The sequence below is a fragment of the Paraburkholderia caballeronis genome, assembly GCF_900104845.1.
In the GTDB taxonomy this organism is placed as follows: domain Bacteria; phylum Pseudomonadota; class Gammaproteobacteria; order Burkholderiales; family Burkholderiaceae; genus Paraburkholderia; species Paraburkholderia caballeronis.
Map to the genome: position 1 here is coordinate 575,269 of NZ_FNSR01000001.1, position 55,845 is coordinate 631,113.

57 protein-coding genes, 6 tRNA genes and 3 rRNA genes (1 of these 66 only partly in view) are annotated in these 55,845 nt (G+C 62.4%); 61 read left to right on the forward strand and 5 right to left on the reverse strand.

All coding sequences use genetic code 11. The features are described 5' to 3' along the window. Positions 1–195: 195 nt before the first annotated feature. From BLV92_RS02460 to dsbD, 55 genes are all read left to right on the forward strand, one after another. Positions 196–1,726 (forward strand): 16S ribosomal RNA (locus BLV92_RS02460). Between the two features lie 70 nt (positions 1,727–1,796). Then, positions 1,797–1,873, forward strand: a tRNA-Ile gene (locus BLV92_RS02465). Between the two features lie 53 nt (positions 1,874–1,926). Further along, positions 1,927–2,002, forward strand: a tRNA-Ala gene (locus BLV92_RS02470). 278 nt (positions 2,003–2,280) lie between these two features. Continuing rightward, positions 2,281–5,160 (forward strand): 23S ribosomal RNA (locus BLV92_RS02475). A gap of 174 nt (positions 5,161–5,334) precedes the next feature. Next, a 5S ribosomal RNA gene (gene rrf, locus BLV92_RS02480) occupies positions 5,335–5,448 on the forward strand. The 16S, 23S and 5S rRNA genes sit together here with 5 tRNA genes alongside, the layout of an rRNA operon. A gap of 158 nt (positions 5,449–5,606) precedes the next feature. Continuing rightward, positions 5,607–5,692: transfer RNA gene (locus tag BLV92_RS02485), tRNA-Tyr, on the forward strand. Between the two features lie 44 nt (positions 5,693–5,736). Then, a tRNA-Gly gene (locus tag BLV92_RS02490) sits at positions 5,737–5,810 on the forward strand. A gap of 19 nt (positions 5,811–5,829) precedes the next feature. Then, positions 5,830–5,904 (forward strand) — tRNA-Thr (locus BLV92_RS02495). Between the two features lie 60 nt (positions 5,905–5,964). Beyond that, entirely contained in the window at positions 5,965–7,155 is a 1,191-nt protein-coding gene (gene tuf / locus BLV92_RS02500; protein WP_090541958.1) for an elongation factor Tu, read from the forward strand. A gap of 62 nt (positions 7,156–7,217) precedes the next feature. Then, positions 7,218–7,293: transfer RNA gene (locus BLV92_RS02505), tRNA-Trp, on the forward strand. 36 nt (positions 7,294–7,329) lie between these two features. Beyond that, the gene (gene secE, locus BLV92_RS02510; protein ID WP_090541960.1) at positions 7,330–7,710 is read left to right on the forward strand and encodes a preprotein translocase subunit SecE; all 381 of its coding nucleotides are present in this window, start codon (positions 7,330–7,332) and stop codon (positions 7,708–7,710) included. Between the two features lies 1 nt (position 7,711). Next, entirely contained in the window at positions 7,712–8,269 is a 558-nt protein-coding gene (gene nusG / locus BLV92_RS02515) for a transcription termination/antitermination protein NusG (RefSeq protein WP_027797944.1), read from the forward strand. Between the two features lie 167 nt (positions 8,270–8,436). After that, positions 8,437–8,868 (forward strand): 50S ribosomal protein L11, encoded by a 432-nt coding sequence (gene rplK, locus BLV92_RS02520; protein WP_090541963.1) that lies wholly within the window; start codon positions 8,437–8,439, stop codon positions 8,866–8,868. Continuing rightward, positions 8,869–9,567 carry a 50S ribosomal protein L1 gene (gene rplA, locus BLV92_RS02525; RefSeq protein WP_090541965.1) on the forward strand — a complete coding sequence of 233 codons (699 nt, stop codon included), beginning with the start codon at positions 8,869–8,871 and terminating at the stop codon, positions 9,565–9,567. Positions 9,568–9,877: 310 nt separating this feature from the next. Continuing rightward, a complete protein-coding gene (rplJ, locus tag BLV92_RS02530; protein WP_090541966.1) occupies positions 9,878–10,378 on the forward strand; it encodes a 50S ribosomal protein L10 in 501 nt (166 codons plus the stop codon). A gap of 72 nt (positions 10,379–10,450) precedes the next feature. Further along, complete coding sequence (gene rplL, locus BLV92_RS02535; protein ID WP_090541968.1) at positions 10,451–10,828, forward strand: 50S ribosomal protein L7/L12; 378 nt, start codon at positions 10,451–10,453, stop codon at positions 10,826–10,828. 377 nt (positions 10,829–11,205) lie between these two features. Next, complete coding sequence (gene rpoB, locus BLV92_RS02540) at positions 11,206–15,312, forward strand: DNA-directed RNA polymerase subunit beta (protein ID WP_090541970.1); 4,107 nt, start codon at positions 11,206–11,208, stop codon at positions 15,310–15,312. Between the two features lie 21 nt (positions 15,313–15,333). Continuing rightward, on the forward strand, positions 15,334–19,581 hold the full coding sequence (gene rpoC, locus BLV92_RS02545; protein WP_090541973.1) for a DNA-directed RNA polymerase subunit beta': 4,248 nt from the start codon (positions 15,334–15,336) through the stop codon (positions 19,579–19,581). 260 nt (positions 19,582–19,841) lie between these two features. Then, positions 19,842–20,123, forward strand: a complete 282-nt coding sequence (locus BLV92_RS02550) for a hypothetical protein (RefSeq protein WP_090541975.1) — start codon at positions 19,842–19,844, stop codon at positions 20,121–20,123. Positions 20,124–20,260: 137 nt separating this feature from the next. Next, positions 20,261–22,108 carry a DNA helicase RecQ gene (recQ, locus tag BLV92_RS02555; RefSeq protein WP_090541977.1) on the forward strand — a complete coding sequence of 616 codons (1,848 nt, stop codon included), beginning with the start codon at positions 20,261–20,263 and terminating at the stop codon, positions 22,106–22,108. A 223-nt stretch (positions 22,109–22,331) separates the two neighbouring features. Further along, positions 22,332–22,712: a 30S ribosomal protein S12 gene (gene rpsL, locus BLV92_RS02560; protein WP_010106973.1), complete on the forward strand. Its 381-nt coding sequence runs from the start codon at positions 22,332–22,334 to the stop codon at positions 22,710–22,712. 192 nt (positions 22,713–22,904) lie between these two features. Beyond that, positions 22,905–23,375, forward strand: a complete 471-nt coding sequence (gene rpsG / locus BLV92_RS02565) for a 30S ribosomal protein S7 (protein ID WP_006053291.1) — start codon at positions 22,905–22,907, stop codon at positions 23,373–23,375. 132 nt (positions 23,376–23,507) lie between these two features. Further along, positions 23,508–25,610, forward strand: coding sequence for an elongation factor G (gene fusA / locus BLV92_RS02570; protein ID WP_090541979.1), 2,103 nt, complete (start codon positions 23,508–23,510; stop codon positions 25,608–25,610). Between the two features lie 46 nt (positions 25,611–25,656). After that, positions 25,657–26,847 (forward strand): elongation factor Tu, encoded by a 1,191-nt coding sequence (gene tuf, locus BLV92_RS02575; protein ID WP_090541958.1) that lies wholly within the window; start codon positions 25,657–25,659, stop codon positions 26,845–26,847. 181 nt (positions 26,848–27,028) lie between these two features. Then, positions 27,029–27,340: a 30S ribosomal protein S10 gene (rpsJ, locus tag BLV92_RS02580; protein ID WP_017777154.1), complete on the forward strand. Its 312-nt coding sequence runs from the start codon at positions 27,029–27,031 to the stop codon at positions 27,338–27,340. 209 nt (positions 27,341–27,549) lie between these two features. Beyond that, on the forward strand, positions 27,550–28,209 hold the full coding sequence (rplC, locus tag BLV92_RS02585) for a 50S ribosomal protein L3 (RefSeq protein WP_090546777.1): 660 nt from the start codon (positions 27,550–27,552) through the stop codon (positions 28,207–28,209). Next, entirely contained in the window at positions 28,209–28,829 is a 621-nt protein-coding gene (rplD, locus tag BLV92_RS02590) for a 50S ribosomal protein L4 (protein WP_090541980.1), read from the forward strand. The genes rplC and rplD overlap by 1 nt, the downstream gene beginning before the upstream one ends. Then, the gene (rplW, locus tag BLV92_RS02595) at positions 28,826–29,140 is read left to right on the forward strand and encodes a 50S ribosomal protein L23 (RefSeq protein WP_090541981.1); all 315 of its coding nucleotides are present in this window, start codon (positions 28,826–28,828) and stop codon (positions 29,138–29,140) included. Before rplD ends, rplW begins: the two co-directional genes overlap by 4 nt. Before the next feature lie 2 nt (positions 29,141–29,142). Further along, a complete protein-coding gene (gene rplB, locus BLV92_RS02600; RefSeq protein WP_090541983.1) occupies positions 29,143–29,970 on the forward strand; it encodes a 50S ribosomal protein L2 in 828 nt (275 codons plus the stop codon). Between the two features lie 9 nt (positions 29,971–29,979). Continuing rightward, positions 29,980–30,255 carry a 30S ribosomal protein S19 gene (gene rpsS / locus BLV92_RS02605; protein WP_035554748.1) on the forward strand — a complete coding sequence of 92 codons (276 nt, stop codon included), beginning with the start codon at positions 29,980–29,982 and terminating at the stop codon, positions 30,253–30,255. 12 nt (positions 30,256–30,267) lie between these two features. Beyond that, positions 30,268–30,597, forward strand: a complete 330-nt coding sequence (rplV, locus tag BLV92_RS02610; protein ID WP_090541985.1) for a 50S ribosomal protein L22 — start codon at positions 30,268–30,270, stop codon at positions 30,595–30,597. An 11-nt stretch (positions 30,598–30,608) separates the two neighbouring features. Continuing rightward, positions 30,609–31,403 (forward strand): 30S ribosomal protein S3, encoded by a 795-nt coding sequence (rpsC, locus tag BLV92_RS02615; RefSeq protein ID WP_090541987.1) that lies wholly within the window; start codon positions 30,609–30,611, stop codon positions 31,401–31,403. Positions 31,404–31,405: 2 nt separating this feature from the next. After that, a complete protein-coding gene (gene rplP / locus BLV92_RS02620; RefSeq protein ID WP_090541989.1) occupies positions 31,406–31,822 on the forward strand; it encodes a 50S ribosomal protein L16 in 417 nt (138 codons plus the stop codon). A gap of 10 nt (positions 31,823–31,832) precedes the next feature. Then, positions 31,833–32,027: a 50S ribosomal protein L29 gene (gene rpmC, locus BLV92_RS02625; RefSeq protein ID WP_028228156.1), complete on the forward strand. Its 195-nt coding sequence runs from the start codon at positions 31,833–31,835 to the stop codon at positions 32,025–32,027. Further along, positions 32,024–32,296, forward strand: a complete 273-nt coding sequence (rpsQ, locus tag BLV92_RS02630; protein ID WP_090541991.1) for a 30S ribosomal protein S17 — start codon at positions 32,024–32,026, stop codon at positions 32,294–32,296. The genes rpmC and rpsQ overlap by 4 nt, the downstream gene beginning before the upstream one ends. A gap of 301 nt (positions 32,297–32,597) precedes the next feature. Then, positions 32,598–32,966 (forward strand): 50S ribosomal protein L14, encoded by a 369-nt coding sequence (gene rplN, locus BLV92_RS02635; RefSeq protein WP_028213345.1) that lies wholly within the window; start codon positions 32,598–32,600, stop codon positions 32,964–32,966. A gap of 10 nt (positions 32,967–32,976) precedes the next feature. Then, positions 32,977–33,285 carry a 50S ribosomal protein L24 gene (rplX, locus tag BLV92_RS02640; protein WP_090541993.1) on the forward strand — a complete coding sequence of 103 codons (309 nt, stop codon included), beginning with the start codon at positions 32,977–32,979 and terminating at the stop codon, positions 33,283–33,285. A 16-nt stretch (positions 33,286–33,301) separates the two neighbouring features. Beyond that, positions 33,302–33,841: a 50S ribosomal protein L5 gene (gene rplE / locus BLV92_RS02645; protein WP_090541995.1), complete on the forward strand. Its 540-nt coding sequence runs from the start codon at positions 33,302–33,304 to the stop codon at positions 33,839–33,841. 7 nt (positions 33,842–33,848) lie between these two features. Continuing rightward, positions 33,849–34,154 carry a 30S ribosomal protein S14 gene (rpsN, locus tag BLV92_RS02650; RefSeq protein ID WP_090541997.1) on the forward strand — a complete coding sequence of 102 codons (306 nt, stop codon included), beginning with the start codon at positions 33,849–33,851 and terminating at the stop codon, positions 34,152–34,154. 15 nt (positions 34,155–34,169) lie between these two features. Beyond that, positions 34,170–34,565, forward strand: coding sequence for a 30S ribosomal protein S8 (rpsH, locus tag BLV92_RS02655; protein ID WP_090541999.1), 396 nt, complete (start codon positions 34,170–34,172; stop codon positions 34,563–34,565). 19 nt (positions 34,566–34,584) lie between these two features. Next, positions 34,585–35,115 carry a 50S ribosomal protein L6 gene (gene rplF / locus BLV92_RS02660; RefSeq protein ID WP_090542001.1) on the forward strand — a complete coding sequence of 177 codons (531 nt, stop codon included), beginning with the start codon at positions 34,585–34,587 and terminating at the stop codon, positions 35,113–35,115. Positions 35,116–35,127: 12 nt separating this feature from the next. Then, entirely contained in the window at positions 35,128–35,493 is a 366-nt protein-coding gene (gene rplR / locus BLV92_RS02665; protein ID WP_008923336.1) for a 50S ribosomal protein L18, read from the forward strand. 15 nt (positions 35,494–35,508) lie between these two features. Beyond that, complete coding sequence (gene rpsE / locus BLV92_RS02670; RefSeq protein ID WP_004197945.1) at positions 35,509–36,027, forward strand: 30S ribosomal protein S5; 519 nt, start codon at positions 35,509–35,511, stop codon at positions 36,025–36,027. 10 nt (positions 36,028–36,037) lie between these two features. Then, a complete protein-coding gene (rpmD, locus tag BLV92_RS02675) occupies positions 36,038–36,220 on the forward strand; it encodes a 50S ribosomal protein L30 (protein WP_004202755.1) in 183 nt (60 codons plus the stop codon). 31 nt (positions 36,221–36,251) lie between these two features. After that, on the forward strand, positions 36,252–36,686 hold the full coding sequence (gene rplO / locus BLV92_RS02680; protein ID WP_090542003.1) for a 50S ribosomal protein L15: 435 nt from the start codon (positions 36,252–36,254) through the stop codon (positions 36,684–36,686). Between the two features lie 59 nt (positions 36,687–36,745). Then, positions 36,746–38,092: a preprotein translocase subunit SecY gene (gene secY / locus BLV92_RS02685; RefSeq protein ID WP_090542004.1), complete on the forward strand. Its 1,347-nt coding sequence runs from the start codon at positions 36,746–36,748 to the stop codon at positions 38,090–38,092. An 8-nt stretch (positions 38,093–38,100) separates the two neighbouring features. Continuing rightward, positions 38,101–38,319: a translation initiation factor IF-1 gene (infA, locus tag BLV92_RS02690; protein WP_004521905.1), complete on the forward strand. Its 219-nt coding sequence runs from the start codon at positions 38,101–38,103 to the stop codon at positions 38,317–38,319. A gap of 20 nt (positions 38,320–38,339) precedes the next feature. Beyond that, complete coding sequence (gene rpmJ / locus BLV92_RS02695) at positions 38,340–38,456, forward strand: 50S ribosomal protein L36 (RefSeq protein WP_027819338.1); 117 nt, start codon at positions 38,340–38,342, stop codon at positions 38,454–38,456. A 39-nt stretch (positions 38,457–38,495) separates the two neighbouring features. Continuing rightward, complete coding sequence (gene rpsM, locus BLV92_RS02700) at positions 38,496–38,861, forward strand: 30S ribosomal protein S13 (RefSeq protein WP_090542007.1); 366 nt, start codon at positions 38,496–38,498, stop codon at positions 38,859–38,861. A gap of 28 nt (positions 38,862–38,889) precedes the next feature. After that, the gene (gene rpsK / locus BLV92_RS02705) at positions 38,890–39,294 is read left to right on the forward strand and encodes a 30S ribosomal protein S11 (RefSeq protein ID WP_017777173.1); all 405 of its coding nucleotides are present in this window, start codon (positions 38,890–38,892) and stop codon (positions 39,292–39,294) included. Between the two features lie 162 nt (positions 39,295–39,456). Further along, positions 39,457–40,080, forward strand: a complete 624-nt coding sequence (gene rpsD, locus BLV92_RS02710) for a 30S ribosomal protein S4 (protein WP_090542009.1) — start codon at positions 39,457–39,459, stop codon at positions 40,078–40,080. Between the two features lie 124 nt (positions 40,081–40,204). After that, on the forward strand, positions 40,205–41,182 hold the full coding sequence (locus tag BLV92_RS02715; protein ID WP_090542010.1) for a DNA-directed RNA polymerase subunit alpha: 978 nt from the start codon (positions 40,205–40,207) through the stop codon (positions 41,180–41,182). Positions 41,183–41,312: 130 nt separating this feature from the next. Then, on the forward strand, positions 41,313–41,705 hold the full coding sequence (gene rplQ, locus BLV92_RS02720) for a 50S ribosomal protein L17 (RefSeq protein WP_027797304.1): 393 nt from the start codon (positions 41,313–41,315) through the stop codon (positions 41,703–41,705). Between the two features lie 215 nt (positions 41,706–41,920). After that, positions 41,921–42,232: a divalent-cation tolerance protein CutA gene (gene cutA / locus BLV92_RS02725; RefSeq protein ID WP_177197984.1), complete on the forward strand. Its 312-nt coding sequence runs from the start codon at positions 41,921–41,923 to the stop codon at positions 42,230–42,232. Further along, the gene (gene dsbD, locus BLV92_RS02730; RefSeq protein ID WP_090542012.1) at positions 42,225–44,108 is read left to right on the forward strand and encodes a protein-disulfide reductase DsbD; all 1,884 of its coding nucleotides are present in this window, start codon (positions 42,225–42,227) and stop codon (positions 44,106–44,108) included. Before cutA ends, dsbD begins: the two co-directional genes overlap by 8 nt. Positions 44,109–44,232: 124 nt before the next feature. Here dsbD and hemB read toward each other — a convergent pair whose 3' ends face one another. Together hemB and yihA are read right to left on the reverse strand one after the other, a co-directional pair. Then, positions 44,233–45,231 (reverse strand): porphobilinogen synthase, encoded by a 999-nt coding sequence (hemB, locus tag BLV92_RS02735; RefSeq protein ID WP_090542014.1) that lies wholly within the window; start codon positions 45,229–45,231, stop codon positions 44,233–44,235. 255 nt (positions 45,232–45,486) lie between these two features. Further along, on the reverse strand, positions 45,487–46,146 hold the full coding sequence (gene yihA / locus BLV92_RS02740) for a ribosome biogenesis GTP-binding protein YihA/YsxC (protein ID WP_090542016.1): 660 nt from the start codon (positions 46,144–46,146) through the stop codon (positions 45,487–45,489). Positions 46,147–46,383: 237 nt separating this feature from the next. On the opposite strand from yihA, the gene BLV92_RS02745 reads away from it, so the two are divergent. The 5 genes from BLV92_RS02745 (at position 46,384) to msrQ (ending at position 52,553) form a co-directional block, all read left to right on the forward strand. Next, positions 46,384–47,046: a c-type cytochrome gene (locus BLV92_RS02745; protein ID WP_090542017.1), complete on the forward strand. Its 663-nt coding sequence runs from the start codon at positions 46,384–46,386 to the stop codon at positions 47,044–47,046. 115 nt (positions 47,047–47,161) lie between these two features. Next, entirely contained in the window at positions 47,162–49,375 is a 2,214-nt protein-coding gene (locus BLV92_RS02750) for a cytochrome c biogenesis protein ResB (protein WP_090542019.1), read from the forward strand. Positions 49,376–49,379: 4 nt separating this feature from the next. Then, positions 49,380–50,597: a c-type cytochrome biogenesis protein CcsB gene (gene ccsB, locus BLV92_RS02755; protein ID WP_090542021.1), complete on the forward strand. Its 1,218-nt coding sequence runs from the start codon at positions 49,380–49,382 to the stop codon at positions 50,595–50,597. Between the two features lie 225 nt (positions 50,598–50,822). After that, positions 50,823–51,824 carry a protein-methionine-sulfoxide reductase catalytic subunit MsrP gene (msrP, locus tag BLV92_RS02760; RefSeq protein WP_090546781.1) on the forward strand — a complete coding sequence of 334 codons (1,002 nt, stop codon included), beginning with the start codon at positions 50,823–50,825 and terminating at the stop codon, positions 51,822–51,824. A gap of 24 nt (positions 51,825–51,848) precedes the next feature. Then, entirely contained in the window at positions 51,849–52,553 is a 705-nt protein-coding gene (gene msrQ, locus BLV92_RS02765; protein WP_090542023.1) for a protein-methionine-sulfoxide reductase heme-binding subunit MsrQ, read from the forward strand. Between the two features lie 93 nt (positions 52,554–52,646). Here the strand turns inward: msrQ and lysA are convergent, their stop codons facing one another. Both lysA and lptM read right to left on the reverse strand, forming a co-directional pair. Further along, on the reverse strand, positions 52,647–53,909 hold the full coding sequence (gene lysA / locus BLV92_RS02770; protein ID WP_090542024.1) for a diaminopimelate decarboxylase: 1,263 nt from the start codon (positions 53,907–53,909) through the stop codon (positions 52,647–52,649). Positions 53,910–53,918: 9 nt separating this feature from the next. Then, positions 53,919–54,233, reverse strand: a complete 315-nt coding sequence (lptM, locus tag BLV92_RS02775) for an LPS translocon maturation chaperone LptM (protein WP_090542026.1) — start codon at positions 54,231–54,233, stop codon at positions 53,919–53,921. Between the two features lie 35 nt (positions 54,234–54,268). On the opposite strand from lptM, the gene cyaY reads away from it, so the two are divergent. Then, positions 54,269–54,586 carry an iron donor protein CyaY gene (gene cyaY, locus BLV92_RS02780; RefSeq protein WP_090542028.1) on the forward strand — a complete coding sequence of 106 codons (318 nt, stop codon included), beginning with the start codon at positions 54,269–54,271 and terminating at the stop codon, positions 54,584–54,586. 33 nt (positions 54,587–54,619) lie between these two features. Here cyaY and BLV92_RS02785 read toward each other — a convergent pair whose 3' ends face one another. Next, positions 54,620–55,845, reverse strand: the 3' portion of a protein-coding gene (locus BLV92_RS02785; RefSeq protein ID WP_090542030.1) for a penicillin-binding protein 1A. It continues 1,174 nt past the right edge of the window; only the last 1,226 of its 2,400 coding nucleotides appear in the window; its start codon lies off the right edge, out of view; it ends in the stop codon at positions 54,620–54,622.

Consider the following 55,845-nt stretch of genomic DNA (forward strand, 5'->3'; position numbering starts at 1 on the left):
GGCGCTCGATGCGGACTGCGCGACATCCTCTCCTTCGGGAGGGGGTGCAGCAAAAGTATCAGCAGCAAGGCGCTCGCACGAAAGTAAAGGTGGGTTTCACGCCCGTTGAGAAACGGGGGTGGAATCTGTCAGCACTTTGAGTGAGCGACCGGCTCCGGTGAGAGATCACTGGAACCGAAAGACAGTAACAGGTTTGAACTGAAGAGTTTGATCCTGGCTCAGATTGAACGCTGGCGGCATGCCTTACACATGCAAGTCGAACGGCAGCGCGGGGGCAACCCTGGCGGCGAGTGGCGAACGGGTGAGTAATACATCGGAACGTGTCCATTAGTGGGGGATAGCCCGGCGAAAGCCGGATTAATACCGCATACGATCTGTGGATGAAAGCGGGGGACCGAAAGGCCTCGCGCTAACGGGGCGGCCGATGGCGGATTAGGTAGTTGGTGGGGTAAAGGCCTACCAAGCCGACGATCCGTAGCTGGTCTGAGAGGACGACCAGCCACACTGGGACTGAGACACGGCCCAGACTCCTACGGGAGGCAGCAGTGGGGAATTTTGGACAATGGGGGCAACCCTGATCCAGCAATGCCGCGTGTGTGAAGAAGGCCTTCGGGTTGTAAAGCACTTTTGTCCGGAAAGAAATCATCCCTGCTAATACCGGGGGTGGATGACGGTACCGGAAGAATAAGCACCGGCTAACTACGTGCCAGCAGCCGCGGTAATACGTAGGGTGCGAGCGTTAATCGGAATTACTGGGCGTAAAGCGTGCGCAGGCGGTGATGTAAGACCGATGTGAAATCCCCGGGCTTAACCTGGGAACTGCATTGGTGACTGCATCGCTGGAGTATGGCAGAGGGGGGTGGAATTCCACGTGTAGCAGTGAAATGCGTAGAGATGTGGAGGAACACCGATGGCGAAGGCAGCCCCCTGGGCCAATACTGACGCTCATGCACGAAAGCGTGGGGAGCAAACAGGATTAGATACCCTGGTAGTCCACGCCCTAAACGATGTCAACTGGTTGTTGGGGATTCATTTCCTTAGTAACGTAGCTAACGCGTGAAGTTGACCGCCTGGGGAGTACGGTCGCAAGATTAAAACTCAAAGGAATTGACGGGGACCCGCACAAGCGGTGGATGATGTGGATTAATTCGATGCAACGCGAAAAACCTTACCTACCCTTGACATGTACGGAACCCTGGTGAGAGCCGGGGGTGCCCGAAAGGGAGCCGTAACACAGGTGCTGCATGGCTGTCGTCAGCTCGTGTCGTGAGATGTTGGGTTAAGTCCCGCAACGAGCGCAACCCTTGTCCCTAGTTGCTACGCAAGAGCACTCCAGGGAGACTGCCGGTGACAAACCGGAGGAAGGTGGGGATGACGTCAAGTCCTCATGGCCCTTATGGGTAGGGCTTCACACGTCATACAATGGTCGGAACAGAGGGTCGCCAACCCGCGAGGGGGAGCCAATCCCAGAAAACCGATCGTAGTCCGGATCGCAGTCTGCAACTCGACTGCGTGAAGCTGGAATCGCTAGTAATCGCGGATCAGCATGCCGCGGTGAATACGTTCCCGGGTCTTGTACACACCGCCCGTCACACCATGGGAGTGGGTTTTGCCAGAAGTGGCTAGTCTAACCGCAAGGAGGACGGTCACCACGGCAGGATTCATGACTGGGGTGAAGTCGTAACAAGGTAGCCGTATCGGAAGGTGCGGCTGGATCACCTCCTTTCCAGAGCTATGCGCGGTTCACGTGTCAGAGCGCTCACACTTGTCGGCTGTAGAGAGAAGGACAGACCCGGGGGTCTGTAGCTCAGTCGGTTAGAGCACCGTCTTGATAAGGCGGGGGTCGCTGGTTCGAATCCAGCCAGACCCACCATCCTGGTCCGGAGGGTGCGAGCCACAGTCTCCCGCGTGTGTACGCAAGACACGGGGGGCATAGCTCAGCTGGGAGAGCACCTGCTTTGCAAGCAGGGGGTCGTCGGTTCGATCCCGTCTGCCTCCACCAAGGTCTGTCCATCAGTCATCAGTGCACAGTGTCCTGTTCAGGGTATTGCGCATTGGCGACTGAGCCAGTCAGCTGATTATCGGCTGTCGTTCTTTAACAATCAGGAAGAAGTAGTAAAGAGATTCATCGAAAGCACTTAGAGATGGGTGTGAGTAGAGAATCAGGGTTGTGATTGTATCGATGTATCTCAAGGCCGTCGCAAGACGGATTGGAATACGGCACAACGCTAAAACTCAACCTGTAGCGGAGCGGCTTCGAAAGAGGCCCACCCGTTATAGGGTCAAGCGAACAAGTGCATGTGGTGGATGCCTTGGCGATCACAGGCGATGAAGGACGCGGTAGCCTGCGAAAAGCTCCGGGGAGCTGGCAAACAAGCTTTGATCCGGAGATGTCCGAATGGGGAAACCCACTCCGAATGGAGTATCCATGGCTGAATACATAGGCCATGTGAAGCGAACGCGGCGAACTGAAACATCTAAGTAGCCGCAGGAACAGAAATCAACCGAGATTCCCAGAGTAGTGGCGAGCGAAATGGGATCAGCCTGCATTCTTTATCTGTACCGTTAGTCGAACGCTCTGGAAAGTGCGGCCATAGCAGGTGATAGCCCTGTAGACGAAAACGGCATGGAAGAACTAGGTATGCGACAAGTAGGGCGGGACACGTGAAATCCTGTCTGAAGATGGGGGGACCATCCTCCAAGGCTAAATACTCGTGATCGACCGATAGTGAACCAGTACCGTGAGGGAAAGGCGAAAAGAACCCCGGGAGGGGAGTGAAACAGATCCTGAAACCGCATGCATACAAACAGTCGGAGCCTCGCAAGGGGTGACGGCGTACCTTTTGTATAATGGGTCAGCGACTTACATTCAGTGGCGAGCTTAACCGTATAGGGCAGGCGTAGCGAAAGCGAGTCCGAACAGGGCGTCCAGTCGCTGGGTGTAGACCCGAAACCAGGTGATCTATCCATGGCCAGGCTGAAGGCACGGTAACACGTGCTGGAGGGCCGAACCCACTAACGTTGAAAAGTTAGGGGATGAGCTGTGGATAGGGGTGAAAGGCTAAACAAACCTGGAAATAGCTGGTTCTCTCCGAAAACTATTTAGGTAGTGCCTCGTGTATCACCTTCGGGGGTAGAGCACTGTCATGGTTGAAGGGTCCATTGCGGATTACTTCGCCATAGCAAACTCCGAATACCGAAGAGTGCAATCACGGGAGACAGACATCGGGTGCTAACGTCCGGTGTCAAGAGGGAAACAACCCAGACCGCCAGCTAAGGTCCCTAAAATTGGCTAAGTGGGAAACGAAGTGGGAAGGCAAAAACAGTCAGGAGGTTGGCTTAGAAGCAGCCACCCTTTAAAGAAAGCGTAATAGCTCACTGATCGAGTCGTCCTGCGCGGAAGATGTAACGGGGCTAAGCCAGTTACCGAAGCTGCGGATGCGTGCTTGCACGCATGGTAGGAGAGCGTTCCGTAAGCCTGCGAAGGTGCACTGGAAAGTGTGCTGGAGGTATCGGAAGTGCGAATGCTGACATGAGTAGCGATAAAGGGGGTGAAAGGCCCCCTCGCCGTAAGCCCAAGGTTTCCTACGCAACGTTCATCGGCGTAGGGTGAGTCGGCCCCTAAGGCGAGGCAGAAATGCGTAGCTGATGGGAAGCAGATTAATATTTCTGCACCATTGTGAAATGCGATGGGGGGACGGATCGCGGAAGGTTGTCCGGGTGTTGGAAGTCCCGGTCGCTGCATTGGAGAAGGTACCCTGGCAAATCCGGGTACGGAATTCAAGGGTGTGGCGCGAGCTCCTTCGGGAGCGAAGCAATCGGAAGGGGTTCCAGGAAAAGCCTCTAAGCTTCAGTTTCACAGTGACCGTACCGCAAACCGACACAGGTGGGCGAGATGAGTATTCTAAGGCGCTTGAGAGAACTCGGGAGAAGGAACTCGGCAAATTGGTACCGTAACTTCGGGATAAGGTACGCCCCTGTAGCTTGAGCGGCTCGCGCCGTGAGGGTGAAGGGGTTGCAATAAACTGGTGGCTGCGACTGTTTAATAAAAACACAGCACTCTGCAAACACGAAAGTGGACGTATAGGGTGTGACGCCTGCCCGGTGCCGGAAGATTAAATGATGGGGTGCAAGCTCTTGATTGAAGTCCCGGTAAACGGCGGCCGTAACTATAACGGTCCTAAGGTAGCGAAATTCCTTGTCGGGTAAGTTCCGACCTGCACGAATGGCGTAACGATGGCCACACTGTCTCCTCCCGAGACTCAGCGAAGTTGAAGTGTTTGTGATGATGCAATCTCCCCGCGGCTAGACGGAAAGACCCCATGAACCTTTACTGCAGCTTTGCATTGGACTTTGAACCGGTTTGTGTAGGATAGGTGGGAGGCTGTGAAGCGGCAACGCCAGTTGTCGTGGAGCCGTCCTTGAAATACCACCCTGATCTGTTTGAGGTTCTAACCTTGGTCCGTTATCCGGATCGGGGACAGTGCATGGCAGGCAGTTTGACTGGGGCGGTCTCCTCCCAAAGGGTAACGGAGGAGTACGAAGGTACGCTAGGTACGGTCGGAAATCGTGCTGATAGTGCAATGGCATAAGCGTGCTTGACTGCGAGACTGACAAGTCGAGCAGGTGCGAAAGCAGGTCATAGTGATCCGGTGGTTCTGTATGGAAGGGCCATCGCTCAACGGATAAAAGGTACTCTGGGGATAACAGGCTGATACCGCCCAAGAGTTCATATCGACGGCGGTGTTTGGCACCTCGATGTCGGCTCATCTCATCCTGGGGCTGTAGCCGGTCCCAAGGGTATGGCTGTTCGCCATTTAAAGAGGTACGTGAGCTGGGTTTAAAACGTCGTGAGACAGTTTGGTCCCTATCTGCCGTGGGCGCTGGAAGTTTGAGGGGGCCTGCTCCTAGTACGAGAGGACCGGAGTGGACGAACCTCTGGTGTACCGGTTGTCACGCCAGTGGCATCGCCGGGTAGCTATGTTCGGAAGAGATAACCGCTGAAAGCATCTAAGCGGGAAACTCGCCTCAAGATGAGACTTCCCCGGGGCTTCGAGCCCCTTGAAGGGTCGTTCAAGACCAGGACGTTGATAGGTCAGGTGTGGAAGCGCAGTAATGCGTTAAGCTAACTGATACTAATTGCCCGTAAGGCTTGATCCTATAACAGGTGTGTCGGTCATGGCCGGTGCCTCAGCACCCGGCCGGACCCATCCCCCAGCGGGATGCGCCGCAAGTTGAGAACGTGTTGTGCAGAACATCACAACCCCCACTCTTTACGCTTCTTCCAGATTGGCTGTGGCGCGACCCCAAACCGCGACGCAGCAACCCGTCATGCCTGATGACCATAGCGAGTCGGTCCCACCCCTTCCCATCCCGAACAGGACCGTGAAACGACTCCACGCCGATGATAGTGCGGATTGCCCGTGTGAAAGTAGGTAATCGTCAGGCTCCTCATGCTGTCCCCGATACCCCGGCCTCTCCACCCAACGGAGGGTCGGGGTTCGGCGTTTACGGTCTTGCACTATAAGTGAGAGCGTACTCGGGGAATTTCGATGCAAACTGCTTGACAGCGGGTCGATGTTCCCCCATAATCGTCAGTTCTCTGCGGAGGGGTGCCCGAGTGGCTAAAGGGGGCAGACTGTAAATCTGTTGGCTTACGCCTACGTTGGTTCGAATCCAACCTCCTCCACCAGAATTCAGCTGAAGTAGCGGTCAGTCGGGAATCGGAAGATCCTTGCGGGTGTAGCTCAATGGTAGAGCAGAAGCCTTCCAAGCTTACGACGAGGGTTCGATTCCCTTCACCCGCTCCAGCGATATGAAGAAGTAAGCGCCCATGTGGCTCAGTGGTAGAGCACTCCCTTGGTAAGGGAGAGGTCGGCAGTTCGATCCTGCCCATGGGCACCATCAAAGTGGTAGTTTGCGCGCCCCGCGCAACGTACGGAAAAATCCTCTTAGGAGTCGAAAATGGCCAAGGGTAAATTTGAGCGGACCAAGCCGCACGTGAACGTGGGCACGATCGGTCACGTTGACCACGGCAAGACCACGCTGACGGCAGCGATCACGACGGTGCTGACGAAGAAGTTCGGCGGCGAAGCGAAGGCGTACGACCAGATCGACGCGGCGCCGGAAGAAAAGGCGCGCGGCATCACGATCAACACCGCGCACGTCGAGTACGAAACGGCGAACCGTCACTACGCCCACGTCGACTGCCCGGGTCACGCGGACTACGTGAAGAACATGATCACGGGCGCCGCGCAGATGGACGGCGCGATCCTGGTGTGCTCGGCCGCTGACGGCCCGATGCCGCAGACGCGCGAGCACATCCTGCTGGCCCGTCAGGTCGGCGTGCCGTACATCATCGTGTTCCTGAACAAGTGCGACATGGTGGACGACGCGGAACTGCTCGAACTGGTCGAGATGGAAGTGCGCGAACTGCTGTCGAAGTACGACTTCCCGGGCGACGACACGCCGATCATCAAGGGCTCGGCCAAGCTGGCGCTGGAAGGCGACACGGGCGAGCTGGGTGAAGTGGCGATCATGAACCTGGCCGACGCGCTGGACACGTACATCCCGACGCCGGAGCGCGCGGTGGACGGTGCGTTCCTGATGCCGGTGGAAGACGTGTTCTCGATCTCGGGTCGCGGCACGGTGGTGACGGGCCGCGTCGAGCGTGGCGTGGTCAAGGTCGGCGAGGAAATCGAGATCGTCGGTATCAAGCCGACGGTGAAGACGACCTGCACGGGCGTGGAAATGTTCCGCAAGCTGCTCGACCAGGGTCAGGCGGGCGACAACGTCGGTATCCTGCTGCGCGGCACGAAGCGTGAAGACGTGGAGCGCGGCCAGGTGCTGGCCAAGCCGGGTTCGATCACGCCGCACACGCACTTCACGGCTGAAGTGTACGTGCTGAGCAAGGACGAAGGCGGCCGCCACACGCCGTTCTTCAACAACTACCGTCCGCAGTTCTACTTCCGTACGACGGACGTGACGGGCTCGATCGAGCTGCCGAAGGACAAGGAAATGGTGATGCCGGGCGACAATGTGTCGATCACGGTGAAGCTGATCGCGCCGATCGCGATGGAAGAAGGTCTGCGCTTCGCCATCCGCGAAGGCGGCCGTACCGTCGGCGCAGGTGTCGTCGCCAAGATCATCGAGTAAGCCAGCCAGACTCGTTGATCGGTAGTTTCGGGGTTGGCGGTGCCGCCAGCCCCAAATGGTTTAGGGGTATAGCTCAACTGGCAGAGCGTCGGTCTCCAAAACCGAAGGTTGGGGGTTCGATTCCCTCTGCCCCTGCCAACTTCTCGCGCTGTGCGCGATATGCGTTAAGGTGTTATGGCGAATCCTTCCGTCGAAACTGTAAATACTTCCGGTGACAAGCTGATGCTTGCAGTGGGTGTATTGTTGGTGGTGGCCGGGTTCGCTGGGTTTTACTGGCTCGGTAGCCAGGAGTGGTATGTCCGCGGTGCGGCGCTTGCTGTCGGCGTTATCGCGGGTGTGGTGGTCGGTCTTCTCTCGGCGCCCGGCAAGAGTTTCATCGCGTTTGCCAAAGACTCGTACAAGGAAGTCCGCAAGGTTGTCTGGCCGACTCGCAAGGAAGCCACCCAGACGACGCTGGTGGTCTTCGGTTTTGTGCTGGTGATGGCCATCTTTCTCTGGCTCAGCGACAAGTCCATTGAATGGGTGATTTTCTCGGCGATTCTGGGTTGGAAATGATATGAGCGATACACCGGCATCCCCGAGCGGAAAACGCTGGTACGTGGTGCACGCCTACTCCGGGATGGAGAAGAGCGTGCAACGTGCGCTTCAGGAGCGCATCGATCGTGCCGGCATGCAGGACAAATTTGGTCAGATCCTCGTGCCGACCGAAGAGGTGGTCGAGGTGAAGGGCGGTCACAAGTCAGTGACTGAGCGTCGTTTTTTTCCGGGCTACGTGCTCGTCGAAATGGAAATGACGGACGAAACGTGGCACCTCGTGAAGAACACCGCGAAGGTCACGGGTTTCGTCGGTGGCGCGCGTAATCGGCCGAGCCCGATTTCCCCGCGCGAAGTCGAAAAGATCATGTCGCAGATGCAGGAAGGCGTGGAAAAGCCGCGCCCGAAGACCCTGTTCGAAGTCGGCGAAATGGTCCGCGTGAAGGACGGTCCGTTCACGGACTTCAACGGCAGCGTCGAAGAAGTGAATTACGAGAAATCGCGCGTCCGGGTGTCCGTTACGATTTTCGGTCGCGCTACGCCGGTCGAACTCGAATTCGGCCAGGTCGAAAAGTTGTAATCCGATTCCACGGATCGCGCCCGCCGGGCGCGGTTCGTCTTTCGCGCTTACGGTCCGCGTAATGGCCGTAGAGGAGCGTTGGTAGTCCGGGCGGCTGTGGTCGGCCCAGCGACGAAGGCGCGCTACTACTCACCCGAACGCTCACGCGTTCCAGAGAGGTTTTCAACATGGCAAAGAAAATCATCGGCTTTATCAAGCTGCAGATTCCTGCAGGTAAGGCCAACCCGTCGCCGCCGGTCGGTCCGGCACTGGGCCAGCGCGGCCTGAACATCATGGAGTTCTGCAAGGCGTTCAACGCGCAGACTCAAGCGATGGAGCCGGGTCTGCCGGTGCCGGTCGTGATCACGGCATTCGCGGACAAGAGCTTCACGTTCGTACTGAAGACGCCGCCGGCGACCGTGCTGATCAAGAAGGCAGCGAAGGTCGACAAGGGTTCGAGCAAGCCGCACACCGACAAGGTCGGCAAGATCACCCGCGCGCAGGCTGAAGAAATCGCCAAAACGAAGATGCCGGATCTCACGGCAGCCGATATGGACGCAGCGGTCCGCACGATCGCTGGCAGCGCCCGTTCGATGGGCATCACCGTGGAGGGCGTGTAAATGGCCAAGGTCTCGAAGCGTCTGCAAGCTTTTGCAGCCAAGGTTGATCGTCAGAAGCTGTACCCGATCAGCGACGCTATCGCGCTCGTGAAGGGATGCGCGACGGCCAAGTTCGACGAGTCGATCGACGTCGCCGTCCAGCTCGGCATCGACGCGAAGAAGTCGGACCAGGTCGTTCGCGGCTCGGTCGTGTTGCCCGCAGGTACCGGCAAGTCGGTGCGCGTCGCGGTGTTCGCGCAAGGCGAGAAGGCCGAGCAGGCTCGTGCCGCCGGCGCCGAAATCGTCGGCATGGAAGACCTCGCCGAACAGATCAAGGGCGGCAATCTGAACTTCGACGTCGTGATCGCTTCGCCGGACACGATGCGCGTCGTCGGTACGCTCGGTCAGATCCTCGGCCCGCGCGGTCTGATGCCGAACCCGAAGGTCGGCACCGTGACGCCGGACGTGGCGACCGCAGTGAAGAACGCGAAGGCCGGTCAGGTGCAGTTCCGCGTCGACAAGGCCGGTATCATCCACGCAACGATCGGTCGCGCTTCGTTCGAGCCGGCAGCGCTGCGCACGAACCTCGACGCGCTGGTCGACGCGCTGAACAAGGCGAAGCCGGCGACGAGCAAAGGCGTGTACCTGCGCAAGATCGCCGTGTCGAGCACGATGGGCGTCGGCGTTCGCGTCGATCAAACGTCGCTCGCCGCGCAGTAACAAGTTTTGCTCCGGGGTCGCCGGCAACGGCGGCCGCGGAGAATTAAGGGCTTTGGGCGGTTGTGTGGAGGCAGTCTGCTTCGCGCAACCGGTTGTCAAAGACCGTTGGCGGGGCCGCAGCAGTCGGGCGATTCCTTAATGCAAGCCAACGCAGATGGCGAACCCGAAAAGGTTTTGAAGTGCTGAAGCCGACGTCCGCAGGTAGCGATGCCCGCGACCGTTGGCTGAAATACTCCGGACTGGTCGGACGCCGTTGTTGAACGCGGCACGCTCGGCTTGATGCAGGGTGTGTCGAATCTGGAGGTTAACCGTGCCACTGAACAAAGAAGGTAAGCAGGCCGTCGTGGCTGAAGTCTCCGCGCAGGTCGCGAAGGCTCAGACCATCGTGCTGGCCGAGTATCGTGGAATCGCGGTTGGCGATCTGACCAAGCTGCGCGCGAAAGCGCGCGAGCAACAGGTGTACCTGCGCGTGTTGAAGAACACGCTGGCGCGTCGCGCTGTCGAAGGTACCCCGTTTGCTCCGCTGGCTGAGCAGATGACCGGTCCTCTGATCTACGGCATCTCGGAAGATGCCATTGCTGCTGCGAAGGTCGTCAACGACTTCAGCAAGAGCAATGACAAGTTGATCATCAAGGCCGGTTCCTACGAAGGCAACGTGATGGACAAGGCTGGCGTGCAAGCGCTTGCCAACATCCCGAGCCGCGAGGAACTGCTCTCCAAGCTGTTGTTCGTCATGCAGGCTCCGGTTTCCGGTCTGGCGCGCGCTCTGGCCGCGCTGGCGGAAAAGAAGCAGGCAGAAGAGGCCGCGTAAGCGGCTTCGACGAACACAGGCGGGCGAGAGGGATCGCTGGCTGTTTCCGAATTCAATCCAGGAGTATTTCAAATGGCAATCGCAAAAGAAGACATCCTCGAAGCCGTTGGCTCGATGTCGGTTCTCGAACTGAACGAGCTGGTCAAGGCGTTCGAAGAAAAGTTTGGCGTGTCGGCCGCTGCAGTCGCAGTTGCTGGCCCCGCAGCCGGCGGCGCCGGTGCAGCTGCTGCTGAAGAGCAGACCGAATTCACCGTCGTGCTGACCGAAACCGGCGCGAACAAGGTGTCGGTCATCAAGGCCGTTCGTGAACTGACGGGTCTCGGCCTGAAGGAAGCGAAGGATCTGGTCGACGGCGCACCGAAGCCTGTGAAGGAAGCGGTGCCGAAGGCCGCTGCTGAAGAAGCGAAGAAGAAGCTGGAAGAAGCCGGCGCGAAGGCTGAAATCAAGTAAGTTTCAGCGCGCTGTGCGAAGGCTGGCGGTTTTTACACCGCCGGCCTTTTTGTGCTTTGTGGGAACCGTGTTTTTTCGCCCGATTTTCAGGATCGGACGCGCGAATACGGGACCCAGAAGCCAAAGAAAACCGTCTTTCGCAACAATCGAATGGCGATTCTCTTTGTCTTCTGATGCGACTGCAGAAGGCAAGTTTGGTCGGGCAACGGAGAAGTAGCACCTGTGACAGGTATCCGTTGCCGTCAGCCAGCGGTTGGTAGCGGCCAACCACCAAGCTTCCAGGGCTCGCGAAGCCATCGGGTCTCAGTCGGTGAACACTCGGGTCGTATCGATCGGGCAATCCTGCTCCGACCTACCCGCCGTGATTCGGAGATCGTATGCAATATTCCTTCACCGAGAAGAAGCGTATTCGCAAGAGTTTTGCGAAGCGCCCCATCGTTCACCAGGTTCCTTTCCTGCTGGCTACCCAGCTTGAATCATTCAGCACGTTTCTGCAAGCCGATGTGCTGGCCACGCAACGCAAACCGGAAGGTCTGCAGGCCGCGTTCACGTCCGTTTTCCCGATAGTTTCCCATAACGGTTTTGCCCGCCTGGAGTTCGTCAGCTACATGCTGTCGTCGCCGGCGTTCAACATCAAGGAATGCCAGCAGCGTGGCCTCACGTACTGCTCGGCGTTGCGCGCGAAGGTGCGCCTCGTGCTGCTCGACAAGGAGTCGCCGAGCAAGCCGGTCGTCAAGGAAGTGAAGGAGCAGGAAGTGTACATGGGTGAAATTCCGCTCATGACGCCGACCGGCTCGTTCGTGATCAACGGCACCGAGCGGGTGATCGTGTCGCAGCTGCACCGTTCGCCGGGCGTGTTCTTCGAGCATGACAAGGGCAAGACGCACAGCTCGGGCAAGCTGCTGTTCTCCGCGCGGATCATTCCGTACCGCGGCTCGTGGCTCGACTTCGAATTCGATCCGAAGGACGTGCTGTATTTCCGCGTCGACCGCCGTCGCAAGATGCCGGTCACGATCCTGCTGAAGGCGATCGGCCTCACGCCGGAACAGATCCTCGCGAACTTCTTCGTGTTCGACAACTTCACGCTGATGCCGGAAGGCGCGCAGATGGAGTTCGTGCCCGAGCGTCTGCGCGGCGAAGTCGCGCGCTTCGACATCACGGACCGCGACGGCAACGTGATTGTGCAGAAGGACAAGCGGATCAACGCGAAGCACATCCGCGACCTCGAAAACGCGAAGACCACGTTCATCTCGGTTCCGGAAGACTATCTGCTCGGCCGCGTGCTCGCGAAGAACGTCGTTGACGGCGACACCGGCGAAGTGATCGCAAACGCGAACGACGAGATCACCGAAAGCGTGCTCGAAAAGCTGCGCGAGGCGAAGATCAAGGACATCCAGACGCTCTACACGAACGATCTGGACCAGGGTCCGTACATCTCGTCCACGCTGCGCATCGACGAAACGGCCGACCGCATGGCCGCGCGCATCGCGATCTACCGGATGATGCGTCCGGGCGAGCCGCCGACCGAAGAAGCGGTCGAGGCGCTGTTCAACCGTCTGTTCTACAGCGAAGACGCGTACGACCTGTCGAAGGTCGGCCGCATGAAGTTCAACCGCCGCGTCGGCCGTGACGAGATCACCGGCCCGATGACGCTGCAGGACGACGACATCCTCGCGACGATCAAGATCCTCGTCGAACTGCGCAACGGCAAGGGCGAAGTGGACGACATCGACCACCTCGGCAACCGTCGCGTGCGTTGCGTCGGCGAACTCGCGGAGAACCAGTTCCGCGCGGGTCTCGTGCGCGTCGAGCGCGCGGTGAAGGAACGCCTCGGCCAGGCCGAAAGCGAAAACCTGATGCCGCACGACCTGATCAACTCGAAGCCGATTTCGTCGGCGATCCGCGAGTTCTTCGGTTCGTCGCAGCTGTCGCAGTTCATGGACCAGACCAACCCGCTGTCGGAAATCACGCACAAGCGTCGTGTTTCCGCACTGGGACCGGGCGGTCTGACGCGCGAGCGCGCGGGCTTCGAAGTCCGCGACGTGCACCCGACCCACTACGGCCGCGTGTGTCCGATCGAAACGCCGGAAGGTCCGAACATCGGTCTGATCAACTCGCTCGCGCTGTACGCGCACCTGAACGAGTACGGCTTCCTTGAAACGCCGTACCGCAAGGTCGCGGACGGCAAGGTGACCGACCAGATCGACTACCTGTCGGCAATCGAGGAAGGTCGCTACGTGATCGCGCAGGCGAACGCGGCGGTGGCCGACGACGGCACGCTGACCGACGAACTCGTGTCGTCGCGTGAAGCGGGCGAAACGCTGATGGTCACGCCGGACCGCATCCAGTACATGGACGTGGCGCCGTCGCAGATCGTGTCGGTGGCGGCTTCGCTGATTCCGTTCCTCGAACACGACGATGCGAACCGCGCGTTGATGGGTTCGAACATGCAGCGTCAGGCGGTGCCGTGTCTGCGTCCGGAAAAGCCGGTCGTCGGTACGGGCATCGAGCGTACCGTGGCGGTCGACTCGGGTACGACGGTTCAGGCGTTCCGCGGCGGCGTGGTCGACTACGTCGACGCGGGCCGTATCGTGATCCGCGTGAACGACGAGGAAGCGGTGGCCGGCGACGTGGGCGTCGACATCTACAACCTCATCAAGTACACGCGTTCGAACCAGAACACGAACATCAACCAGCGTCCGATCGTGAAGATCGGCGACAAGGTCTCGCGCGGCGACGTGCTGGCCGACGGCGCATCGACGGACCTGGGCGAGCTGGCGCTCGGCCAGAACATGCTGGTCGCGTTCATGCCGTGGAACGGCTACAACTTCGAAGACTCGATCCTGATCTCGGAGAAGGTCGTGGCGGACGACCGTTACACGTCGATCCACATCGAAGAGCTGAACGTGGTCGCTCGCGACACGAAGCTCGGACCGGAAGAAATCACGCGCGACATCTCGAACCTCGCGGAAGTGCAGCTTGGCCGTCTCGACGAGTCGGGCATCGTGTACATCGGCGCGGAAGTCGAGGCGGGCGACGTGCTGGTCGGCAAGGTCACGCCGAAGGGCGAAACCCAGCTGACGCCGGAAGAAAAGCTGCTGCGCGCGATCTTCGGCGAGAAGGCGTCGGACGTGAAGGACACGTCGCTGCGCGTGCCGTCGGGCATGAGCGGCACCGTGATCGACGTGCAGGTGTTCACGCGTGAAGGCATCCAGCGCGACAAGCGTGCGCAACAGATCATCGACGATGAACTGAAGCGTTATCGCCTCGACCTGAACGACCAGCTGCGCATCGTCGAAGGCGATGCGTTCCAGCGTCTCGCGCGGATGCTCGAAGGCAAGGTCGCGAACGGCGGCCCGAAGAAGCTCGCGAAGGGCGCGAAGATCGAGCAGGCGTACCTCGCGGACCTCGATCACTACCATTGGTTCGACATCCGCCTCGCGGACGAAGAAGCAGCGGCGCAGCTCGAAGCGATCAAGGACTCGATCGAACAGAAGCGTCACCAGTTCGACCTCGCGTTCGAAGAGAAGCGCAAGAAGCTCACGCAGGGCGACGAACTGCCGCCGGGCGTGCTGAAGATGGTCAAGGTGTACCTCGCAGTGAAGCGCCGCCTGCAGCCGGGCGACAAGATGGCCGGCCGTCACGGCAACAAGGGTGTCGTGTCGAAGATCGTGCCGATCGAAGACATGCCGTACATGGCCGACGGCCGTCCGGCCGACGTCGTGCTGAACCCGCTCGGCGTGCCGTCGCGGATGAACGTGGGTCAGGTGCTCGAAGTTCACCTCGGCTGGGCCGCGAAGGGTCTCGGCTGGCGGATCGGCGAAATGCTGCAGCGCCAGGCGAAGATCGAAGAGCTGCGCAAGTTCCTGACGAAGATCTACAACGAGTCGGGCCGCGCAGAAGAGCTGGACAGCTTCTCGGACGACGAGATCATCGAACTCGCGAAGAACCTGCGCGAAGGCGTGCCGTTCGCGACGCCGGTGTTCGACGGCGCGACCGAAGAGGAAATGTCGGCGATGCTGGATCTCGCGTTCCCGGACGACATCGCGCGCAACCTCGGCATGACGAAGTCGAAGAACCAGGTGCGTCTGTTCGACGGCCGCACGGGTGAGGCATTCGAGCGGACCGTGACGGTCGGCTACATGCACTACCTGAAGCTGCATCACCTGGTCGACGACAAGATGCACGCGCGTTCGACCGGCCCGTACTCGCTCGTCACGCAGCAACCGCTGGGCGGCAAGGCGCAGTTCGGCGGCCAGCGTTTCGGTGAAATGGAAGTGTGGGCGCTCGAAGCGTACGGCGCATCGTACGTGCTGCAGGAAATGCTGACGGTGAAGTCGGACGACGTGACTGGCCGGACCAAGGTGTACGAGAACCTGGTCAAGGGCGATCACGTCATCGATGCGGGCATGCCGGAGTCCTTCAACGTGCTGGTGAAGGAAATCCGCTCGCTCGGTATCGACATCGACCTCGACCGCAACTAATCGGACTACGGAGAGAAGGCAATGAAAGCTCTGCTCGATCTATTCAAGCAAGTCCAACAAGAAGAAGTTTTCGACGCGATCAAGATCGGTCTGGCCTCGCCGGACAAGATCCGCTCGTGGTCGTTCGGTGAAGTGAAGAAGCCGGAGACCATCAACTACCGCACGTTCAAGCCGGAGCGGGACGGCCTGTTCTGCGCGAAGATCTTCGGGCCGATCAAGGACTACGAGTGCCTGTGCGGCAAGTACAAGCGCCTGAAGCACCGCGGCGTGATCTGCGAGAAGTGCGGCGTCGAAGTGACGCTCGCGAAGGTGCGCCGCGAACGGATGGGCCACATCGAACTGGCCTCGCCGGTCGCGCACATCTGGTTCCTGAAGTCGCTGCCGTCGCGTCTGGGCATGGTGCTCGACATGACGCTGCGCGACATCGAGCGCGTGCTGTACTTCGAAGCGTACGTGGTGATCGATCCGGGCATGACGCCGCTGAAGGCGCGGCAGATCATGACCGAAGAGGATTACTACAACAAGGTCGAGGAATACGGTGACGAATTCCGCGCCGAGATGGGCGCGGAAGGCGTGCGCGAACTGCTGCGCGCGATCAACATCGACGAGCAGGTCGAGACGCTGCGCACCGAGCTGAAGAACACCGGCTCGGAAGCGAAGATCAAGAAGTACGCGAAGCGTCTGAAGGTGCTTGAGGCATTCCAGCGTTCGGGCATCAAGCCGGAATGGATGATCCTCGAAGTGCTGCCGGTGCTGCCGCCGGAACTGCGTCCGCTCGTGCCGCTCGACGGCGGCCGTTTCGCGACGTCGGACCTGAACGACCTGTACCGCCGCGTGATCAACCGTAACAACCGGTTGAAGCGTCTGCTCGAACTGAAGGCGCCGGAGATCATCGTCCGCAACGAAAAGCGGATGCTCCAGGAAGCCGTCGATTCGCTGCTCGACAACGGCCGTCGCGGCAAGGCGATGACGGGCGCGAACAAGCGTCCGCTGAAGTCGCTCGCCGACATGATCAAGGGTAAGGGCGGCCGCTTCCGTCAGAACCTGCTGGGCAAGCGCGTCGACTACTCGGGCCGTTCGGTCATCGTGGTCGGCCCGACGCTGAAGCTGCACCAGTGCGGTCTGCCGAAGCTGATGGCGCTCGAACTGTTCAAGCCGTTCATCTTCCACAAGCTGGAAACGATGGGCGTCGCGACGACGATCAAGGCCGCGAAGAAGGAAGTCGAAAACCAGACGGCGGTCGTGTGGGACATCCTCGAAGAGGTGATCCGCGAGCATCCGGTGATGCTGAACCGCGCACCGACGCTGCACCGTCTCGGCATTCAGGCGTTCGAGCCGGTGCTGATCGAAGGCAAGGCGATCCAGCTGCACCCGCTCGTCTGCGCGGCGTTCAACGCCGACTTCGACGGCGACCAGATGGCCGTCCACGTTCCGCTGTCGCTCGAAGCGCAGATGGAAGCGCGCACGCTGATGCTGGCGTCGAACAACGTGCTGTTCCCGGCGAACGGCGATCCGTCGATCGTGCCGTCGCAGGATATCGTGCTCGGCCTGTACTACGCGACGCGTGAAGCGATCAACGCGAAGGGCGAAGGCATGACCTTCACCGGCGTGTCGGAAGCGATCCGCGCGTACGAGAACAAGGAAGTCGAGCTGGCGTCGCGCGTCAACGTGCGGATCACCGAAATGGTCCACAACGAAGACAAGTCGGAAGGCGCGCCGGCGTTCGTGCCGAAGATCTCGCTGTTCGCGACGACCGTCGGCCGCGCGATCCTGTCGGAAATCCTGCCGCCGGGCCTGCCGTTCACGGTGCTGAACAAGCCGCTGAAGAAGAAGGAAATTTCGCGCCTCATCAACACGGCATTCCGCAAGTGCGGCCTGCGCGAAACGGTGATCTTCGCGGACCAGCTGATGCAGTCGGGTTTCCGTCTCGCGACGCGCGCCGGCATCTCGATCTGCGTGGACGACATGCTCGTGCCGCCGCAGAAGGAAACGATCGTCGGCGACGCCGCGAAGAAGGTGAAGGAGTACGACCGCCAGTACATGTCGGGTCTCGTCACCGCGCAGGAACGCTACAACAACGTGGTCGACATCTGGTCGGCGACGTCGGAAGCGGTCGGCAAGGCGATGATGGAGCAGCTCGCGACGGAACCGGTGGTCGATCGCGACGGCAAGGAAACGCGCCAGGAATCGTTCAACTCGATCTACATGATGGCCGACTCGGGCGCGCGGGGTTCCGCGGTCCAGATCCGTCAGCTGGCGGGGATGCGCGGCCTGATGGCGAAGCCGGACGGCTCGATCATCGAAACGCCGATTACCGCGAACTTCCGCGAAGGCCTGAACGTGCTGCAGTACTTCATCTCGACCCACGGCGCACGTAAGGGTCTGGCTGATACGGCACTGAAGACCGCGAACTCGGGTTACCTGACGCGTCGTCTCGTCGACGTCACGCAGGATCTCGTCGTCGTCGAGGACGATTGCGGCACGTCGCAGGGTGTGGCGATGAAGGCGCTCGTCGAAGGCGGTGAAGTCGTCGAGGCGCTGCGCGACCGGATTCTCGGCCGCGTCGCGGTGGCGGACGTCGTCAATCCGGAAACCCAGGAAACGCTGTACGAATCGGGCTCGCTGCTCGACGAAGACGCGGTCGAAGAGATCGAGCGTCTGGGCATCGACGAAGTGCGCGTGCGCACGCCGCTTACCTGCGAAACGCGTTATGGGCTGTGCGCGGCCTGCTACGGCCGGGATCTCGGCCGCGGCTCGCGCGTGAACGTCGGCGAAGCGGTCGGCGTGATCGCCGCGCAGTCGATCGGCGAACCGGGCACGCAGCTGACGATGCGGACGTTCCACATCGGCGGCGCGGCATCGCGTGCGGCGGTGGCATCGTCGGTCGAAGCGAAGTCGAACGGCACGGTGCGCTTCACGGCGACGATGCGCTACGTGACGAACGCGAAGGGCGAGCAGATCGTCATCTCGCGTTCGGGCGAGGCGATCATCGCCGACGATCACGGCCGCGAGCGCGAGCGTCACAAGGTGCCGTACGGCGCGACGCTGCTGCAACTCGACGGTGCGCAGATCAAGGCGGGCACGCAGCTCGCGACGTGGGATCCGATGACGCGTCCGATCATCACCGAGTACGGCGGTACGGTGAAGTTCGAGAACGTCGAGGAAGGCGTGACGGTCGCGAAGCAGATCGACGACGTGACGGGGCTTTCGACGCTCGTCGTGATCGACGTGAAGCGCCGCGGCTCGCAGGCATCGAAGAGCGTGCGTCCGCAGGTGAAGCTGCTCGACCCGAACGGCGACGAAGTGAAGATCCCGGGCACCGAGCACGCAGTGCAGATCGGCTTCCAGGTCGGCGCGCTGATCACCGTGAAGGACGGCCAGCAGGTTCAGGTCGGCGAAGTGCTCGCACGGATCCCGACCGAATCGCAGAAGACCCGCGACATTACCGGCGGTCTGCCGCGTGTGGCGGAACTCTTCGAAGCGCGTTCGCCGAAGGATGCGGGCATCCTCGCGGAAGTCACCGGCACGGTGTCGTTCGGCAAGGACACGAAGGGCAAGCAGCGTCTCGTCATCACGGACCTCGAAGGCAACCAGCACGAGTTCCTGATCGCGAAGGAAAAGCAGGTGCTGGTCCACGACGGTCAGGTCGTCAACAAGGGCGAAATGATCGTGGACGGCCCGGCCGATCCGCACGACATCCTGCGTCTGCAGGGCGTCGAGGCGCTGTCGCGCTACATCGTGGACGAAGTGCAGGACGTGTACCGTCTGCAGGGCGTGAAGATCAACGACAAGCACATTGAAGTGATCGTGCGTCAGATGCTGCGCCGCGTGCAGATCACCGACAACGGCGATACGCGTTTCATCCCGGGCGAACAGGTCGAGCGGTCGGACATGCTCGACGAGAACGACCGGATGAACGCGGACGACAAGCGTCCGGCGACCTACGAGAACGTGCTGCTCGGTATCACGAAGGCGTCCCTGTCGACCGACTCGTTCATCTCGGCGGCGTCGTTCCAGGAAACGACCCGCGTGCTGACCGAGGCGGCGATCATGGGCAAGCGCGACGATCTGCGTGGCCTGAAGGAAAACGTGATCGTCGGCCGTCTGATTCCGGCCGGTACGGGCCTCGCGTTCCACAAGGCGCGCAAGACCAAGGAACTGGCGGATCGCGAGCGTTTCGACCAGATCGCAGCGGAAGAGTCGTTCGAGTTCGGCACGCCGGAAACCCCGGCCGCCGAACAGCAGCAGCCGCACACGACCGACGAATAAGCGGGAGCGGCGCAAGCCGCTTCTCGTGAATGTCGTCGAAGCCGCCCGGCATCATCGGGCGGCTTTTTTTTCGCCTGTTTTCCGCATGCATGCGGCCGGTTCCGCGCGAGTGCCGGTGCGCGGCCGACGTGCGGCGCGATGCCGCGGCAGCGCCGCCGCCGATGCGCCGGATGCCGCAGGCGTGCTAACGTAGCGCGCCCGCCGGCGCCGCATGGCCACCGCGCGGCGGCGCATCTATCTGAGTTCTGGAGGCAGCAATCATGTGGGTCGTGGGGACCGGTTTGTTTCTCAATCTGCTGGCGTCGCTCGGCATTTTTTCGTATCTGCTGCATCACGACCTGTCGCAGGCGGCGATGTTCTTCGCGACGTTTCTCATCGTGTGGGCGTTCCTGATCGTCGGCTTCATCATGCTGGTCGCGAAGAAGCGCACGATCGGCGCAGTGCTGATCACGCTCGGCTCGCTCGTGTTCCTGCCGGTCGGGCTCGTTTCGATCATCGGCGCGATCCGCATCGCGCGCCGCAAGAACGGACAGACCGCGTAGGCGGGTCGCCGGCGCGGGCATAACGATGCCCGCGCGAATATCCGGCCGAACGGCCAATCTTTGCGAGGCGGCGCAGGCACGCGGCGTCGGGGTTGGTAAAATCCTGCCCACCGCTCCCGCTTTTCGCCCCCTCCTTCATGTCCCGTTCGCTCGAAATTCTCAACGAAGTCTTCGGTTATCCCGCGTTCCGGGGGCAGCAGGCCGAGATCGTCGAGCATGTCGCGGCGGGCGGCGATTCGCTGGTGCTGATGCCGACCGGCGGCGGCAAGTCTCTGTGCTACCAGATTCCGGCGCTCGTGCGGCACGAGGCCGGACAGGGCGCCGGCATCGTCGTGTCGCCGCTGATTGCGCTGATGCAGGACCAGGTTGCCGCGCTCACCGAAGTCGGCGTGCGCGCCGCGTACCTGAACTCGACGCTGTCCGGCGCCGAGGCCGCGGCGACCGAGCGCGCGCTGCGCGAAGGCGACCTCGACCTGCTGTACGTCGCGCCGGAGCGGCTGATGACGCCGCGTTTCCTCGATCTGCTCGAACGCACGCGGATCGGTCTCTTCGCGATCGACGAGGCGCACTGCGTATCGCAGTGGGGCCACGACTTCCGTCCCGAGTACATCCAGCTTTCGGTGCTGCACGAGCGGTTCCCGAACGTGCCGCGGATCGCGCTGACCGCGACCGCCGACGCGATCACGCGCGACGAGATCGTGCATCGGCTCGCCCTCGACGACGCGCGGATCTTCGTGTCGAGCTTCGACCGCCCGAACATCCGCTACCGGATCGTCGAGAAAGACAACGCGCGCACGCAACTGCTCGACTTCATCCGCGCCGAGCACACGCGCGCGGACGGCACGACCGACGCGGGCGTCGTGTACTGCCTGTCGCGCCGCAAGGTGGAGGAGACGGCCGAGTGGCTGAAGGGGCAGGGCGTGCGGGCGCTGCCGTACCACGCGGGGATGGAGTTCGAGGTGCGTCAGCGGCACCAGGAAAGCTTCCAGCGCGAGGAGGGCATCGTGATGTGCGCGACGATCGCGTTCGGGATGGGGATCGACAAGCCGGACGTGCGCTTCGTCGCGCACCTCGATTTGCCGAAGAGCGTCGAAGGCTACTATCAGGAAACCGGACGCGCGGGCCGCGACGGGATGCCGGCGAACGCGTGGATGGCGTACGGTCTCGGCGACGTCGTGCAGCAGCGCAAGATGATCGAGGAGTCCGACGCGGACGACGCGCACAAGCGCGTGCAGACCGGCAAGCTCGATGCGCTGCTCGGGCTGTGCGAAGCGGCGTCGTGCCGGCGTGTGCGGCTGCTCGCGTATTTCGGCGAGTCGAGCCAGCCGTGCGGCAACTGCGACAACTGCCTCGAACCGCCGGCGACGTGGGACGCGACGCGCGAGGCGCAGATGGCGCTGTCGTGCGTGTTCCGCGCGCAGCGCGCGAGCGGCTTCAACTTCGGCGCCGGCCATCTGATCGACATCCTGCGCGGCAACCGCAGTGAAAAGATCATCCAGCGCGGCCACGATCAACTGAGCACGTTCGGGATCGGCTCGGCGCAGTCCGAGCCGGAATGGCGCGCGATTTTCCGTCAACTGGTCGCATTCGGTTATCTGAGCGTCGATCACGACGGCTTCGGCGCGCTGGTGCTGACCGAGGCGAGCAAGCCGGTGCTGAAGGGCGAGCAGAAGGTCACGATGCGCCGCTACGTGAAGCCGACCCGTACGCGCCAGGCGTCGGGCCGTACGAGCGAGCGTGCCGATCCGACGCTCGGTATGAGCCCGCGCCAGCGCGCGCGCTGGGAGCGGCTGCGGCTGTGGCGTACCGAGACCGCGAAGAGCGAAGGCGTGCCGGCCTACGTGATCTTCCACGATGCGACGCTCGCGGAGATCGCGCGCAGCGGTCCGGATACGATCGACGACCTGCGCGAGATCCCCGGCATCGGCGCGCGCAAGCTCGAACGCTTCGGCGAGGAACTGCTCGAAGTCGCCTGCGACGAGTAAACCCCGCGCGCAGCCCGAAATCGCTGCAACCTGTTGACTCACTTGGTCTTTTCGGAATATGATGCTAGGTTCCGGTTCTCGGGGCGACTGCGCTCGTCATCAGGTAATACATCAAGTTGCACGCGAGCCTGCGCAGCGCAAACCGGGTCGGAGTTCGATACGCGCGTTTTCCGCTTTGCCCGGAAACGAATGCGTCGATTTTGTTCAATTTCAGGAATAAACAATGCCAACCATCAATCAACTGGTTCGCAAAGGCCGCACGTCGGAAACGACGAAGAGCAAGAGCCCGGCCTTGCAGGACTGCCCGCAGCGTCGCGGCGTGTGCACCCGCGTGTACACGACGACGCCGAAGAAGCCGAACTCGGCACTCCGTAAGGTCGCCAAGGTTCGCCTGACGAACGGTTTCGAAGTGATCTCGTACATCGGCGGTGAAGGCCACAACCTGCAGGAGCACTCGGTCGTGCTGATCCGCGGCGGCCGTGTGAAGGACTTGCCGGGTGTGCGTTATCACATGGTTCGCGGCTCGCTGGATACCCAGGGCGTCAAGGATCGTAAGCAGGCTCGTTCGAAGTACGGCGCGAAGCGCGCGAAGGCTGCGAAGTAAGTGTCTCAAGGGTGTCGCCAGCAGTGTGGCGGCAAGGCGGTGGTGCCGGAATCGTCCGGTGCTGTCGAGTAAGTGGTCACCCGACCAGGCTGGTAAGTCCGGGTTGAGAAGCTCGGGATGAATCGGGTTAGTTGGTGACCGCGGGGTGCAGGGGATCAAACCCACCCCAACTGAAAAGTTAAAGGAAGAAAGATGCCGCGTCGTCGCGAAGTCCCCAAGCGGGAAGTATTGCCGGATCCGAAGTTCGGCAACGTAGATGTAGCCAAGTTCATGAACGTGCTGATGCTGTCCGGCAAGAAGTCGGTTGCCGAGCGCATCGTGTACGGCGCTTTTGAACAGATCCAGACCAAGGGTGGCAAGGACCCGCTGGAAGTGTTCACTGTCGCGCTCAACAACGTCAAGCCGGTGGTCGAAGTGAAGAGCCGCCGCGTCGGTGGGGCGAACTATCAGGTTCCGGTGGAAGTGCGTCCGTCGCGTCGTATGGCATTGGCGATGCGTTGGCTGCGTGAAGCCGCGAAGAAGCGCAGCGAGAAGTCGATGGCCCTGCGTCTTGCAGGTGAACTCTCCGAAGCGGCCGAAGGCCGTGGCGGCGCGATGAAGAAGCGCGACGAAGTTCACCGGATGGCCGAGGCGAACAAGGCGTTCTCGCATTTCCGTTTCTAAGCATCCCGACCCCCGGGTAGCAAAAAAATCGGAAAGAAATTCCGGGCGGGTGCGCTTCAAAAGCGCCTCGCCCGTTTGTGTTCAGGCGTGTCGGGTTTGTTGCCCGTCGCGCCAACCCCATAGAGGATCAAAGTGGCTCGCAAGACTCCCATCGAGCGCTACCGCAACATCGGTATCAGCGCCCACATCGACGCCGGCAAGACGACGACGACCGAGCGCATCCTGTTCTACACCGGCGTGAACCACAAGATTGGTGAAGTGCACGACGGCGCCGCAACCATGGACTGGATGGAGCAGGAGCAGGAGCGCGGCATCACCATCACGTCCGCTGCGACGACCGCCTTCTGGAAGGGCATGGGCGGCAACTATCCGGAACACCGGATCAACATCATCGATACCCCGGGCCACGTCGACTTCACGATCGAAGTCGAGCGCTCGATGCGCGTGCTCGACGGCGCGTGCATGGTCTACTGCGCAGTCGGCGGCGTGCAGCCGCAGTCGGAAACGGTGTGGCGCCAGGCGAACAAGTACAAGGTGCCGCGTCTCGCGTTCGTCAACAAGATGGACCGTACCGGTGCGAACTTCTTCAAGGTCTATGACCAGTTGAAGACCCGTCTGAAGGCGAACCCGGTGCCCGTCGTGGTGCCGATCGGTTCGGAAGAAAACTTCAAGGGCGTCGTCGATCTGTTGAAGATGAAGGCGATCATTTGGGACGAAGCGTCGCAAGGCACGAAGTTCGACTACGTCGACATCCCGGCCGAACTCGTTGACATGTGCAACGAGTGGCGCGAGAAGATGATCGAGTCGGCGGCGGAAGCCAGCGAAGAGCTGATGGAAAAGTACCTCGGCGGCGAAGAGCTGTCCGAAGAGGAAATCGTCAAGGCGCTGCGTGACCGCACGATTGCGTGCGAAATCCAGCCGATGCTGTGCGGCACCGCGTTCAAGAACAAGGGCGTGCAGCGCATGCTCGACGCCGTGATCGACTTCCTGCCGTCGCCGGTCGACATTCCGCCGGTCAAGGGCGAGCTGGAAAACGGCGACGTGGCTGAGCGCCGTGCGGCTGACGACGAGAAGTTCTCGGCGCTCGCGTTCAAGATCATGACCGATCCGTTCGTCGGTCAGCTGATCTTCTTCCGCGCGTATTCGGGCACCGTGAACTCGGGCGACACCGTGCTGAATTCGACCAAGGGCAAGAAGGAACGCCTCGGCCGTATTCTGCAGATGCACGCGAACAACCGCGAAGAAATCAAGGAAGTGCGTGCGGGCGACATCGCGGCGGCGGTGGGTCTGAAGGATGCGACCACCGGCGACACGCTGTGCGACCCGGCGAACCCGATCGTGCTGGAACGCATGATTTTCCCGGAGCCGGTGATCTCGCAGGCCGTCGAGCCGAAGACGAAGCCCGACCAGGAAAAGATGGGTATTGCGCTGAACCGTCTTGCTCAGGAAGACCCGTCGTTCCGCGTCCAGACGGACGAGGAATCGGGCCAGACCATTATTTCGGGCATGGGCGAACTGCACCTCGAAATTCTGGTCGACCGGATGAAGCGCGAATTTGGCGTGGAAGCGACCGTCGGCAAGCCGCAGGTTGCGTATCGCGAAACCATCCGCGCGACTGCGAAGGACGTCGAAGGCAAGTTCGTCAAGCAGTCGGGTGGTCGCGGCCAGTATGGCCACGCGGTCATCACGCTGGAGCCGAACGAGCAGGGCAAGGGCTACGAATTCCTTGACGAGATCAAGGGCGGCGTGATCCCGCGCGAATACATCCCGGCGGTGGACAAGGGTATCGCTGACACGCTGAAGGCGGGTGTGCTCGCGGGCTTCCCGGTCGTCGACGTGAAGGTCCATCTGACGTTCGGTTCGTACCACGACGTGGACTCGAACGAAAACGCGTTCCGGATGGCCGGCTCGATGGCGTTCAAGGAAGCGATGCGCCGTGCGCAGCCGGTGATCCTCGAACCGATGATGGCCGTCGAAGTCGAAACGCCGGAAGACTACATGGGCAACGTGATGGGCGACCTGTCGGGTCGTCGCGGCATCGTCCAGGGCATGGAAGACATGGTCGGCGGCGGCAAGATCGTGCGCGCCGAAGTTCCGCTGTCGGAAATGTTCGGTTATTCCACGTCGCTGCGTTCGCTGACCCAGGGTCGCGCGACGTACACGATGGAATTCAAGCATTACGCGGAAGCGCCGCGCAACGTGGCTGACGCGATCATCAACGCGAAATCGAAGTAACTCCGTCGGCAGTTATCGAGTCAACTTTTTTTGAAAGAAGAGAAACATGGCTAAAGGTAAATTTGAGCGGACCAAGCCGCACGTGAACGTGGGCACGATCGGTCACGTTGACCACGGCAAGACCACGCTGACGGCAGCGATCACGACGGTGCTGACGAAGAAGTTCGGCGGCGAAGCGAAGGCGTACGACCAGATCGACGCGGCGCCGGAAGAAAAGGCGCGCGGCATCACGATCAACACCGCGCACGTCGAGTACGAAACGGCGAACCGTCACTACGCCCACGTCGACTGCCCGGGTCACGCGGACTACGTGAAGAACATGATCACGGGCGCCGCGCAGATGGACGGCGCGATCCTGGTGTGCTCGGCCGCTGACGGCCCGATGCCGCAGACGCGCGAGCACATCCTGCTGGCCCGTCAGGTCGGCGTGCCGTACATCATCGTGTTCCTGAACAAGTGCGACATGGTGGACGACGCGGAACTGCTCGAACTGGTCGAGATGGAAGTGCGCGAACTGCTGTCGAAGTACGACTTCCCGGGCGACGACACGCCGATCATCAAGGGCTCGGCCAAGCTGGCGCTGGAAGGCGACACGGGCGAGCTGGGTGAAGTGGCGATCATGAACCTGGCCGACGCGCTGGACACGTACATCCCGACGCCGGAGCGCGCGGTGGACGGTGCGTTCCTGATGCCGGTGGAAGACGTGTTCTCGATCTCGGGTCGCGGCACGGTGGTGACGGGCCGCGTCGAGCGTGGCGTGGTCAAGGTCGGCGAGGAAATCGAGATCGTCGGTATCAAGCCGACGGTGAAGACGACCTGCACGGGCGTGGAAATGTTCCGCAAGCTGCTCGACCAGGGTCAGGCGGGCGACAACGTCGGTATCCTGCTGCGCGGCACGAAGCGTGAAGACGTGGAGCGCGGCCAGGTGCTGGCCAAGCCGGGTTCGATCACGCCGCACACGCACTTCACGGCTGAAGTGTACGTGCTGAGCAAGGACGAAGGCGGCCGCCACACGCCGTTCTTCAACAACTACCGTCCGCAGTTCTACTTCCGTACGACGGACGTGACGGGCTCGATCGAGCTGCCGAAGGACAAGGAAATGGTGATGCCGGGCGACAATGTGTCGATCACGGTGAAGCTGATCGCGCCGATCGCGATGGAAGAAGGTCTGCGCTTCGCCATCCGCGAAGGCGGCCGTACCGTCGGCGCAGGTGTCGTCGCCAAGATCATCGAGTAAAATCGCTGGTTTGCTGTAGAAGTCGAAGTGTCCCGAAACGGGATGGGGCAGGAGTCGGCGCGAAAGCGTTGACTTCCGCCGACACCTGGGGCCGGGCATCCGCTCCTCGCGGGAGTCCGGTCCTACGTTCTTTAGTTAATCCGGCGGTGCAACACCGCCTCGCTCTTTTCAAGGAATCGTCATGCAGAACCAGAAAATCCGTATTCGCCTGAAGGCTTTCGACTATCGCCTGATCGACCAGTCGGCTGCCGAGATCGTCGACACGGCGAAGCGGACCGGTGCGATCGTCCGTGGCCCGGTGCCGCTGCCGACCCGCATCCAGCGTTTCGACATCCTGCGTTCGCCGCACGTGAACAAGACGTCGCGCGACCAGCTCGAAATCCGCACCCACCTGCGCCTGATGGACATCGTCGATCCGACGGACAAGACCGTCGATGCGCTGATGAAGCTGGACCTGCCGGCCGGCGTGGACGTCGAAATCAAGCTGCAATAAGGCTTTCCGGCGCCGGCCGCTGTCGCGGGCGGCGCTAAGTCATTGATTGCTTGCGGAAAACGAAAAGGCGCGTTATACTCGGCGTCTTTTCGCGCATTTGCGCAAAAAGTCGGCGTGTCTTTTCGGGGCCTGTGGCTCCGGGCGGACCTGAAAACGCCGGCACTTTGTAAATTAGCCCCGACCAATCGCAGTCGGGAATGGAGAAAACGATGAGCCTTGGACTCGTAGGTCGCAAGGTTGGCATGACCCGTATCTTCACGGCTGAAGGGGATTCGATTCCCGTCACCGTGCTGGACGTGTCCGACAACCGCGTGACGCAGATCAAGACTGTTGAAACCGACGGCTACACGGCCGTTCAGGTTGCGTTCGGTACGCGCCGTGCTTCGCGCGTGACGAAGCCGCTCGCAGGTCATCTCGCCAAAGCCGGTGTTCAGGCTGGTGAAATCCTCAAGGAATTCCGTGTCGACGCAGACAAGGCTGCCGCGCTGGCCGCTGGCGGTGTCGTCGATGTGGATCTCTTCCAAGTGGGCCAGAAGGTCGACGTGCAAGGCGTGTCGATCGGTAAGGGCTACGCCGGTACCATCAAGCGTTACAACTTCGCTTCGGGTCGTGCTTCGCACGGTAACTCGCGCTCGCACAACGTGCCGGGCTCGATCGGTATGGCGCAGGATCCGGGTCGCGTGTTCCCGGGCAAGCGCATGACCGGTCACATGGGCGACGAAACCGTGACGGTGCAGAACCTCGAAATCGCCCGTATCGACGCAGAGCGCAAGCTGCTGCTGGTCAAGGGCGCCGTTCCGGGTGCGAAGGGCGGCAAGGTTTTCGTTACGCCGGCCGTGAAGGCGCGCGTGAAGAAAGGAGCGCAATAATGGAACTTAAGCTCCTGAATGCCAATGGCCAGGAAGGCGCTGGGGTCAACGCATCGGACGTCGTGTTCGGCCGTGACTACAACGAAGCCCTGATCCACCAGATCGTCGTCGCTTATCAGGCGAACGCGCGCAGCGGCAACCGCGCGCAGAAGGACCGCGAACAGGTCAAGCACACCACCAAGAAGCCGTGGCGCCAGAAGGGTACGGGCCGTGCCCGTGCCGGTATGTCGTCGAGCCCGTTGTGGCGCGGCGGTGGTCGCATCTTCCCGAATTCGCCGGAAGAAAACTTCGCGCACAAGGTCAACAAGAAGATGCATCGCGCAGGCCTCTGCTCGATCTTCTCGCAGCTGGCCCGCGAAGGCCGCATCTCGGTCGTCGAGGACCTCTCCCTCGAAGCGCCGAAGACGAAGCTGCTGGCCGAAAAGTTCAAGGCCATGGGTCTCGATTCCGTGCTGGTCATCACCGACACGGTCGACGAGAACCTGTATCTCGCGTCGCGCAACCTCGCCCACGTGGCGGTCGTTGAGCCGCGTTACGCCGACCCGCTGTCGCTGATCTACTTCAAGAAAGTTCTGATCACGAAGGCTGCGGTCGCCCAGATCGAGGAGTTGCTGTCATGAGCGAGATTCGCAAGAACGATCATCGTTTGATGCAGGTCCTGCTCGCGCCGGTGATCTCCGAAAAGGCGACGCTGGTGGCGGACAAGAACGAACAAGTGGTGTTCGAAGTCGCGCCGGACGCGACCAAGCAGGAAGTCAAGGCTGCTGTCGAGCTGCTGTTCAAGGTGGAAGTCGATTCCGTCAACGTGCTGGTCCTGAAGGGCAAGCAAAAGCGCTTCGGCCGTTTCATGGGCCGCCGCAAAGACGTGAAGAAGGCGTATGTCTGCCTGAAGCCCGGCCAGGAAATCAACTTTGAAGCGGAGGCCAAGTAATCATGGCAATCGTGAAAGTTAAGCCGACCTCGCCGGGTCGCCGCGCGATGGTGAAGGTGGTCAACAAGGATCTGCACAAGGGTGCGCCGTATGCGCCGCTGCTCGAAAAGCAATCCTCGAAGGCCGGCCGCAACAACAACGGTCACATCACGACGCGTCACCAGGGTGGTGGTCACAAGCAACACTACCGTGTGATCGATTTCCGTCGTACGAAGGACGGCATTCCGGCGAAGGTCGAGCGTCTCGAATACGACCCGAACCGCAGCGCGAACATTGCGCTGGTTCTGTACGCAGACGGCGAACGCCGCTACATCATCGCGCCGAAGGGCCTGACGGTGGGTCAACAACTGATGTCGGGCTCCGAAGCGCCGATTCGTGCAGGCAACACGCTGCCGATCCGCAACATCCCGGTCGGTACGACGATTCACTGCATCGAAATGCTGCCGGGCAAGGGCGCGCAGATCGCGCGTTCGGCTGGCACGTCGGCGATGCTGCTGGCTCGCGAAGGCACGTACGCGCAGGTTCGTCTGCGCTCGGGCGAAATCCGCCGCGTGCACGTCGAGTGCCGCGCGACGATCGGTGAAGTCGGCAACGAAGAGCACAGCCTGCGCCAGATCGGCAAGGCAGGCGCGAACCGCTGGCGCGGCATCCGCCCGACGGTGCGTGGCGTTGCAATGAACCCGGTCGACCACCCGCACGGTGGTGGCGAAGGCAAGACCGCTGCAGGCCGTGATCCGGTGAGCCCGTGGGGCACGCCGACGAAGGGTTACCGCACCCGCAGCAACAAGCGCACGACGAGCATGATCGTCCAGCGCCGTCACAAGCGTTAAGGAGCAGCAATGGCACGTTCTGTTAAAAAAGGTCCGTTCTGCGACGCCCATTTGCTGAAGAAGGTTGAGGCGGCTGCAGCATCGCGTGACAAGAAACCGATCAAGACCTGGTCGCGTCGTTCGACGATCCTGCCGGACTTCATCGGCCTGACGATCGCCGTTCACAACGGCCGTCAACACGTTCCGGTGTACGTCTCGGAAAACATGGTCGGCCACAAGCTTGGCGAGTTCGCATTGACCCGTACGTTCAAGGGTCACGCGGCCGACAAGAAGGCCAAGAAATAAGGGGCTATCAAGATGGAAGTGAAAGCAATTCATCGCGGTGCCCGCATCTCGGCGCAGAAAACGCGCCTTGTGGCTGACCAGATCCGCGGGTTGCCGGTCGACAAGGCGCTGAACGTTCTGACGTTCTCGCCGAAGAAGGCGGCTGGCATCGTGAAGAAGGTCGTGCTGTCTGCGATCGCGAATGCCGAGCACAACGAAGGCGCCGATATTGACGAGCTGCGCATCAAGAGCATCTACGTCGACAAGGCTGCATCGCTCAAGCGTTTCACCGCGCGCGCAAAGGGCCGCGGTAACCGCATTGAGAAGCAATCCTGTCACATCACTGTGACGGTCGGGAACTAAGGGGTCATACGATGGGACAGAAAATTCATCCGACTGGCTTCCGTTTGGCCGTCAGCCGCAATTGGGCTTCGCGTTGGTACGCGAACAACAACAATTTCGCGGCGATGTTGAAGGAAGACATCGGTGTTCGTGAATACCTGAAGAAGAAGCTGAAGAACGCTTCGGTGGGTCGTGTCGTGATCGAGCGTCCGGCAAAGAACGCGCGCATCACGATTTACAGCTCGCGTCCGGGTGTCGTGATCGGCAAGAAGGGCGAGGACATCGAACTGTTGAAGTCGGAACTGCAACGCCGCATGGGCGTGCCGGTCCACGTCAACATCGAGGAAATCCGCAAGCCGGAAACCGATGCGCAACTGATCGCCGATTCGATCACGCAGCAGCTCGAACGCCGGATCATGTTCCGCCGCGCGATGAAGCGCGCGATGCAGAACGCGATGCGTCTGGGTGCCCAAGGCATCAAGATCATGAGCGCGGGCCGTCTGAACGGTATCGAAATCGCACGTACCGAGTGGTATCGCGAAGGTCGCGTGCCGCTTCATACGCTGCGTGCCGACATCGACTACGCAACGTCGGAAGCGAAGACGACGTACGGCATCATCGGCGTCAAGGTTTGGGTTTACAAGGGCGATACGCTCGGCCGCAACGACGCACCGGTGGTGGAAGAAGTCACCGAGGAAAAGCGTCCGCGCCGTAACGCGCGTCCGGGTGACCGTCGTCCGCGCCGTGATGGCGAAGGTGCGCCGGGTGCCCGTCGTGGCGGTCCGCGCCGTGGCGCTGCCGGCGGCGACGGCAAGACTGGAGAATAACGATGCTGCAACCGAAACGCAGGAAGTATCGCAAAGAGCAGAAGGGCCGTAACACCGGCGTCGCAACGCGCGGCAACGCAGTTTCGTTCGGTGAATTTGGCCTGAAGTCTCTCGGTCGCGGCCGTCTGACCGCGCGTCAAATCGAAGCGGCGCGTCGTGCCATGACGCGTCACATCAAGCGCGGCGGCCGTATCTGGATCCGTATTTTCCCGGACAAGCCGATCTCGCAAAAGCCGGCCGAAGTGCGTATGGGTAACGGTAAGGGTAACCCGGAGTACTACGTCGCCGAGATTCAGCCGGGCAAGATGCTGTACGAAATGGATGGCGTGACCGAGGAACTGGCGCGTGAGGCGTTCCGTCTGGCTGCAGCGAAGCTGCCGCTGAAGACGGCCTTCATCGTTCGTCAGCTCGGCGCCTAAGGAGCAAATGATGAAGGCTTCCGAACTTCACCAGAAAGACAAGGCCGCGCTGAACCAAGAGCTGTCGGACCTTTTGAAGGCGCAATTCGGCCTGCGCATGCAACTCGCGACCCAGCAGCTCACGAACACGAGCCAGCTGAAGAAGGTTCGTCGCGACATCGCACGTGTGCGGACCGTCCTGACTGAGAAGGCGAACCAGAAATGAACGATAGCGTGAAAACCTCGCTCAAGCGGACGCTGGTCGGCAAGGTCGTCAGCAACAAGATGGACAAGACGGTCACCGTGCTCGTCGAGCACCGTGTGAAGCACCCGATCTACGGCAAGTACGTCGTGCGCTCGAAGAAGTACCACGCACACGACGAAACGAACACCTACAACGAGGGCGACCTCGTCGAAATCCAGGAAACTCGTCCCGTTTCGAAGACGAAGGCCTGGACGGTGTCGCGTCTTGTTGAAGCTGCCCGCGTGATCTAAGACAGATCGAGCGACAGAAGTAGTTGAAATCGCAGTAGATTTCGCTTGCAAGACCGGGATTATTTGTTATAATCTCGGTCTTCCCTCGTTACGGGAGCCCCGTCGCGGGCGAAATTGGTGGGGGAAGCGGATCGGGCGCCAGCCTGGCTCCGTAGGAATCACCGGATTGCGATGGCGGGTTTCGTTTGCCGTCGCTGCTGTTCTGACCCAAGCAGCTGAGCAATGCAGTGCGGCTGACGGGACCAAGACTGACCGGATGCGCCATGGTGGCGTAACCGGATTAAGTTGGGAAAGATAAACCATGATCCAGACCGAAACTCGGCTTGAAGTGGCCGACAACACGGGTGCGCGTGAAGTCATGTGCATCAAGGTGCTCGGCGGCTCGAAGCGTCGTTACGCCAGCATCGGCGACATCATCAAGGTGAGCGTCAAGGAAGCGACGCCGCGTGGTCGCGTGAAGAAGGGCGAAATCTATAACGCCGTCGTGGTTCGCACCGCGAAGGGCGTTCGTCGCCAGGACGGCTCGCTGATCAAGTTCGATGGCAATGCCGCCGTGCTTTTGAATACCAAGCTTGAGCCGATCGGCACCCGTATCTTCGGGCCGGTTACGCGTGAGCTGCGCAGCGAACGGTTCATGAAGATCGTTTCGCTCGCGCCGGAAGTGCTGTAAGGGAGTCGCGATGAACAAGATTCGCAAGGGTGACGAAGTCATCGTCATCACCGGCAAAGACAAGGGCAAGCGCGGCGTCGTGCTGGCCGTTGGCGATGAACGTGTGACCGTCGAGGGCATCAACATCGCAAAGAAGCATGTGAAGCCGAACCCGATGAAGGGTACGACGGGCGGCGTGGAAGCGAAGACGATGCCGCTGAACATTTCGAACGTCGCGCTGGTTGACGCGAACGGCAAGCCGTCGCGCGTCGGCATCAAGGTCGAAGGGGACAAGAAGGTTCGTTTCCTGAAGACGACCGGTGCTGTCCTGAGCGCCTGACGCTGCGGAGTAAAAAATGGCACGTTTGCAAGAATTTTACAAAGAGAAGGTCGTTCCGGGCCTGATCGAGAAGTTCGGTTACAAGTCGGTCATGGAAGTGCCGCGTATCACCAAGATCACCCTGAACATGGGCCTTGGCGAAGCGGTTGCTGACAAGAAGGTAATCGAGAACGCCGTGGGCGACCTGACGAAGATTGCTGGCCAGAAGCCGGTCATCACGAAGGCGCGCAAGGCAATCGCTGGCTTCAAGATCCGTCAGGGTTATCCGATCGGCGCGATGGTCACGCTGCGCGGCCAGGCGATGTACGAATTTCTCGACCGTTTCGTGACGGTTGCGCTCCCGCGGGTGCGCGACTTCCGTGGCGTGTCGGGCCGTGCATTCGACGGTCGTGGCAACTACAACATCGGTGTGAAAGAGCAGATCATTTTCCCCGAAATCGACTACGACAAGATCGACGCGCTGCGTGGGCTGAATATCAGCATCACGACGACCGCGAAGACCGACGATGAAGCCAAGGCACTGCTCGCCAGCTTCAAGTTCCCGTTCAGAAACTGAGGTTACCGTGGCTAAACTGGCACTGATCGAACGTGAAAAGAAGCGCGCCCGGCTGGCAGCGAAGTTCGCGCCGAAGCGTACGGCGCTGAAGGCGATCATCGACGACCAAAGCAAGTCGGAAGAAGAGCGCTACGCAGCTCGTCTCGAACTGCAACAACTGCCGCGTAACGCGAACCCGACCCGCAAGCGTAACCGCTGCGCGATCACCGGTCGTCCGCGTGGCACGTTCCGCAAGTTCGGACTCGCGCGTAACAAGATTCGTGAAATCGCGTTCCGTGGCGAAATCCCTGGCGTCACCAAGGCGAGCTGGTAATAGGAGAAACATAAGATGAGCATGAGTGATCCTATCGCCGATATGCTGACTCGCATCCGCAATGCGCAGATGGTCGAGAAAGTTTCGGTGACTATGCCCTCGTCGAAAGTCAAGATTGCGATTGCGCAGGTCCTGAAGGATGAAGGCTATATCGACGACTTCGCGGTGAAGACCGAAGGTGCGAAGTCGGAACTCAACATTGCGTTGAAGTACTACGCCGGCCGTCCGGTCATCGAGCGCCTCGAACGCGTGTCGAAGCCGGGTCTGCGCGTGTACCGCGGCCGCAACGACATTCCGCAGGTCATGAACGGCCTCGGCGTCGCGATCGTTTCGACGCCGAAGGGTGTGATGACCGACCGCAAGGCTCGCGCGAACGGCGTGGGCGGCGAAGTCATCTGCTACGTCGCGTAAGGCCGAAAGGAGAGGAAACATGTCCCGAGTAGGTAAGAGCCCGATCGCGCTCCAAGGCGCAGAAGTGGCGATCAGCGACGAACGCATCACGGTGAAGGGCCCGCTGGGCTCGATCACGCAGGCGGCCAACCGTCTGGTGAAGGTGGCGAACGACAACGGCACGCTGAAGTTCGAGCCGGCTGACGAAAGCCGCGAAGCAAATGCGATGTCGGGCACGATGCGCGCGCTGGTCGCGAACATGGTGCAAGGCGTGACGAAGGGTTTCGAGCGCAAGCTGACGCTGGTTGGCGTCGGTTATCGCGCACAGGCGCAAGGCGACAAGCTGAATCTGTCGCTGGGTTTCTCGCACCCGGTGGTGCACCAGATGCCGGAAGGCATAAAGGCTGAAACCCCATCGCAAACCGAAATCGTGATCAAGGGGATCGACAAGCAGCAAGTCGGCCAGGTAGCAGCGGAAGTTCGCGGCTACCGCCCGCCTGAGCCCTATAAGGGCAAGGGTGTGCGCTACGCCGACGAAGTCGTGATCCTCAAGGAAACGAAGAAGAAGTAAGGGTGCGCAATCATGGATAAGACTCAATCTCGCCTGCGCCGCGCTCGCCAGACGCGTATCAAGATCGCTGAGCTGCAGGTCGCGCGTCTCGCCGTGCATCGCACGAACACGCATATCTATGCGCAAGTGTTCTCGCCGTGCGGCACGAAGGTGCTGGCCAGCGCGTCGACGCTCGAAGCCGAAGTGCGTGCGCAACTCGCAGACCAGTCGGGCAAGGGCGGCAACGTCGCCGCAGCCACGCTGATCGGCAAGCGCATTGCTGAAAAGGCCAAGGCCGCCGGCATCGAATCCGTCGCCTTTGACCGCTCGGGTTTCCGCTACCACGGCCGCGTGAAGGCGCTGGCTGATGCGGCGCGCGAAGCCGGGCTCAAGTTCTAAGGGAAGGAATTCGTCATGGCAAAGATGCAAGCGAAAGTTCAGGCTGACGAACGCGACGACGGCCTTCGTGAAAAGATGATCTCGGTCAATCGCGTGACCAAGGTCGTGAAGGGTGGCCGGATTCTCGGCTTCGCCGCACTGACCGTGGTTGGCGACGGCGATGGCCGCGTCGGCATGGGCAAGGGCAAGGCGAAGGAAGTTCCGGTTGCCGTTCAGAAGGCAATGGAACAGGCTCGCCGCAACATGTTCAAGGTGCCGCTGAAGAACGGCACGCTGCAGCACGAAGTGCACGGCAAGCACGGCGCATCGACGGTCCTCCTCGCTCCGGCGAAGGACGGTACCGGCGTGATCGCCGGCGGCCCGATGCGTGCCGTGTTCGACGTGATGGGCGTGCAGAACGTCGTCGCGAAGAGCCACGGTTCGACGAACCCGTACAACCTCGTTCGTGCGACGCTCGACGGCCTGCGCAAGCAGTCCACGCCGGCCGACATCGCCGCGAAGCGCGGCAAGTCCGTCGAAGAAATTCTGGGCTAAGGTGGGCACCATGTCTGAAAAAACTGTCAAGGTTCAGCTCGTCAAGAGCCTGATCGGGACCCGCGAATCGCACCGTGCCACCGTGCGCGGTCTGGGCCTGCGCCGCCTGAACTCGGTCTCCGAGCTGCAGGACACGCCGGCTGTGCGTGGCATGATCAACAAGGTCTCGTACCTCGTTAAGGTCATCGGCTAAGCCGGCCGACCAGGGACGCAAGGAGTTGATAATGGAATTGAATAACCTGAAGCCGGCTGAAGGCGCGAAGCACGCAAAGCGTCGCGTCGGTCGCGGCATCGGTTCCGGCCTCGGCAAGACCGCTGGCCGTGGCCACAAGGGTCAGAAATCGCGTTCGGGCGGCTTTCACAAGGTCGGCTTCGAAGGCGGTCAGATGCCGCTGCAACGTCGTCTTCCGAAGCGCGGCTTCACGTCGCTCACGAAGGAATTCGTCGGTGAAGTGCGCCTCAGCGACCTCGACAAGTTGCCGGTCGACGAAATCGATCTGCTGGCGCTGAAGCAGGCTGGCCTCGTCGGCGAACTGACGAAGAGCGCGAAGATCATTTCGACGGGCGAAATCAAGCGGAAGATCGTCGTGAAGGGTCTGGGTGCGACGAAGAATGCGCGTGCTGCGATCGAGGCAGCAGGCGGTTCTTTTGCCGAGTGATTGTGAGAAGTGCGTGCGGGCTTGCCCGCCGTCACTAGCATCTGCATCGGAGAAGCTACTTGGCTACTAGCCCGAGTCTCGCAAAAACCGGTCGCAACGCTCCGAAGTTCGGCGACCTGCGTCGGCGTGCAATATTCCTGCTGCTGGCGCTGGTCGTCTACCGGATCGGCGCGCACATTCCGGTGCCGGGTATCGACCCGGACCAGCTCGCGAAGCTCTTCCAGAGCCAGGCAGGCGGCATCCTCGGCATGTTCAACATGTTCTCGGGTGGCGCACTGTCGCGGTTCACGATCTTCGCGCTGGGGGTGATGCCGTACATTTCGGCGTCGATCATCCTGCAGTTGATGGCGATCGTTTCGCCGCAGCTGGAGGCGCTGAAGAAGGAAGGGCAGGCCGGCCAGCGCAAGATTACGCAGTACACGCGGATCTTCACGGTGGTGCTGGCGACGTTTCAGGCGTTCGGCATTGCGGTCGCGCTGGAAAACCAGCCTGGGCTCGTGATCGATCCGGGCATGGTGTTTCGCCTGACGACGGTCGTGACGCTCGTGACGGGCACGATGTTCCTGATGTGGCTGGGTGAGCAGATCACGGAACGGGGCCTCGGCAACGGCATCTCGATCATCATCTTCGGCGGGATTGCGGCGGGTTTCCCGAACGCGATCGGCGGGTTGGTCTCGCTGGTGGAAACCGGCTCGATGGGCCCGGTGTCGGCGATCTTCATCGTCGTGCTGATCGCAGCCGTGACGTATCTGGTGGTGTTCATCGAACGCGGCCAGCGCAAGATTCTCGTGAATTACGCGAAGCGTCAGGTCGGAAACAAGATTTACGGCGGGCAGTCGTCGCACCTGCCGCTGAAGCTGAACATGTCGGGCGTGATTCCGCCGATCTTCGCATCGTCGATCATCCTGTTCCCGGCAACCATCCTGAACTGGTTCAGTTCGGGTTCGCAAACCAACTGGTTCGCGAACACGCTGCACAACGTGGCCGAAGCATTGAAGCCGGGCCAGCCCGTGTACGTGTTGCTGTACGCGTTGGCGATCGTGTTCTTCTGCTTTTTCTACACCGCACTGGTGTTCAACAGCAGGGAAACGGCCGACAACCTGAAGAAGAGTGGCGCGTTCGTTCCTGGCATTCGGCCGGGCGACCAGACGGCCCGCTATATCGACCGCATCCTCACGCGTCTCACGCTGGCCGGTGCGATCTATATCGTGTTCGTCTGCCTGCTGCCGGAGTTTTTGGTGCTGCGCTGGAACGTGCCGTTTTATTTTGGTGGAACGTCGCTGCTGATCATTGTCGTCGTCACAATGGATTTCATGGCGCAGGTGCAGTCGTACGTGATGTCGCAACAATATGAATCGCTGCTCAAGAAGGCCAACTTCAAGGGCGGCGGCGTCCCGATGCGTTGAAAGGACATATGGCCAAAGACGATGTAATCCAGATGCAAGGTGAGGTTATCGAAAACCTCCCCAACGCGACCTTTCGGGTGAAGCTGGAAAATGGCCATGTCGTGTTGGGACATATTTCCGGGAAGATGCGGATGCACTACATCCGCATCCTGCCGGGCGACAAGGTGACGGTTGAATTGACGCCTTACGATCTATCGCGTGCGCGGATCGTGTTCCGGGCGAAGTGATTTGAAAAAAGGGTAATATCATGAAAGTGATGGCATCGGTTAAGCGCATTTGCCGCAATTGCAAGATCATCAAGCGCAACGGCGTCGTGCGCGTGATTTGCAGCTCGGACCCGCGCCACAAGCAACGTCAAGGCTGATCAGCGCTTTTGCTTGCGCTTTTTGTTTGAGGAAAAACAATGGCTCGTATCGCAGGGGTTAACATCCCGAACCACCAGCACACCGAAATCGGCCTGACGGCAATCTACGGTGTTGGCCGTACGCGTTCGCGCGACATCTGCGTCGCCGCTGGTGTGCCGTTTGACAAGAAGGTCAAGGACCTGAACGACGCGGATCTCGAAAAGCTGCGTGAGGAAGTGGGCAAGTTTGTCGTCGAAGGCGATCTGCGCCGTGAAGTGACGATGAACATCAAGCGCCTGATGGACCTCGGCTGCTACCGCGGCGTGCGCCATCGCAAGGGCTTGCCCATGCGTGGTCAGCGTACGCGTACCAATGCGCGTACGCGCAAGGGTCCGCGCCGCGCAGCGCAATCGCTGAAGAAGTAAGCGGAACTGACAGTTACAGGAAAACGTAATGGCTAAGGCTTCGAACAACACCGCGGCGCAACGCGTTCGCAAGAAGGTTAAGAAGAACGTCGCCGAGGGCGTGGTTCACGTTCACGCGTCGTTCAACAACACCATCATCACGATCACCGATCGCCAGGGCAACGCACTGGCATGGGCGACGTCGGGCGGTCAGGGCTTCAAGGGCTCGCGTAAATCGACCCCGTTCGCAGCCCAGGTGGCAGCCGAATCGGCTGGCCGCGTGGCGATGGAATACGGCGTGAAGAACCTCGAAGTGCGGATCAAGGGCCCCGGCCCGGGTCGCGAATCGGCGGTGCGCGCGCTGCATGGTCTTGGCATCAAGATCACCGCGATCTCCGACGTGACGCCGGTTCCGCACAACGGTTGCCGTCCGCCGAAGCGCCGTCGCATCTAAGACGCCGCTTTTGCCTTGAGCCTGTTGCCGCCGAGGTTGTAGACGAGGCGCCGACGGGCTGTTGGCATTATTGAATTGACTAAGCCCACCGTTCGGCCCAAAGGGTCCGGACTAGCGCGGATGCTTCGGCACTCGCGTGATTAATTATCGAAGGAAAGCAACGTGGCACGTTATATCGGCCCCAAAGCCAAGCTGTCCCGCCGTGAAGGCACCGACCTGTTCCTGAAGAGCGCGCGCCGCTCGCTCGCCGACAAGTGCAAGCTCGACAGCAAGCCGGGCCAGCACGGTCGCACGTCGGGCGCGCGTACGTCCGACTATGGCACGCAGCTGCGCGAAAAGCAAAAAGTGAAGCGCATCTACGGCGTGCTGGAGCGCCAGTTCCGCCGTTACTTCGCGGAAGCGGATCGCCGCAAGGGCAACACTGGCGAAAACCTGCTGCAACTGCTGGAATCGCGCCTCGACAACGTCGTCTATCGCATGGGCTTCGGCTCGACCCGCGCTGAAGCGCGCCAGCTCGTGAGCCACAAGGCGATCACGGTGAACGGCCAGGTCGCGAACATCCCGTCGCTGCAGGTGAAGGCGGGTGACGTCGTCGGCGTGCGCGAACAGGCGAAGAAGCAGGCCCGTATCGTCGAAGCGCTGTCGCTCGCCGAACAGGGCGGTATCCCGGTGTGGGTGTCGGTCGATGCGAAGAAGTTCGAAGGCACGTTCAAGAGCATGCCTGAACGCAGCGACATCGCCGGTGACATCAACGAAAGCCTGATCGTCGAATTGTATTCGCGGTAATCGGATTGACGGCCGGGGTGGCCCGCTTGCATTGCGCAACGGGTGGCCTCGGCTGTTTATTTTCAGGTTGTTACCGGTCAGCCTTATCGGTGTAACGAGCCGAGGGTATTGAAAAGGAAAACCTATGCAAACCAGTTTGTTGAAGCCCAAGATCATCGCTGTGGAATCGCTTGGCGAGAACCATGCGAAAGTGGTCATGGAACCGTTCGAACGCGGTTACGGCCACACCTTGGGTAACGCGCTTCGGCGCGTGCTGCTGTCGTCGATGATCGGCTATGCGCCGACCGAAGTGACGATCGCAGGCGTCGTGCACGAGTACTCGACGCTCGATGGTGTGCAAGAGGATGTGGTCAACCTGCTGTTGAACCTCAAGGGCGTGGTTTTCAAGCTGCACAACCGCGACGAAGTCACGGTCACGCTGCGCAAGGAAGGCGAAGGCGTCGTCACCGCCGGTGACATCGAACTCGCACACGACTGTGAAGTGATCAACCCGGATCACGTGGTCGCGCATCTGTCGAAGGGCGGCAAGCTCGACGTGCAGATCAAGATCGAGAAGGGCCGCGGCTATGTGCCGGGCAACGTGCGCCGTTACGGCGACGAGTCGGCCAAGATCATCGGCCGCATCGTGCTGGACGCGTCGTTCTCGCCGGTTCGCCGCGTGAGCTATGCAGTCGAAAGCGCGCGTGTCGAGCAGCGTACCGACCTCGACAAGCTCGTGATGAACATCGAAACGAACGGCGTGATCTCGCCGGAAGAAGCGATCCGCCAGTCGGCTCGCATTCTGGTCGATCAGCTGTCGGTGTTCGCTGCGCTGGAAGGCACGGAAGCGGCTGCGGAAGTGCCGTCGCGCGCGCCGCAGATCGATCCGATCCTGCTGCGTCCGGTCGATGATCTCGAACTGACGGTTCGTTCGGCGAACTGCCTGAAGGCCGAGAACATCTACTACATCGGCGACCTGATCCAGCGCACCGAGAACGAGCTGCTGAAGACCCCGAACCTGGGTCGCAAGTCGCTCAACGAGATCAAGGAAGTGCTCGCATCGCGCGGTCTCACGCTCGGCATGAAGCTCGAAAACTGGCCGCCGGCTGGTCTCGACAAGTAAGCTCTGATGGCACGGACGCGGATTTTCCTTTAGAATCCGCGTCTTGCCTTTTTCTAGTACCGGCCCGTGCTTCGCGCAGCAACGAAGCGATAGAAGAGCTGGACCAAAACTTTGATTCAAGGAAACTGAAATGCGTCACCGTCATGGTCTGCGGAAACTGAACCGCACGAGCAGCCACCGTCTGGCAATGCTCCGTAACATGTCCAACTCGCTGATCGAGCACGAAGTCATCAAGACGACGCTGCCGAAGGCGAAGGAACTCCGCAAGGTCGTCGAGCCGCTGATCACGCTCGGCAAGAAGCCGTCGCTCGCGAATCGCCGTCTGGCGTTCAACCGCCTGCGCGATCGTGACTCGGTCACGAAGCTGTTCGACGTACTCGGCCCGCGTTTCGCGAACCGTCCGGGTGGCTACCTGCGTATCCTGAAGTTCGGTTTCCGCGTCGGCGACAACGCGCCGATGGCGCTGGTCGAATTGCTCGACCGTCCGGAAGTCGCGGAAGAAAACGTGCAGGAAGCCGAATAAGCTTCCCGGCATCCAGAAAAGCCAGGCGCATGCCTGGCTTTTTTGCTTTCTGCGCGTGAACGCGCCCGAACGTTTCGCCACGGAGCGCGCAAGCGTGTCAAGCCGGCGCGATCCGCGGCATTCGGGGCGTCCGGAACGCGGGATGCGCCGGTGGTACGATAGCCATCCCTGTTCGCGAGTTGGCGGAGTTTGCGGTGACCCTCAATGTGATCCTGATGCTGACCACCGTGCCGGATGCCGATACGGCGGAACGGCTCGCGTCGGATGCGCTCGCCGCGCGGGTTGCCGCATGCGTCACGCAGCTCGGTGCCGTTCATTCGCAGTACCACTGGCAGGGCACGGTCGAGTCGGCGGACGAGATCCAGGTGCTCTTCAAGACCAGCATTGCCCGCGCGGCCGATCTTGAGCAGTTCATCCAGACCCACCATCCGTACGACACGCCGGAGATCCTGTCGTGGCAGGTGACCGCGTCGACCGCGTATGGCCAGTGGGTCAATGCCGAAACTCAACGTCCCATCCATGTATAACCGCTTTGACCGGCGCGTCCGCGCTGCGCTGCACGCGCTGCTGCTAGTCCTCGGCGTTTTCCCAATCCTGTTCGGCGCAGGCGCCGCGCGCGCCGACGACGACTTCCTGCCGCCGGACGCCGCATTCAGCTTCAGTGCGACCGAAAATCCGGGCGAGATCGACGTCCATTACAAGATCGCGGACGGTTATTACATGTACCGGGAGCGGTTCGCGTTCGCGACGCGCAACGGCACCGCGACGCTCGGCGACCCGCAACTGCCGGCCGGTCATGTGAAGTTCGACCAGACGTTCCAGAAGAACGTCGAGACCTATCGCGGCGACCTGACGATCCGCGTGCCGGTGAAGCAGGCGGCGGGGCCGTTCGATCTTGCGGTCACGTCGCAAGGCTGCGCGGACGCGGGCATCTGTTATCCGCCGATGGAGCGTGTGTACCACGTGAGCGGTGTGGCGCTTCAGTCCGCCGCGGCGAATACAACGGCGGCGCAGCCGGCGACCGCGTCACCTGCGGTAATAGCCGCAGCGGCCTCCACGGCCGGTCAGCCTTGGTACGAGCGTGCAACGAGCGCCGATTACGCGCAGTCGCTGCTGCAAGGCGGTGGCTTCTTCGCGGTCGTCGGCCTGTACTTCGTCGCCGGGATGGTGTTGAGCCTGCTGCCGTGCTCGTATCCGATGATCCCGATCCTCTCCGCGATCATCATCGGCGAGGGCGCGCGGGTCACGCGGGCGCGCGGCTTCACGCTGTCGTTCGTGTACGTGCTCGGAATGGCGCTGGTCTATACCGTGCTCGGCGTTGCAGCGGCGCTCGTCGGGCAGAGCCTCGGCGCGTGGCTGCAGAATCCGTGGGTGCTCGGCGCGTTCGCGCTGCTGCTGACCGCGTTCGCGGTGTCGCTGATCGCGGGTTTCGACATTGCGTTGCCGCAGCGCTGGCAGGACGGCGCATCGCGTGCGTCGCGGGGACGGCCGGGCGGCAAGTTCGTGGCGGTCGCCGCGATGGGCGCGTTGTCCGCGCTGGTGGTCGGCGCGTGCATGACCGCGCCGCTGTTCGCGGTGCTCGCGTTCATCGCGCACACCGGCAATGCGGCGCTCGGCGGCGCGGCACTGTTCGCGATGGGAATCGGGCTCGGCGTGCCGCTGATGATCATCGGCCTCGGCGCGGGCACGCTGCTGCCGCGCGCGGGCGGGTGGATGGACGGCGTGAAGGTGTTCTTCGGCATCGTGCTGCTCGCGGCCGCGCTGTGGATCGTCTGGCCGGTGCTTGGCGAGACGGTTCGGATGCTGTTCGCCGCGTTGTGGCTGCTGCTCGCGGCCGCGGCGCTCGGCCTTTTCACGCCGAACGCGGGCGCCGCAACCGTTTGGCGACGGCTCGGGCGCGGCGTCGGCGCTGCGTTTGCGATCTGGGCGGCGACGCTGCTCGTTGGCGTGGCGGCGGGGTCCGGCGATCCGCTGCGGCCGCTCGCCGTGCTGGCGTCGCGTGAAGATCCGTCAGCGGGCGGCGCGGCGACCGGCGCACCGACGCTGACGTTCGCGCCGGTGAGTTCGCCGGCGCAACTCGATGCGGCGCTCGGTGCGTCGGGCAAGCCGTCGATGCTCGACTTCTATGCGGACTGGTGCGTGAGCTGCAAGGAGATGGAGGCACTGACGTTCAGCGATCCGCGTGTGCATGCGCGGCTCCAGCAACTCGATCTGCTGCGCGCGGACGTGACCGCGAACAACCCCGACGACCAGGCGCTGCTGAAGCGTTTCGGCCTGTTCGGGCCGCCGGGAATCATCTTCTTCGACGGCAACGGCCGCGAGGTGTTGCGCGTCGTCGGCTACGAGTCGGCGGACCGTTTTCTCGGCCGCCTGAACCGTCTGCCCGCGCCGCCGCAGTCCTGAGCGCGGCGGAACGCATACGCCCGCCGGCGACTAACGCAACCCAGCCAGTAAAAAAGCGCATCGACCATCGGCCGATGCGCTTTTTCATTTCAGCGCTTCATCTGCGGCGCGCCGCAACGAACGCCTACTTCTGCGCGCGCAGCAGCCGCGCGGCGTCGAGCGCGAAATACGTAAGGATGCCGTCCGCGCCCGCGCGCTTGAACGCGAGCAGCGATTCCATCATCGCCTTGTCGTGGTCGAGCCAGCCGTTCTGCGCGGCGGCCTTCAGCATCGCGTACTCGCCGCTCACCTGATACACGTAGGTCGGGAAGCGGAACTCGTCCTTCACGCGGCGCACGATATCGAGGTACGGCATACCGGGCTTCACCATCACCATGTCCGCGCCTTCCTCGATGTCGAGGCGCACTTCGCGCAGCGCCTCGTCGGTGTTCGCCGGGTCCATCTGGTAAGTCATCTTGTTGCTCTTGCCCAGATTCGACGCGGAGCCGACCGCGTCGCGGAACGGACCGTAGAACGCCGATGCGTACTTAGCCGAATAGGCCATGATCCGCGTGTGGATGAAGTCCTCGCTCTCCAGCATCTCGCGGATCGCGCCGATGCGGCCGTCCATCATGTCCGACGGCGCGACGATGTCGACGCCCGCCTCGGCCTGCGCGCGCGCCTGCGCGACGAGAATCTCGATCGTCTGGTCGTTGATCACGTAGCCGGCTTCGTCGAGCACGCCGTCCTGACCGTGGCTCGTGTACGGGTCGAGCGCGACGTCGGTCAGCACGCCGAGGTCCGGGAAGCGTTTCTTCAGCTCGCGCACTGCGCGCGGGATCACACCGTCCGGATTCGTTGCCTCGATGCCGTCCGGCGTCTTTAGCGCGGGATCGACTGCCGGGAACAGCGAGATCACCGGCACGCCGAGTTCGACGCACTGTTCGGCGACGCCCATCAGCAGGTCGACCGACACGCGCTCGACGCCCGGCATCGATGGCACCGCTTCGCGCACGTTCTCGCCTTCGATGACGAATACCGGGTAGATCAGGTCGTTGGTGGTGAGGAGGTTTTCGCGCATCAGGCGGCGCGAGAAGTCGTCGCGGCGCATGCGGCGCGGACGATGATGCGGATAAAAGCTCATATCAGCGGGTATCTTGAAGCCAGATGAAGGCTTTCTGGGGGACCGGAATAATTCCGGGACAATGGTATATCATACCGGTCGAGCGAGGCGCGCTGCGCCGGACTCCCCGCTTCTCCTCCCTGAGCGGGTGCCTGTCGTTCATCGATCAGGCTGTTTAACCCGCCGGCAATTGCGGCGGGTTTTTTTATGCGCGGCGCCTGGGCGCTGTCGTGCAGTCGCCGCTCATGCGGGCCGCGCCGCGGGTCACGACCGACTTCACGCCTCCGCGCTGTCGTCCGCCGCGTCCCCTGTTTTCGGGGCGATCCAGCTTTCGATGCGCTCGTGGGCTTCGTCGAGGCCGATCCGCTTGAGCGCCGAGAATAGCTGCGCGCTCAGTTCGCTTTCATAACCCTGCTTCCGATATTCGTCGAAGCCCTTCTGCGCCGTGCGCAGCGCGACGACGCTCTCCTGGCGTGTCAATTTGTCGCACTTGGTCAGCAGCGCGTGGATCGGCCTGCCGGTCGGCGCGAACCACTCGATCATCCGCCGGTCGAGGTCGGTCAGCGGGCGGCGCGCGTCCATCATCAGGATCAGGCCGCACAGCTGCGAGCGCGTGCGCAGGTATGCGGACAGCAGCGCTTCCCAGTGCGCCTTCGACGCCTCCGGCACTTCGGCGTAACCGTATCCCGGCAGGTCGACCAGGTAGCCGACCGGATCGTCGTCGGGACCGACCGAAAAATAGTTGATGTGCTGCGTGCGGCCAGGCGTCTTCGACGCGAACGCGAGCCGCTTCTGGTTGCAGAGCAGATTGATCGCGGTGGACTTGCCCGCGTTGGACCGGCCCGCGAACGCGACTTCGGGGCGGGCGGTCGCTGGCAGATCGCGCAGGTGGTTGACCGTCGTGAAGAAGCGGGCTTGATGCAGCAGGAAGGCCATGGGGGAAACCAGAATGTGAGACACGGCGGCGGCGTGGCCGCAGCGGCCGGCCGTGGGCCGGGGGAATAGCGCGACTATCGGGGCGAGCCCGGCTGGCGCGGTTGCGTATAGCGCGTTATTGTACAATGCGACGGTTTACTGAATACCGGTCAAGCCAGCGCGCAGGCCATACCGGCACGTCGGTTGCCATCGTCGTTTTGCAGAACCTATTCCCACAAGACGAAACCGGGTGTGCGAATGAATCGACTGGGCAAATCCCTCAAGGTGCTCGAGATTGCAATTGCGGCGGTGGGTTTGACGGCAGGTCTTTCGATGATGGCGGCACAGGCGGCGGATCCCGCCAAACCCGATCTCGCTCGGGGCCAGGCGATCGCCACCCAGGTGTGCGCGGCCTGTCACGGCGCCGACGGCAACAGCACCGGCGGCGCGTATCCGAAGCTCGCGGGCCAGCACGCCGAATATCTCGTCAAGCAACTGAAGGATTTCAGGCCGCAGCCCGGCGGCAAGCCCGCATTGCGCGCCAACCCGATCATGGCCGGCTTCGCCAGCGCGTTGTCCGACCAGGATATGATCAACGTCGCTGCGTATTTCTCGTCGCAAACCCCGAAGCCCGGTTACGCTCGCAATGCCGCCACGGTGCCGCTCGGCCAGTCGATCTGGCGCGCGGGCGTCGCGGATCGGGGCGTGCCCGCCTGCGCGGCCTGTCACGGTCCGACCGGCCAGGGCATTCCGATCCAGTACCCGCGGCTGTCCGGGCAGTGGGCGGAATACGTGGCCGCGCAGTTGACCGCGTTCCAGGACGGCACGCGCAACAACAACGACCCGATGCGGCAGATCGCGCACCGGCTGTCGAACGATGAAATCAAGGCCGTCGCGGATTACGTCGCGGGCCTGCATTGACCGCCGGCACGCATCGTGCGTGCTGCGAGGTCGGAAAGAACAACAACGAAAGGGTGAGGGCGTCGTCCGCGGGCGACGGGCCTGCACCCTTTTTTGCTGTCCAGTTGGAGTCTGAATGAGCGTCACCACGTCGGGTCTGCAGTTGAACATTCGCCAGCGGGCCGTGCGCAGCGCCGTCGAGCTGCTCAGTTCGATGCGCTTCGCGATCTCGTTGCTCGTGATCCTCGCGATCGCGAGCGTGATCGGCACCGTGCTCACGCAGGACGATCCGTATCCGAACTACGTGAACCAGTTCGGCCCGTTCTGGGCCGACATCTTCCGGTCGCTCAGTCTGTACACCGTGTACAGCGCGTGGTGGTTCATGCTGATCCTCGGTTTCCTCGTGGTGTCGGTCTCGCTGTGCGTGATCCGCAACGGCCCGAAGATGATCGCGGACCTGCGCAGCTGGAAGGACAAGGTCCGCGAAGGCAGCCTGCGCGCGTTTCATCACAAGGGCGAATTCACGGTCGAAGGCGGCACGCGCGCGCAGACCGCCGACACGCTCGCGAAGCTCGCGGGCAGGCTCGGCTACCGCTTCGTCACGCGCGAGGCCGACGGCGCGACGCTGATCGCCGGCAAGCGCGGCGCGCTGACGAAGATCGGCTACATCTTCGCGCACCTCGCGATCGTCGTGATCTGCATCGGCGGCCTGCTCGACAGCAACCTGCCGATCAAGCTGCAGATGTGGCTGTTCGACAAGACGCCGATCCGCAGCAACGCGGTGATCAACGACATCGCCGCCGAGCACCGGCTGCCCGTGACGAATCCGACGTTTCGCGGTTACGCGTGGGTGCCGGAGGGACAGTATGTGTCAACCGCGATACTGAACCAGCCGGACGGCTCGCTGATCCAGGATCTGCCGTTCTCGATCGAGCTGAAGAAATTCATCGTCGATTATTACTCGACCGGCATGCCGAAGCTGTTCGCGAGCGACATCGTCGTGATCGATCACCGCACCGGCCAGCGGATTCCGGCGCGCGTCGAGGTGAACCAGCCGTTCCAGTACGCGGGCGTGTCGATCTACCAGTCGAGCTTTCAGGACGGCGGCTCGCAGATGCAGATGACCGGCTGGCCGATGACCGGCGCGAGCGCGAAGAGCTTCGCGTTCGGCGGTGCGATCGGCGCGTCGGCGCCGCTCGGCGCATCGGCGCCGGGCGCGGACGGGCAGACTATCGAATTCGCCGATTTCCGCGCGATCAACGTCGAAAACATCTCGAACGGCAGCGGCGCCACCGACACTCGCGGCGTCGCGCACCAGTCGCTGAAGGAGGCGTTCGACGAGCGGCTCGGCTCCGGCGCGAAGACGTCGAAGCCGCTCGACCTGCGCAACGTCGGCCCGTCGGTGCAGTACAAGGTCCGCGACAAGGACGGCCAGGCGCGCGAGTACAACAACTACATGTTGCCGGTCGACGTCGGCGGCTCGAAGATGTTCCTCGCCGGCATGCGCGTGAATCCGGACGATCCGTTCCGCTACCTGCGGATTCCGGCCGACAGCGGCGGTACGCCGCGCGAGTGGATGCTGCTGCGCGCCGCGTTCGAGGACCCGAAGCTGCGGACGGAGGCGGCGCAGCGGTTTGCCGCGCGTTCCGTCCCCGATGGCAACAGTGAACTGCGGCAGCATCTGCAGGAGAGCGCGTCGCGCGTGCTGGCCCTGTTTGCGGGCGCGGACGCGCCGGCCGGCCAGCCGGTCGATCCGCAGACGGCGGCTGGCTTCCAGGCGGTCGCCGGCTTCATCGACAAATCGGTGCCGAAAGCCGAGCAGGAGAAGGCGGCCGGACTGCTGATGCGGATGCTCGAAGGCGCGACATGGGACCTGTGGCAGCTTGCGCGCGCGCAGGCCGGCGAGCCGGAACTGACGCCCGACGCGCAGGCCGCGCGTTTCGTGCAGGACTCGATCAATGCGGTATCCGACAGCTTCCTGTATGGATCTCCGGTGTATCTGCAGCTCGATTCGTTCCGCCAGGTGCAGGCGTCGGTGTTCCAGTTGACGCGGGCACCTGGCAAAAAAGTCGTGTATCTTGGCAGCCTGTTGCTCGTCGCCGGCATCTTCTCGATGTTCTACGTGCGCGAGCGGCGCCTGTGGTTCTGGCTGAAGGACAACGGCGAGCGCGGCGTGGACGTGCTGATGGCGATGTCCACCGCGCGCCGGACCCTCGACTTCGAAAAGGAATTCGTGCGCACCCGCGAAGCGGTGGCGCGCGCGCTGGGCGCGAAGCCCGCGGCCGGCGACGCTGGCACGGACCGTGCAACGCAGCTGCACCCCACGGACTCTGACGATTCGAACCGGTAAGCACATGGACTTGACCCAGGTTTCCTCTTCCGCGAATGCGCGCCGTGCCGAACGGGCCGCGCGCGCGACGGCGGCCGCCGAAGGCGCGGCGGCGCTGCCCGACGAACGGCCGTTCCTGCGGCGCCTGAAGGCGTTCGACTGGCTGTTCGCGCTGATGGTCGTCGGCGGCGCGGGTTTCGCGCTGTCGCGCTACCACGCGCACATGAACTACTACGACAAGCTGGTGCTGTGCGGCACGGTGCCGGCGCTCGTCGTGCTCGGCTGGCGCTGGAAGCCGGCGCGGCTGCTCGCGATCGGCATCGCGGCGCTCGCGCTGCTCGCGATCCAGATCTATCAGGGCGACCTCGCGCGCGCCGACTCCGCGTTCCTGCTCAAGTATTTCCTGTCGAGCCAGTCCGCGATCCTGTGGATGAGCGCGCTGTTCGTGCTCGCGACACTGTTCTACTGGATCGGCCTCTTGTCGCGCTCGCCGTCCGGCGGTTCGATCGGCTCGCGGCTCACGTGGGCGGCGGTGCTGATGGGCTTCGTCGGGCTGATGGTGCGCTGGTACGAGTCGTACCTGATCGGCGCGGACGTCGGCCACATTCCGATCTCGAACCTGTACGAAGTGTTCGTGCTGTTCAGCCTGATCACCGCGCTGTTCTACCTGTACTACGAGAAGCACTACGGCACGCGCGCGCTCGGCGCGTTCGTGCTGCTCGTCATCAGCGCGGCGGTCGGCTTCCTGATGTGGTACTCGATCTCGCGCGACGCGCAGCAGATCCAGCCGCTCGTGCCCGCGCTGCAAAGCTGGTGGATGAAGATCCACGTGCCGGCGAACTTCATCGGTTACGGCAGCTTCGCGCTGTCCGCGATGGTCGGCGTCGCGTATCTGATGAAGGAGCGCGGCGTGCTGGCGGACCGCCTGCCGGAACTCGACGTGCTCGACGACGTGATGTACAAGTCGATCGCGGTCGGCTTCGCGTTTTTCACGATCGCGACGATTCTCGGCGCGCTGTGGGCCGCCGAAGCATGGGGCGGCTACTGGAGCTGGGACCCGAAGGAAACGTGGGCGCTGATCGTGTGGCTGAACTACGCGGCGTGGCTGCACATGCGGCTGATGAAGGGGCTGCGCGGCACGGTCGCCGCCTGGTGGGCGCTGACCGGCCTGCTCGTGACGACTTTCGCGTTCCTCGGCGTGAACATGTTCCTGTCCGGGCTGCATAGTTACGGCAAGCTGTAACCTTCGCTGTCCCGCGAACGAAATAACCGTCGGATGCCTTCGCACCGACGGTTTTTTTTCGCGTTGACGGAAGGTTTGCACCCGACGCGCGTTTGCCGTCTGGTGGGCTGCGTCGACCGTGTCAGCGCCGATGCGGGGCGGAATTCCATCATCGCGGCGCGGCACCGGCACGCGGTCACGCAGCAGTTGCGCAATCAGTCACGAAGCAGTCAGGAGCGGCAGATCATGAGAATCAGGCAAAGCGGCAAAAGCGGGCTCTACGGCGACGACATCGCCGCATCCGAGATCACGCCGCAACGGTTCTTCGAGCAGCGCAGGCGCATTCTTCAGGCGGCCGGCGCGGCGGCGCTCGGCGGCATCGCCGGGCCGTTTGGCATCAGTGATGCGTTCGCGACGTATGCGTCGCCGGACCCGAAAGCGCAGAAGCTCGCGGCGAAGACCGATCCGAAGTTCGTCGCGGCCGACAAGGTCACGCCGTACAAGGACATCACCACGTACAACAACTTCTACGAGTTCGGCACCGACAAGGGCGATCCGGCGCAGAACGCGCACACGCTGCGTTCGCGGCCGTGGCGCGTGAGCGTCGAAGGCGAGGTCAAGCATCCGAAGGTGTACGACATCGACGAGATCCTGAAGCTCGCGCCGCTCGAAGAGCGCGTGTATCGGCATCGCTGCGTCGAAGGCTGGTCGATGGTGATTCCGTGGGTCGGCATGCCGTTGTCCGAACTGATTCGCCGCGCGGAGCCGACCGGCAATGCGCGCTACGTGCAGTTCATCACGCTTGCGGACCCGTCGCAGATGCCGGGGCTCGCGCAGCCGATCCTCGACTGGCCGTATTCGGAAGGGCTGCGGATGGACGAGGCGATGAACCCGCTGACGCTGCTGGCGCTCGGCGTGTACGGCCAGGTGCTGCCGAACCAGAACGGCGCGCCGGTGCGCCTCGTCGTGCCGTGGAAATACGGCTTCAAGAGCGCGAAGTCGCTGGTGAAGATCCGCTTCGTCGACAGGCAGCCGCCGACCAGCTGGAACACGTATGCGCCGAACGAATACGGCTTTTATTCGAACGTGAACCCGAACGTCGATCACCCGCGCTGGAGCCAGGCGACCGAGCGGCGCATCGGCGAGGACGGTTTCTTCACGCCGAAGCGCAAGACGCTGATGTTCAACGGTTACGGCGATCTGGTCGCGTCGATGTACCAGGGCATGGATCTACGCAAGAATTTTTGAGCGCGAGCAACGAAGGAGCGACGCATGGAACCGACAACGCCGACCACGACGCGTCCGGGCACACGGCCCGCGGCGGCGACGCCTCGCGGCGCCGCGCCGTCCGCGGCCGGCGGCCGCTGGCTGCCGTGGGCGAAGGCGGCGGTGTTCGTCGCCGCATGGTATCCGCTTGCGCGGATCGTGCTGTTCGGCGCGACTGGGCAACTCGGCGCGAATCCGATCGAGTTCATCACGCGCTCGACCGGCCTGTGGACGCTCGTGTTCCTGTGCATCACGCTCGCGGTCACGCCGCTGCGCCGGCTGACCGGCTGGAACGCGCTGATCCGCTTTCGCCGGATGCTCGGCCTCTATGCGTTCTTCTACGCGGCGCTGCACTTCACGACCTACGTGTGGTTCGACAAGTGGTTCGACGTCGCCGGGATGCTGAAGGACATCGGCAAGCGGCCGTTCATCACGGTCGGTTTCGCGGCGTTCGTGCTGCTGATTCCGCTCGCGGTCACGTCGACGCGCGCGATGGCGCGCCGGCTCGGTCGCCGCTGGCAGATGCTGCATCGCGCGATCTACGCGATCGGCGTGCTCGCGATCCTGCATTTCTGGTGGATGAAGGCCGGCAAGCATGACCTCGTGCTGCCGAAGCTGTACGGCGCGATCATGGTCGTGCTGCTCGGCTGGCGGCTCGTGGCGTGGCTCGTCGCGCGCTCTCGCGCGAACGCGTCGCCACGGCGTGCGTGACGCCGCCGCGACGCGCGCGATAAAAAAAGCGGCGCTCCCGCAAGAAGCGCCGCTTTTTCGTTCCGACGCCGCGAGTCGCCGGCGTTGCGCGGATCAGTCCGGCAGCAGCCGTTCGCCGGCGAACAGTTGCGCGACCGTCTCGCGCTCGCGCGCGACGTGCACGCGCGCGCCGTCGACCATCACTTCCGCCGCGCGCGGACGCGTGTTGTAGTTCGAACTCATCGCAAAGCTGTACGCGCCCGCTGAGCGGATCGCGAGCAGATCGCCCGGCTCGATCGCGAGCGAGCGCGCGCGGCCGAGCCAGTCGCCGCTTTCGCACACCGGGCCGACGACGTCGTACACCTGCGGCGCGTCCGTGCGTTCGACCACCGGCTCGATCGCGTGATACGCGTTGTACATCGCCGGACGCGCGAGGTCGTTCATCGCCGCGTCGACGATCGCGAAGTTCTTCTCCGCGCCGGGCTTCAGAAACTCGACGCGCGTAAGCAGCACGCCCGCGTTGCCGACCAGCGAGCGGCCCGGCTCGAAGAACACTTCGCGTTGTCCGTGGCCGCGCTCCGCGATCCGGTCGAGCACGGTGCGCACGAAGTCGCCGATGTCCGGCGGCGTTTCGTCGTGGTAGCTGATGCCGAGGCCGCCGCCGACGTCGATGTGGTGGATCTGCGTGCCGTCCGCTTCGATCTGCACGACGAGTTCGAGCAGCTTGTCGATCGCGTCGAGGTACGGCGCGATGTCGGTGATCTGCGAGCCGATGTGGCAGTCGATGCCGACCACCGCGAGGTTCGGCATCGCGGCGGCCGCGCGATAAGCGGCGCGCGCGTCGTCGAACGCGACGCCGAACTTGTTCGCCTTCAGCCCGGTCGAGATGTACGGATGCGTCTTCGGATCGACGTCCGGGTTCACGCGCAGCGACACCGGCGCCTTGCGGCCGACTTCGCCCGCGACGGCGTTCAGCCGGTCCAGTTCGGGAATCGACTCGACGTTGAAGCACTTCACGCCCGCTTCGAGCGCGACGCGCATTTCTTCCGCGCTCTTGCCGACACCCGAAAACACGACGTTCTCCGCTTTGCCGCCCGCCGCGAGCACGCGCGCCAGCTCGCCGCCCGACACGATGTCGAAGCCCGCGCCGAGGCGCGCGAACAGGTTCAGCACCGCGAGGTTGCTGTTCGCCTTGACCGCGACATGGACCGACGCGCGGCGGCCCGCGCACGCGCCGGCATACGCGCGCCATGCGGCGGTGAGCGCCGCGCGCGAATACACGTACAGCGGGGTGCCGAACTGCGTGGCGAGATCGACGGCGGACACGTTTTCGACGTGCAGTACGCCGTCGATGCGGTGAAATGCGGGTTGGGTCATGCGAAGGTCTTATTCGGTTGGCTTCGTGCCCGACGCCGGTTGCGGCTGGGCAGTGGACGAAGGCGTCGTGGTCAGTTCGTCGTCCGGCGACAGTGACAGCGGCGTGCCGGACGTGTCCGGCACCGAGCCGACCGGCTCCGACGCGGTCTCGGGCGTCGGCTTCACGTTGCCGGGTTGCGGCTGGGCCGGGAAGTTGGGTTTCGGCGGCAGCGGCGGAACGGTCGGCATGTACAGCGGGCCGCGCTGGCCGCAGCCCGCGAGCGTGCCGGCAGCGACAATCGCTAAAGCCGCTACAATCGCGCTCATCCTGAAACTGACACGCATGATTGTCCCTGAATGATTAACCGGTGGAGTTTAGCATGAGCGACAGTGACTACCTGGCCCGCGCGGAGGCCGTGCTGGCGGCGGTCGAGCGCGCCGTCGACGACGCGGACGCGGACATTGAACTGGAGCGCAGCGGCAATGTGCTGACGCTCGAATTCGAGAACGGCACGAAGATCATCGTGAATCTTCAACCGCCGATGAGCGAGATCTGGATCGCCGCGAAGGCGGGCGGTTTCCACTACCGCTACGTGGACGGCGAATGGCGCGACACGCGCGGCGGCACCGAGTTTTTCGCGTCGCTGTCGCGCTACGCGACCGAGCAGGCCGGCGAGCCGGTGACGTTCGCACCCTGAGCCCGGCCGCCGTTCCCCTCTCTTCGTGCGGCGTCAGTGTCCGCCGCGGAAGAGATTCATGATGTCCTCCTTCTCCTGCGCATTGACTTCCGCGGGCGGCGTGTCCGATGCGCCGTTCGCGTCGAGCGCCGCCTGGCTCACGCCGACCGTCGCGACGAAACCGTGGCCCGGCGTGAGGTTCGCGAAATACAGCTCGTCGCCGAGCGACACGATGCCGTCCGCCATCGCCGGCTTGTAGTCGGGCACGCCGTTCAGCGCCTTTGCCATGTAGTCGATCCACACCGGCAGCGCGAGGCCGCCGCCGGTCTCGCGGTCGCCGAGGCTGCGCGGATTGTCGTAGCCCATCCATGCGATCGCGGTGAGCGTGTGCTGATAGCCGGCGAACCACGCGTCGCGCGAATCGTTCGTCGTGCCGGTCTTGCCCGCCAGGTCGGTGCGCTTCAGCACGTTCGACTTCGCGCCGGTGCCGCGCTGCGCGACGCTCTGCAACAGGCTGTTCATCACGTACGCGTTGCGCGGGTCGATCGCATGCGGCGCGTTCTCGCCGGCGACGAGCGGATGCGCCTGCGCGACGACGATCCCGCGCTGGTCGGTGACTTCCGCGATCAGATACGGATTGATCCGGTAGCCGCCGTTGGCGAACACCGAATACGCGCCGGCCATCTGCAACGGCGTGACGAGGCCCGCGCCGAGCGCCATCGGCAGATACGCGGGATGCCGGTCCGCGTCGAAGCCGAAGCGCGTGATGTACTGCTGCGCGTACTTCGTGCCGATCTGGCTCAGGATGCGGATCGACACGAGGTTCTTCGACTTCTGCAACGCGGTGCGCATCGTCATCGGGCCGTCGAAGCCGCCGCCGTAGTTCTTCGGCTCCCACGGCTGGCCGCCCGTTTCGGCCGCGCTGAAGAAGAGCGGCGCGTCGTTGATGATCGTCGCCGGCCCGAGGCCCTTTTCGAGCGACGCCGAATAGATGAACGGCTTGAAGCTCGATCCCGGTTGACGCCAGGCCTGCGTCACGTGGTTGAACTTGTTCTTGTTGAAGTCGAAGCCGCCGACCAGCGCGCGGATCGAGCCGTCCTGCGGCACCACCGAGATGAACGCGCCTTCGATCTGCGGCAGTTGCGTGATCTGCCAGTCGCCGTCGTCGTCGCGCGCAAGCCGGATGATCGCGCCGGGCCGGATCCGCTGGTTCGGCTGCGCGCGCGGACCGAGCGCGAACTGCGCGAAACGCAGACCGCTGCCCTGCACGGTCGCGACGT

Coding starts and splice junctions, on each gene's coding strand:
- tuf (WP_090541958.1), top strand. CDS start 25,657: ATGGCTAAAGGTAAATTTGAGCGGACCAAGCCGCACGTGAACGTGGGC.
- rpmD (WP_004202755.1), top strand. CDS start 36,038: ATGTCTGAAAAAACTGTCAAGGTTCAGCTCGTCAAGAGCCTGATCGGG.
- BLV92_RS02550 (WP_090541975.1), top strand. CDS start 19,842: ATGTGGGTCGTGGGGACCGGTTTGTTTCTCAATCTGCTGGCGTCGCTC.
- rpsQ (WP_090541991.1), top strand. CDS start 32,024: ATGAACGATAGCGTGAAAACCTCGCTCAAGCGGACGCTGGTCGGCAAG.
- tuf (WP_090541958.1), top strand. CDS start 5,965: ATGGCCAAGGGTAAATTTGAGCGGACCAAGCCGCACGTGAACGTGGGC.
- lptM (WP_090542026.1), bottom strand. CDS start 54,233: ATGCGTGTCAGTTTCAGGATGAGCGCGATTGTAGCGGCTTTAGCGATT.
- rpmJ (WP_027819338.1), top strand. CDS start 38,340: ATGAAAGTGATGGCATCGGTTAAGCGCATTTGCCGCAATTGCAAGATC.
- rpsK (WP_017777173.1), top strand. CDS start 38,890: ATGGCTAAGGCTTCGAACAACACCGCGGCGCAACGCGTTCGCAAGAAG.
- rplK (WP_090541963.1), top strand. CDS start 8,437: ATGGCAAAGAAAATCATCGGCTTTATCAAGCTGCAGATTCCTGCAGGT.
- rplA (WP_090541965.1), top strand. CDS start 8,869: ATGGCCAAGGTCTCGAAGCGTCTGCAAGCTTTTGCAGCCAAGGTTGAT.
- rplQ (WP_027797304.1), top strand. CDS start 41,313: ATGCGTCACCGTCATGGTCTGCGGAAACTGAACCGCACGAGCAGCCAC.
- lysA (WP_090542024.1), bottom strand. CDS start 53,909: ATGACCCAACCCGCATTTCACCGCATCGACGGCGTACTGCACGTCGAA.
- rplN (WP_028213345.1), top strand. CDS start 32,598: ATGATCCAGACCGAAACTCGGCTTGAAGTGGCCGACAACACGGGTGCG.
- rplV (WP_090541985.1), top strand. CDS start 30,268: ATGGAAGTGAAAGCAATTCATCGCGGTGCCCGCATCTCGGCGCAGAAA.
- ccsB (WP_090542021.1), top strand. CDS start 49,380: ATGGACTTGACCCAGGTTTCCTCTTCCGCGAATGCGCGCCGTGCCGAA.
- rpsE (WP_004197945.1), top strand. CDS start 35,509: ATGGCAAAGATGCAAGCGAAAGTTCAGGCTGACGAACGCGACGACGGC.
- rpoC (WP_090541973.1), top strand. CDS start 15,334: ATGAAAGCTCTGCTCGATCTATTCAAGCAAGTCCAACAAGAAGAAGTT.
- recQ (WP_090541977.1), top strand. CDS start 20,261: ATGTCCCGTTCGCTCGAAATTCTCAACGAAGTCTTCGGTTATCCCGCG.
- rplC (WP_090546777.1), top strand. CDS start 27,550: ATGAGCCTTGGACTCGTAGGTCGCAAGGTTGGCATGACCCGTATCTTC.
- rplR (WP_008923336.1), top strand. CDS start 35,128: ATGGATAAGACTCAATCTCGCCTGCGCCGCGCTCGCCAGACGCGTATC.
- msrP (WP_090546781.1), top strand. CDS start 50,823: ATGAGAATCAGGCAAAGCGGCAAAAGCGGGCTCTACGGCGACGACATC.
- secE (WP_090541960.1), top strand. CDS start 7,330: ATGGCGAATCCTTCCGTCGAAACTGTAAATACTTCCGGTGACAAGCTG.
- rplD (WP_090541980.1), top strand. CDS start 28,209: ATGGAACTTAAGCTCCTGAATGCCAATGGCCAGGAAGGCGCTGGGGTC.
- dsbD (WP_090542012.1), top strand. CDS start 42,225: ATGTATAACCGCTTTGACCGGCGCGTCCGCGCTGCGCTGCACGCGCTG.
- rplL (WP_090541968.1), top strand. CDS start 10,451: ATGGCAATCGCAAAAGAAGACATCCTCGAAGCCGTTGGCTCGATGTCG.
- msrQ (WP_090542023.1), top strand. CDS start 51,849: ATGGAACCGACAACGCCGACCACGACGCGTCCGGGCACACGGCCCGCG.
- nusG (WP_027797944.1), top strand. CDS start 7,712: ATGAGCGATACACCGGCATCCCCGAGCGGAAAACGCTGGTACGTGGTG.
- rpsJ (WP_017777154.1), top strand. CDS start 27,029: ATGCAGAACCAGAAAATCCGTATTCGCCTGAAGGCTTTCGACTATCGC.
- rpsM (WP_090542007.1), top strand. CDS start 38,496: ATGGCTCGTATCGCAGGGGTTAACATCCCGAACCACCAGCACACCGAA.
- rpsS (WP_035554748.1), top strand. CDS start 29,980: ATGGCACGTTCTGTTAAAAAAGGTCCGTTCTGCGACGCCCATTTGCTG.
- cutA (WP_177197984.1), top strand. CDS start 41,921: ATGCTGACCACCGTGCCGGATGCCGATACGGCGGAACGGCTCGCGTCG.
- rplP (WP_090541989.1), top strand. CDS start 31,406: ATGCTGCAACCGAAACGCAGGAAGTATCGCAAAGAGCAGAAGGGCCGT.
- rplE (WP_090541995.1), top strand. CDS start 33,302: ATGGCACGTTTGCAAGAATTTTACAAAGAGAAGGTCGTTCCGGGCCTG.
- BLV92_RS02745 (WP_090542017.1), top strand. CDS start 46,384: ATGAATCGACTGGGCAAATCCCTCAAGGTGCTCGAGATTGCAATTGCG.
- rplW (WP_090541981.1), top strand. CDS start 28,826: ATGAGCGAGATTCGCAAGAACGATCATCGTTTGATGCAGGTCCTGCTC.
- rpsH (WP_090541999.1), top strand. CDS start 34,170: ATGAGCATGAGTGATCCTATCGCCGATATGCTGACTCGCATCCGCAAT.
- rpsC (WP_090541987.1), top strand. CDS start 30,609: ATGGGACAGAAAATTCATCCGACTGGCTTCCGTTTGGCCGTCAGCCGC.
- rplF (WP_090542001.1), top strand. CDS start 34,585: ATGTCCCGAGTAGGTAAGAGCCCGATCGCGCTCCAAGGCGCAGAAGTG.
- rpsG (WP_006053291.1), top strand. CDS start 22,905: ATGCCGCGTCGTCGCGAAGTCCCCAAGCGGGAAGTATTGCCGGATCCG.
- BLV92_RS02715 (WP_090542010.1), top strand. CDS start 40,205: ATGCAAACCAGTTTGTTGAAGCCCAAGATCATCGCTGTGGAATCGCTT.
- rpsL (WP_010106973.1), top strand. CDS start 22,332: ATGCCAACCATCAATCAACTGGTTCGCAAAGGCCGCACGTCGGAAACG.
- rpmC (WP_028228156.1), top strand. CDS start 31,833: ATGAAGGCTTCCGAACTTCACCAGAAAGACAAGGCCGCGCTGAACCAA.
- infA (WP_004521905.1), top strand. CDS start 38,101: ATGGCCAAAGACGATGTAATCCAGATGCAAGGTGAGGTTATCGAAAAC.
- rplX (WP_090541993.1), top strand. CDS start 32,977: ATGAACAAGATTCGCAAGGGTGACGAAGTCATCGTCATCACCGGCAAA.
- rplB (WP_090541983.1), top strand. CDS start 29,143: ATGGCAATCGTGAAAGTTAAGCCGACCTCGCCGGGTCGCCGCGCGATG.
- yihA (WP_090542016.1), bottom strand. CDS start 46,146: ATGGCCTTCCTGCTGCATCAAGCCCGCTTCTTCACGACGGTCAACCAC.
- BLV92_RS02750 (WP_090542019.1), top strand. CDS start 47,162: ATGAGCGTCACCACGTCGGGTCTGCAGTTGAACATTCGCCAGCGGGCC.
- rpoB (WP_090541970.1), top strand. CDS start 11,206: ATGCAATATTCCTTCACCGAGAAGAAGCGTATTCGCAAGAGTTTTGCG.
- rplO (WP_090542003.1), top strand. CDS start 36,252: ATGGAATTGAATAACCTGAAGCCGGCTGAAGGCGCGAAGCACGCAAAG.
- cyaY (WP_090542028.1), top strand. CDS start 54,269: ATGAGCGACAGTGACTACCTGGCCCGCGCGGAGGCCGTGCTGGCGGCG.
- hemB (WP_090542014.1), bottom strand. CDS start 45,231: ATGAGCTTTTATCCGCATCATCGTCCGCGCCGCATGCGCCGCGACGAC.